This window comes from Kribbella pratensis (genome assembly GCF_004366075.1).
Taxonomy (GTDB): Bacteria; Actinomycetota; Actinomycetes; order Propionibacteriales; family Kribbellaceae; genus Kribbella; species Kribbella pratensis.
On sequence record NZ_SODU01000005.1, the window covers coordinates 514987 to 572657 of the forward strand.

At 68.5% G+C, this 57671-nt stretch carries 55 protein-coding genes and 1 tRNA gene (2 of these 56 only partly in view); 20 read left to right on the top strand and 36 right to left on the bottom strand.

Annotated features, from left to right (window positions below; all coding sequences use genetic code 11):
• Together EV137_RS39045 and EV137_RS39050 are read right to left on the bottom strand one after the other, a co-directional pair.
• A protein-coding gene (locus tag EV137_RS39045; protein WP_202871342.1) for a DUF6351 family protein crosses the window boundary here: on the bottom strand, positions 1-521 show its start. Its footprint begins 1579 nt before the window's first position; the window shows 521 of its 2100 coding nt (coding positions 1-521); the start codon lies at positions 519-521; its stop codon lies beyond the left edge, outside the window.
• Positions 522-620: 99 nt separating this feature from the next.
• Entirely contained in the window at positions 621-1619 is a 999-nt protein-coding gene (locus EV137_RS39050) for a methyltransferase domain-containing protein (RefSeq protein WP_134133172.1), read from the bottom strand.
• A gap of 470 nt (positions 1620-2089) precedes the next feature.
• Between EV137_RS39050 and EV137_RS39055 the strand changes: the two genes are divergently transcribed.
• Entirely contained in the window at positions 2090-3097 is a 1008-nt protein-coding gene (locus EV137_RS39055) for an alpha/beta hydrolase (protein ID WP_134133173.1), read from the top strand.
• A gap of 20 nt (positions 3098-3117) precedes the next feature.
• Here the strand turns inward: EV137_RS39055 and EV137_RS39060 are convergent, their stop codons facing one another.
• The 15 genes from EV137_RS39060 to EV137_RS41705 all read right to left on the bottom strand — a co-directional run bounded on the left by EV137_RS39060 (position 3118) and on the right by EV137_RS41705 (position 15752).
• Entirely contained in the window at positions 3118-4032 is a 915-nt protein-coding gene (locus EV137_RS39060) for an SDR family NAD(P)-dependent oxidoreductase (RefSeq protein WP_134133174.1), read from the bottom strand.
• Between the two features lie 134 nt (positions 4033-4166).
• Complete coding sequence (locus EV137_RS39065) at positions 4167-4955, bottom strand: helix-turn-helix transcriptional regulator (protein WP_134133176.1); 789 nt, start codon at positions 4953-4955, stop codon at positions 4167-4169.
• Positions 4956-5017: 62 nt separating this feature from the next.
• The gene (locus EV137_RS39070) at positions 5018-5449 is read right to left on the bottom strand and encodes a DUF2550 domain-containing protein (RefSeq protein WP_134010651.1); all 432 of its coding nucleotides are present in this window, start codon (positions 5447-5449) and stop codon (positions 5018-5020) included.
• A 101-nt stretch (positions 5450-5550) separates the two neighbouring features.
• A complete protein-coding gene (locus EV137_RS39075) occupies positions 5551-5952 on the bottom strand; it encodes a F0F1 ATP synthase subunit epsilon (protein ID WP_133788046.1) in 402 nt (133 codons plus the stop codon).
• Position 5953: 1 nt separating this feature from the next.
• Positions 5954-7408 (bottom strand): F0F1 ATP synthase subunit beta, encoded by a 1455-nt coding sequence (gene atpD, locus EV137_RS39080; RefSeq protein WP_134010649.1) that lies wholly within the window; start codon positions 7406-7408, stop codon positions 5954-5956.
• Between the two features lie 5 nt (positions 7409-7413).
• Entirely contained in the window at positions 7414-8325 is a 912-nt protein-coding gene (locus EV137_RS39085; RefSeq protein WP_134010647.1) for a F0F1 ATP synthase subunit gamma, read from the bottom strand.
• A 6-nt stretch (positions 8326-8331) separates the two neighbouring features.
• Positions 8332-9969, bottom strand: a complete 1638-nt coding sequence (gene atpA, locus EV137_RS39090) for a F0F1 ATP synthase subunit alpha (protein ID WP_134010645.1) — start codon at positions 9967-9969, stop codon at positions 8332-8334.
• A gap of 91 nt (positions 9970-10060) precedes the next feature.
• Positions 10061-10858 (bottom strand): F0F1 ATP synthase subunit delta, encoded by a 798-nt coding sequence (locus tag EV137_RS39095; RefSeq protein ID WP_134010643.1) that lies wholly within the window; start codon positions 10856-10858, stop codon positions 10061-10063.
• Complete coding sequence (locus EV137_RS39100; RefSeq protein WP_134010641.1) at positions 10858-11430, bottom strand: F0F1 ATP synthase subunit B; 573 nt, start codon at positions 11428-11430, stop codon at positions 10858-10860. Before EV137_RS39100 ends, EV137_RS39095 begins: the two co-directional genes overlap by 1 nt.
• Before the next feature lie 30 nt (positions 11431-11460).
• Positions 11461-11685: an ATP synthase F0 subunit C gene (gene atpE / locus EV137_RS39105; protein ID WP_134010638.1), complete on the bottom strand. Its 225-nt coding sequence runs from the start codon at positions 11683-11685 to the stop codon at positions 11461-11463.
• Between the two features lie 71 nt (positions 11686-11756).
• Positions 11757-12539 (bottom strand): F0F1 ATP synthase subunit A, encoded by a 783-nt coding sequence (gene atpB / locus EV137_RS39110; RefSeq protein WP_134010636.1) that lies wholly within the window; start codon positions 12537-12539, stop codon positions 11757-11759.
• Positions 12540-12669: 130 nt separating this feature from the next.
• Complete coding sequence (locus EV137_RS39115) at positions 12670-12885, bottom strand: AtpZ/AtpI family protein (protein ID WP_134010634.1); 216 nt, start codon at positions 12883-12885, stop codon at positions 12670-12672.
• A 90-nt stretch (positions 12886-12975) separates the two neighbouring features.
• Positions 12976-13440, bottom strand: coding sequence for a Cg1360 family ATP-synthase-associated protein (locus EV137_RS39120; RefSeq protein WP_134010632.1), 465 nt, complete (start codon positions 13438-13440; stop codon positions 12976-12978).
• Between the two features lie 204 nt (positions 13441-13644).
• A complete protein-coding gene (locus EV137_RS39125; RefSeq protein WP_133788037.1) occupies positions 13645-14763 on the bottom strand; it encodes a glycosyltransferase family 4 protein in 1119 nt (372 codons plus the stop codon).
• Entirely contained in the window at positions 14763-15752 is a 990-nt protein-coding gene (locus tag EV137_RS41705) for an L-threonylcarbamoyladenylate synthase (protein ID WP_238175856.1), read from the bottom strand. Before EV137_RS41705 ends, EV137_RS39125 begins: the two co-directional genes overlap by 1 nt.
• Before the next feature lie 109 nt (positions 15753-15861).
• Here EV137_RS41705 and EV137_RS39135 point away from each other — a divergent pair, with 109 nt between their 5' ends.
• The 4 genes from EV137_RS39135 to EV137_RS39150 are packed head-to-tail and all read left to right on the top strand — an operon-like array spanning position 15862 to position 21566.
• Positions 15862-16884: an adenosine deaminase gene (locus tag EV137_RS39135; RefSeq protein WP_134133177.1), complete on the top strand. Its 1023-nt coding sequence runs from the start codon at positions 15862-15864 to the stop codon at positions 16882-16884.
• A gap of 17 nt (positions 16885-16901) precedes the next feature.
• A complete protein-coding gene (locus EV137_RS39140; RefSeq protein WP_134133178.1) occupies positions 16902-19709 on the top strand; it encodes an AfsR/SARP family transcriptional regulator in 2808 nt (935 codons plus the stop codon).
• Between the two features lie 19 nt (positions 19710-19728).
• The gene (locus EV137_RS39145; protein ID WP_238175857.1) at positions 19729-20682 is read left to right on the top strand and encodes a hypothetical protein; all 954 of its coding nucleotides are present in this window, start codon (positions 19729-19731) and stop codon (positions 20680-20682) included.
• Positions 20679-21566 (top strand): endonuclease/exonuclease/phosphatase family protein, encoded by an 888-nt coding sequence (locus EV137_RS39150; RefSeq protein ID WP_134133179.1) that lies wholly within the window; start codon positions 20679-20681, stop codon positions 21564-21566. The genes EV137_RS39145 and EV137_RS39150 overlap by 4 nt, the downstream gene beginning before the upstream one ends.
• Positions 21567-21673: 107 nt before the next feature.
• Here EV137_RS39150 and prmC read toward each other — a convergent pair whose 3' ends face one another.
• The 11 genes from prmC to EV137_RS39205 form a co-directional block, all read right to left on the bottom strand.
• The gene (gene prmC / locus EV137_RS39155; protein ID WP_134133181.1) at positions 21674-22501 is read right to left on the bottom strand and encodes a peptide chain release factor N(5)-glutamine methyltransferase; all 828 of its coding nucleotides are present in this window, start codon (positions 22499-22501) and stop codon (positions 21674-21676) included.
• Complete coding sequence (gene prfA / locus EV137_RS39160; protein WP_134010622.1) at positions 22498-23574, bottom strand: peptide chain release factor 1; 1077 nt, start codon at positions 23572-23574, stop codon at positions 22498-22500. Before prfA ends, prmC begins: the two co-directional genes overlap by 4 nt.
• 205 nt (positions 23575-23779) lie before the next feature.
• The gene (gene rpmE / locus EV137_RS39165; protein ID WP_130387310.1) at positions 23780-23986 is read right to left on the bottom strand and encodes a 50S ribosomal protein L31; all 207 of its coding nucleotides are present in this window, start codon (positions 23984-23986) and stop codon (positions 23780-23782) included.
• A gap of 111 nt (positions 23987-24097) precedes the next feature.
• On the bottom strand, positions 24098-26326 hold the full coding sequence (gene rho / locus EV137_RS39170; protein ID WP_134133182.1) for a transcription termination factor Rho: 2229 nt from the start codon (positions 26324-26326) through the stop codon (positions 24098-24100).
• 323 nt (positions 26327-26649) lie between these two features.
• Entirely contained in the window at positions 26650-27618 is a 969-nt protein-coding gene (gene thrB, locus EV137_RS39175) for a homoserine kinase (RefSeq protein ID WP_238175858.1), read from the bottom strand.
• A gap of 4 nt (positions 27619-27622) precedes the next feature.
• Positions 27623-28687: a threonine synthase gene (thrC, locus tag EV137_RS39180; RefSeq protein WP_134010618.1), complete on the bottom strand. Its 1065-nt coding sequence runs from the start codon at positions 28685-28687 to the stop codon at positions 27623-27625.
• 5 nt (positions 28688-28692) lie between these two features.
• Positions 28693-30000, bottom strand: a complete 1308-nt coding sequence (locus EV137_RS39185; protein ID WP_134010616.1) for a homoserine dehydrogenase — start codon at positions 29998-30000, stop codon at positions 28693-28695.
• Positions 29997-31403 carry a diaminopimelate decarboxylase gene (lysA, locus tag EV137_RS39190; RefSeq protein ID WP_134133183.1) on the bottom strand — a complete coding sequence of 469 codons (1407 nt, stop codon included), beginning with the start codon at positions 31401-31403 and terminating at the stop codon, positions 29997-29999. Before lysA ends, EV137_RS39185 begins: the two co-directional genes overlap by 4 nt.
• On the bottom strand, positions 31400-33058 hold the full coding sequence (argS, locus tag EV137_RS39195) for an arginine--tRNA ligase (protein ID WP_134010611.1): 1659 nt from the start codon (positions 33056-33058) through the stop codon (positions 31400-31402). The genes lysA and argS overlap by 4 nt, the downstream gene beginning before the upstream one ends.
• A gap of 62 nt (positions 33059-33120) precedes the next feature.
• Positions 33121-33651, bottom strand: a complete 531-nt coding sequence (locus EV137_RS39200; RefSeq protein ID WP_134133184.1) for a hypothetical protein — start codon at positions 33649-33651, stop codon at positions 33121-33123.
• Positions 33652-33697: 46 nt separating this feature from the next.
• Complete coding sequence (locus EV137_RS39205; RefSeq protein WP_134010607.1) at positions 33698-33883, bottom strand: PspC domain-containing protein; 186 nt, start codon at positions 33881-33883, stop codon at positions 33698-33700.
• Positions 33884-34078: 195 nt separating this feature from the next.
• Here EV137_RS39205 and EV137_RS39210 point away from each other — a divergent pair.
• A tRNA-Arg gene (locus EV137_RS39210) sits at positions 34079-34150 on the top strand.
• Between the two features lie 154 nt (positions 34151-34304).
• Here the strand turns inward: EV137_RS39210 and EV137_RS39215 are convergent.
• On the bottom strand, positions 34305-35168 hold the full coding sequence (locus EV137_RS39215) for an AraC family transcriptional regulator (RefSeq protein WP_202871343.1): 864 nt from the start codon (positions 35166-35168) through the stop codon (positions 34305-34307).
• A 113-nt stretch (positions 35169-35281) separates the two neighbouring features.
• Between EV137_RS39215 and EV137_RS39220 the strand changes: the two genes are divergently transcribed.
• Positions 35282-36301, top strand: a complete 1020-nt coding sequence (locus EV137_RS39220; RefSeq protein ID WP_134133186.1) for an aldo/keto reductase — start codon at positions 35282-35284, stop codon at positions 36299-36301.
• 43 nt (positions 36302-36344) lie between these two features.
• Here the strand turns inward: EV137_RS39220 and EV137_RS39225 are convergent, their stop codons facing one another.
• Positions 36345-36878, bottom strand: coding sequence for a helix-turn-helix domain-containing protein (locus tag EV137_RS39225; protein WP_134133187.1), 534 nt, complete (start codon positions 36876-36878; stop codon positions 36345-36347).
• A gap of 98 nt (positions 36879-36976) precedes the next feature.
• Between EV137_RS39225 and EV137_RS39230 the strand changes: the two genes are divergently transcribed.
• From EV137_RS39230 to EV137_RS39240, 3 genes are read left to right on the top strand one after another with little or no spacing between them, the layout of a single operon-like run.
• Positions 36977-38497: a serine hydrolase domain-containing protein gene (locus EV137_RS39230; protein WP_134133188.1), complete on the top strand. Its 1521-nt coding sequence runs from the start codon at positions 36977-36979 to the stop codon at positions 38495-38497.
• A gap of 43 nt (positions 38498-38540) precedes the next feature.
• Entirely contained in the window at positions 38541-39905 is a 1365-nt protein-coding gene (locus EV137_RS39235; protein ID WP_134133189.1) for an esterase/lipase family protein, read from the top strand.
• A complete protein-coding gene (locus EV137_RS39240; protein WP_134133191.1) occupies positions 39902-43810 on the top strand; it encodes a WD40 repeat domain-containing protein in 3909 nt (1302 codons plus the stop codon). Before EV137_RS39235 ends, EV137_RS39240 begins: the two co-directional genes overlap by 4 nt.
• Here EV137_RS39240 and EV137_RS39245 read toward each other — a convergent pair.
• The 3 genes from EV137_RS39245 to EV137_RS39255 all read right to left on the bottom strand — a co-directional run bounded on the left by EV137_RS39245 (position 43797) and on the right by EV137_RS39255 (position 45185).
• Positions 43797-44180, bottom strand: a complete 384-nt coding sequence (locus EV137_RS39245; protein WP_134010595.1) for a VOC family protein — start codon at positions 44178-44180, stop codon at positions 43797-43799. The genes EV137_RS39240 and EV137_RS39245 overlap by 14 nt on opposite strands.
• The gene (locus EV137_RS39250) at positions 44177-44806 is read right to left on the bottom strand and encodes a maleylpyruvate isomerase family mycothiol-dependent enzyme (protein ID WP_134010593.1); all 630 of its coding nucleotides are present in this window, start codon (positions 44804-44806) and stop codon (positions 44177-44179) included. Before EV137_RS39250 ends, EV137_RS39245 begins: the two co-directional genes overlap by 4 nt.
• A 76-nt stretch (positions 44807-44882) precedes the next feature.
• The gene (locus tag EV137_RS39255) at positions 44883-45185 is read right to left on the bottom strand and encodes a hypothetical protein (RefSeq protein ID WP_134010591.1); all 303 of its coding nucleotides are present in this window, start codon (positions 45183-45185) and stop codon (positions 44883-44885) included.
• Between the two features lie 95 nt (positions 45186-45280).
• Here EV137_RS39255 and EV137_RS39260 point away from each other — a divergent pair, with 95 nt between their 5' ends.
• Positions 45281-47797: a tetratricopeptide repeat protein gene (locus EV137_RS39260; protein WP_134133192.1), complete on the top strand. Its 2517-nt coding sequence runs from the start codon at positions 45281-45283 to the stop codon at positions 47795-47797.
• Positions 47798-47826: 29 nt separating this feature from the next.
• Here EV137_RS39260 and EV137_RS39265 read toward each other — a convergent pair whose 3' ends face one another.
• Entirely contained in the window at positions 47827-49008 is a 1182-nt protein-coding gene (locus EV137_RS39265) for an RNA polymerase sigma factor (protein WP_134133194.1), read from the bottom strand.
• A complete protein-coding gene (locus EV137_RS39270; protein ID WP_133788012.1) occupies positions 49005-49349 on the bottom strand; it encodes a YciI family protein in 345 nt (114 codons plus the stop codon). Before EV137_RS39270 ends, EV137_RS39265 begins: the two co-directional genes overlap by 4 nt.
• Before the next feature lie 152 nt (positions 49350-49501).
• On the opposite strand from EV137_RS39270, the gene EV137_RS39275 reads away from it, so the two are divergent.
• The 9 genes from EV137_RS39275 (at position 49502) to EV137_RS39315 (ending at position 57412) form a co-directional block, all read left to right on the top strand.
• Positions 49502-49879 carry a VOC family protein gene (locus tag EV137_RS39275; protein WP_134010585.1) on the top strand — a complete coding sequence of 126 codons (378 nt, stop codon included), beginning with the start codon at positions 49502-49504 and terminating at the stop codon, positions 49877-49879.
• 83 nt (positions 49880-49962) lie between these two features.
• Positions 49963-51459, top strand: coding sequence for a glucose-6-phosphate dehydrogenase (gene zwf, locus EV137_RS39280; RefSeq protein WP_134010583.1), 1497 nt, complete (start codon positions 49963-49965; stop codon positions 51457-51459).
• A gap of 84 nt (positions 51460-51543) precedes the next feature.
• The gene (locus EV137_RS39285; RefSeq protein ID WP_134010581.1) at positions 51544-51777 is read left to right on the top strand and encodes a hypothetical protein; all 234 of its coding nucleotides are present in this window, start codon (positions 51544-51546) and stop codon (positions 51775-51777) included.
• A gap of 2 nt (positions 51778-51779) precedes the next feature.
• On the top strand, positions 51780-53522 hold the full coding sequence (gene frdA, locus EV137_RS39290) for a fumarate reductase (quinol) flavoprotein subunit (protein ID WP_134133196.1): 1743 nt from the start codon (positions 51780-51782) through the stop codon (positions 53520-53522).
• 2 nt (positions 53523-53524) lie between these two features.
• Positions 53525-54292 carry a succinate dehydrogenase/fumarate reductase iron-sulfur subunit gene (locus EV137_RS39295; protein ID WP_134133197.1) on the top strand — a complete coding sequence of 256 codons (768 nt, stop codon included), beginning with the start codon at positions 53525-53527 and terminating at the stop codon, positions 54290-54292.
• A complete protein-coding gene (locus tag EV137_RS39300) occupies positions 54289-54669 on the top strand; it encodes a succinate dehydrogenase/fumarate reductase transmembrane subunit (RefSeq protein ID WP_134133198.1) in 381 nt (126 codons plus the stop codon). Before EV137_RS39295 ends, EV137_RS39300 begins: the two co-directional genes overlap by 4 nt.
• Positions 54651-55022 carry a fumarate reductase subunit FrdD gene (gene frdD / locus EV137_RS39305; RefSeq protein WP_238175859.1) on the top strand — a complete coding sequence of 124 codons (372 nt, stop codon included), beginning with the start codon at positions 54651-54653 and terminating at the stop codon, positions 55020-55022. The genes EV137_RS39300 and frdD overlap by 19 nt, the downstream gene beginning before the upstream one ends.
• A 15-nt stretch (positions 55023-55037) precedes the next feature.
• Positions 55038-55802 (top strand): precorrin-6A synthase (deacetylating), encoded by a 765-nt coding sequence (cobF, locus tag EV137_RS39310; protein ID WP_134133201.1) that lies wholly within the window; start codon positions 55038-55040, stop codon positions 55800-55802.
• 56 nt (positions 55803-55858) lie between these two features.
• Positions 55859-57412, top strand: a complete 1554-nt coding sequence (locus tag EV137_RS39315) for a carboxylesterase/lipase family protein (protein ID WP_134133202.1) — start codon at positions 55859-55861, stop codon at positions 57410-57412.
• Here EV137_RS39315 and EV137_RS39320 read toward each other — a convergent pair.
• A protein-coding gene (locus EV137_RS39320) for a TMEM175 family protein (RefSeq protein WP_238175866.1) crosses the window boundary here: on the bottom strand, positions 57354-57671 show its 3' portion. It continues 309 nt past the right edge of the window; the window shows 318 of its 627 coding nt (coding positions 310-627); the start codon falls outside the window, past its right edge — the gene reads right to left on this strand; it ends in the stop codon at positions 57354-57356. The two genes, EV137_RS39315 and EV137_RS39320, sit on opposite strands and share 59 nt — an antisense overlap.

A 57671-nucleotide genomic window follows, 5' to 3' on the forward strand; every position in this document is an offset into this window, starting at 1 on the left:
GACGTGGCGCCTGCCGGCCACTTCACGAACGGGCCCGCGGTGGTCCGGTAGAAGTAGTCGACCCGCGGCGCGACCGTGCAGTCCGCGTCCAGCGGAGCGCCGAGCGTGCCGCCGATCACCGGAATCGTGAACGTCGCCGTCTCACACACGAACGGCTGCTCGTGCGGCCCCGAGAACACCGGCCCCTGCCGCGGGTAGTTCCGCACCTCCAGCGTCGTACTGCGTCCGTCCGACTCGGCGCGGAGGAGGTTCGAGCCGAGCCGCAGGTTCCCGACCAGTCCGGTCAGCCCGTCCCCGTCCGCGGTGAACACCGACGACACATCGACGCCGTTGAGAGTCACTCGAACGCGGTCATCCGGCGCATCGACATGGACGAGCGCATCCCCAGCGGTCACCTTGTCCGGCCGGCTCGACAGGATCTCCAGCGTCACCTCCCGCGACGCCAGCGCCGGAACCGCGGGAAGCACCAGTGCACCGACAAGCAGACCGACAACCAGACGAACCGACCGCGAACGAATCACAGGTCCTCCAAGGCTCAGGCGGCAACAACCTCGCAGACACCGGCAAGCATGTGCTTGTTTATACCCACATTCGGTGAATGTGTTTCATACAACCCGATATCAACCACCCGACACCTCCGCGACGACGATGACAGGGTGCCGGCCCGCAACTGTGACGTCGTACCACGCCCGAACCCGCCAGCCACGGCCCAGTCCCGCTGCCTGCTCCGGGGTGAGGATCGCGACCAGCCGTCCGTCGAGCACCTGTCGCCACGCGCGGAGGTACGGCGCGAGGTCGCCGATCCGGACCCGCCTGTTCCACGGCGGGTTCGTGATGATGCGGTCCGCACCGGTCGTGAGCCTGCGGCTGTCTGCGCACCTCCACTCCATCCGCCTGCCGGCAGCGTTCGCCCTGGCTGCGGCGATCGCGGCCGGGTCATGGTCCAGGCCGACGTACTCCGCCTGCGGCTCGAGCAGCTGCGCCTCAAGCAGCAACGTCCCGGCTCCACAGAACGGATCGAGTACGTTCTGCCCGGGTTCGAGCTGCGCAAGCCGGGCCATCGCGGCGGCCACCGGCGGATGCAGGCTCCCCCGCACGGTCCGTCCCCGCCACGGCCGCCGATGGAGCGGTACGGCGTACGGGCGCAGACCGACCCACATCGTCTTCCCGTCCAGTACGACGCGCCACTCGGTGCGCTCGTCCGGTGGGGCGATGCCGTGTCGTCGCGAGTGGTATCGGCCGCCTGTCAGGTGCGACAGCTGCTGCCCTACCAGGTCTTCGACGTCGTAGCGATTGAAGTTCCGCAGGCCCTGGAACGACGCCGACACCGCGAAGTTGCTGCGATCACGCGGCGGCTCCACTGCCCGGCGAAGGGTGTCGGCCGCCCCAGCAAGCGCGGTCTTCGTGTGTCCAGGATCCGCAATCGCGGCGTACACGACGAACAAGTCGTCCGCCAACCGTGGCGGCGACCCGGTGATCGACCCCGTGATCGATTTGGGGGCCGGCTCGACGACAACCTGTCGCTTGCCGACCTCGACGACCCGATGCCCGGCGACGGCCAGTTCCTCGGCCGCCAACCACTCCAACCCCGTGACGGTCCGCACCAGCACCAACTGCATGGAGAATCTCCCGGATAGCACCCGGGAACAACCAACCGGTCACTCCCGCATCGCTGACCGCGGGAAACCTCGCACAGGCCAGCGGAAGCTAGGTCCTGTCTGGTGATCCAGCGCCGTAGCGAGGAGGTGCTCGGTGCGGTGCATCGGCGTGCGGGGGCGAAGGTCTCGATGCGGAGCATCGTGGCCTTTGCACCCGTGCGGCGAGGTGCCGTGCCGAGTGCCCCGCAGTAGGCCCTGGATTACCAGACAGGACCTACGCCCACGCGGAAGAAGTATGTCTCCATGGACGGAGATGATGGCACGCAGCGGACGCCACGGCCCACCGAATTACCGTTCGCCGCAGATCACGGACCACCGATCGATGGGACCGGACGCAGTCTTGAGTAAGCACCCGTGAATGGTTTCAACTTCAGGTGGTCGCTCGGCGGCCTGCTGTGAGCAGAAATCCGTCCCCGCCCCGGAGGTTTCTCGTGCACACCAAGCTGTCCTGGATCGGTCGGCGCGCGCTACTCGTCGCAGCCGTGTTCCTCGGCGTCTCTCCCCTCGCACCCGCGCAGGCCACACCCCAACAGATCACAGCGACTGTCCAAAGCGCGCCACACGGCGCCGAGGTCGTCGCGGTCCGGCAGGTCGCCGACCGGATGACCGACCTGACCGTGCGGTCCCGGGCTCTCGGCAACCGCACCGTCAACGTCCGCCTGCTCACGCCGGACGGCTGGAATCCGGCCGACCGCCGTCAGCACTGGCCGACGTTCTGGCTGCTGCACGGCTGCTGCGGTGACTACACGTCGTGGTCCGGCACGGACATCGCGAAGATCCCGAGCCTGCGCAAGGTCCTCGTCGTCATGCCTGAGGCCGGCTGGAACGGCTGGTACAGCAACTGGTGGAACTACGGCGCCGGCGGAGACCCGGCGTGGGAGACGTTCCACACCGTCGAGCTGGCGCACCTGCTGGAACACGACTGGGGCGCAAGCTCGAACCGCGTTGTGGCCGGCCTCTCGATGGGCGGCCAGGGAGCCCTGCTGTACGCCGCGCGCCATCCCGGCATGTTCCGCGCGGCCGCGGCGTACTCCGGCTCGGCCCATCCGCTGCTGAACGACGAGTCGATCAAGCGGATCATGGGATTCTTCGCCGGGCAGGGCAACGACCCGCTCCGGGTCTGGGGAGACCCGGTCGCGCAGCGCCGGATCTGGGAAGCGCACGACCCGTACTACCTGGCGCACCGGCTCAAGTCGCTGCCGGTCTATCTCTCCTGCGGCGACGGCACCGCCGGACCGTTCGACCCGCCCGGGAAGACGGACGCACTGGAGGCCGACTTCAACCGGCAGAACCACGCCCTGGCAGCTCAACTGGAGCAGCTCGGCGCGAAACACCTGACGACCAACTTCTACGGACCGGGCACGCACGCGTGGGCCTATTGGCAACGCGAACTGCACGCCTCCCTGCCGATGCTCCTGAAAGCCCTCGACGTCAGCTAGCAGGAACACCTCGACCGCAACTACCGAGTGGACGGGATGGTGGCGAGTAGGGCGCGGGTCTCGGCTACGACGCGATCGCTGAACGCGGGATCGCGGACCTGCGTTGAGCCGAGCATGGGCTTGCCGCGCTCGTCGTAGTAGACGCCCGACGCGTCGGAGTCCGCGGTCAGTACGTCGGTGATCACTCGAGCAGCACGCTTGGGCGTGCTCCAGTACTTGATCATCGGCGCCAGCGGTGAGAGGACGTACCTCGACACGAACACCAGCACACGACCGGCGTCGCGACCGAGGCCGCTGCCGGGGCTGAAGCCGGGCTCGACCGCGTTGAAGCGCAGTCGCGGCATCTCCCGTGCGAATGCCAGCACCGTGGCGAGGTTGCCCTGCTTGGAGGTCGCGTAGGCGTCAAGACCCTGTCGCGAGGCGCCGCCCGGTTTCCACTCGCCTCGGGCACTCGCCTCCGCCGAGAGATAACGTGCGCCACGAAAGCCGGCCATGACGGCAGGACGGCGCTCAGGGTCCTCGACGCCGGAGCAGACGAACACGACGTTGGCGCCATCCGGCAGGTGCGGCGCCAGCGCCTCGGTGAAGGCGAACGGGCCGAGGTGGTTGGTCGCGTAGGTCAGGTCCCAGCCCTGCGGCGATGTGCGGCTCTCGAGTGGAAAGACACCGGCGTTGTTGAGCACGCCGGTGATCGGCAGGTCGAGGGCAACGATCTCCTCGGCAGCGCGCCGTACGCTCTCGATGTCGGAGAAGTCGGCGACGACCGGAACCGCGTGTCCGCCGCTCGCCTCGATCTGTTGCTCGACCACGGTGAGCTTGACCGGATCGCGTCCGACGAGCACGACGGTGCCGTACGCGGCGAGTTCGAGGGCGGTACGTCGGCCGATCCCGGACGTCGGCCCGGTGATGATCCACGATGCGTTCTGCGCTGTCATACGACGAGTCTCGGTCGGTGGTCAGCGCTCGAACAGTCGTCCGGTTTTCGTAGGACTGCCAGGGCCAGGACCGGCGCTCACTCCACCAACTGCTGGGTGCCGAGGACGACGGCAAGGGCCAGGCGCTCCGCGTCCTAGGTACCCGGCTCGGCGGTGTACATCATGAGCCGCACATCGTCAGTGGCGACGAACAGCACGTCGCAGTCGAGAGCGATCGCCCCGACGGCCGGATGGTCGACCACTTTCCGCTTCGACGGCTCGGAGTGTGGCTCCGGCTCGTCCCGCGCCCAGAGGTCGGCGAAATGTGGACTGTTCGCGGCGAGCTCGCGGACCAGCGTGCGCAACTGGCGGTCCGCCGGGTAGCGCGCCGCGGTCCGGCGCAGGTCGGCCACCTGCCCGGCCAGCAGCTCCGCCTTCTCCTCCGGCGAATGGACGACCCGAGTACCAGGACCGACGAAGTTTCGCCACAGCGCGTTCCGCTCGAGTCCGTGCCACGCGGTCGTCTCGCCCATCAACGCGTCGTACGGCGTATTCGCGGCGAGGAGCGTCCACGTCGCGTCGTACACGGCCACCGGTGTGTCCGCCACCCGATCGAGCAGTCGCTGGACGCTGGCACTGATCCGCGACGGCACGACGTCCGGGCCCGGCGCCGAAAGCCCGGCCAGCTCGAAGAGCAGGTCACGCTCTGGATCGGAGACCCGCAGCGCCCGACCCAGCGCCTCGACCACTTGCGGCGACGGAGACGTCGCCCGGCCTTGCTCCAACCGGGTCAGGTAGTCGGTCGAAATACCCGCCAACCCGGCGAGCTCTTCTCGCCGCAGCCCGGTCGCGCGGCGACGGCTGCCCGGCGGCAGACCCACCGCGCCGGGCGTGACCCGGTCGCGCCACCGACGTACCGCACGACCGAACTCCCACGCTTCCACCACTCCAGTGTGCTCGTCCACGAGCTCGTTATCGTGGCCCTGACACTCCTACGACGAGCGGGTTACAGGTAGGTCTGGGTGCTCGGTGGGGCGGATTCCATCCAGGCCAGGACGCCGGTGAGGGCTTCTTCGGTCATGGCGAAATGGACGGTGCGGTCGCGGAGGTCGGCGTCGACGATGACGTGGCCGGCGTACGTGACCAGAGGCTCGTTGCCCATCGGGCGGCGGGTGGTCACGCCTTCGAGCTGGCGGCGGTTGACGACGAGTTTCGGCCACCAGGCGAGGCTGAAGACGCGAAACCACTGCAGGTCGTCGCCGACGTAGCGGGCCAGCCCGAGCGCCCAGCCGCGGCCGTGTTCCTTCTCCGCGAGTTGCAGGCTGCAATCAAAAGTTCCGCCGTCCCTGGACAACCAGCGACGGCGGAACGCGACAAGAACGATGAACAGTACGGCGGCAAGCAGACAGACCCCGATGACGTCGAGGACTGTCCTCATACCTTGCCGACCCCATTTCCGGTGCCCGTGTTCGGTACTTGCCCCGGGCACCCCGGAGAAACCGTGCTGTCAATGACGATATTCGATTATGGCAGGTCGGGTTACGACGTCTGCTCGGCGGCCCGGACCCTGGCCTCGGCGAGTCGCACCTCGTCGGCGTCGGCGTCGGCCAGGCCGGCCGCCAGCGCCTGATCGAGCTCGCGACGCGCCTCTTCGAGGTCGATGTCGTGACCCATCTCGGCGTTCTCGGCCAGGATCGAGACCCGGTCGTTCGCCACCGAGATGAACCCGTCCGGCGCGGCCGCGACGAAGTACTCGTCGTCGACGGTCCGCACCTGGACGGTGCCGCCCTGCAACAGGCCCAGCAACGGCGCGTGGCCGGGCAGGATACCGACGTCACCGTCAGTGGTGCGGGCGATGACGATCTTCGCCTGCCCCTGCCAGACCGTCCGCTCCGCCGCGACGAGGGCTACCTCGAGGTGCTTCGCGGAATCGTCGGCCATCTCAGTTTTCCTTCTGCAGCTCGGCCCACTTGCGCTCGACGTCGTCGAGCGAACCGACGTTGAAGAACGCCTGCTCGGCGATGTGGTCGCACTCGCCTTCGGTGATCTTCTTGAAGGACTCGATGGTGTCCTTCAGCGGCACCGTGGAGCCCGGGATGTTGGTGAACTTCTCCGCCATGTAGGTGTTCTGGGAGAGGAACTGCTCGATCCGGCGCGCCCGCGCGACGGTGATCTTGTCCTCTTCGGAGAGCTCGTCGACACCGAGGATGGCGATGATGTCCTGCAGTTCCTTGTTCTTCTGCAGGATCTGCTTCACCCGGACGGCCACGTCGTAGTGCTCCTGGCCGATGTACTGCGGGTCGAGGATCCGCGACGTCGAGGTCAGCGGGTCGACGGCCGGGTACAGACCACGCGACGCGATGTCACGGGAGAGCTCGGTGGTCGCGTCGAGGTGCGCGAACGTGGTCGCCGGCGCCGGGTCGGTGTAGTCGTCCGCGGGCACGTAGATCGCCTGCATCGAGGTGATCGAGTGACCCCGGGTCGACGTGATCCGCTCCTGCAGCACGCCCATCTCGTCGGCCAGGTTCGGCTGGTAACCGACCGCGCTCGGCATCCGGCCGAGCAGCGTGGAGACCTCGGAACCGGCCTGGGTGAACCGGAAGATGTTGTCGATGAAGAGCAGCACGTCCTGCTCCTTCACGTCGCGGAAGTACTCCGCCATCGTGAGGGCCGACAGGGCGACGCGCAGCCGGGTGCCCGGCGGCTCGTCCATCTGACCGAAGACCAGCGCGGTGTCCTTGAAGACGCCGGCCTCTTCCATCTCGGTGATGAGGTCGTTGCCCTCACGGGTCCGCTCACCGACGCCGGCGAACACCGACGTACCACCGAAGTTGTGGGCGATCCGGTAGATCATCTCCTGGATCAGAACGGTCTTGCCGACACCCGCACCGCCGAACAGGCCGATCTTTCCACCCTGCACGTACGGCGTGAGCAGGTCGAGCACCTTGATACCGGTCTCGAGCATCTCGGTCTTGGACTCGAGCTGGTCGAAGGCCGGCGCCTTGCGGTGGATCGGCCAGCGCTCGGCGATCTCGAACTCGGACTCGTCCTGGTTCAGGCACTTGCCGGTCACGGACCACACGCGGCCCTTGGTGACGTCACCGACCGGCACGGAGATCGCCGCGCCGGTGTCACGCACCTCGGTGCCGCGGACCAGGCCGTCGGTCGGCTTCATGGAGATCGCCCGGACGATGTTGTCGCCGACGTGCAGCGCCACCTCGAGGGTGATCGTCTGGGTGAGGTCGCCCAGGGTGATGTCCACCTCGAGCGCGTTGTACATGTCCGGCATCGCGTCCGCTGGGAACTCGACGTCGACGACCGGGCCGATCACCCGGGCGACGCGACCGATGCCGGTGGCACCCGCCTCGTTGTTCTTCTCGGTAACCGTGGCAGTCATCTCTCTCACTCGCTCCCGGCGTTCGCGTCGGCCAGCGCGCTCGCGCCGCCGACGATCTCGCTGATTTCCTGGGTAATTTGGGCCTGGCGGGCCTGGTTCAGATCCCGCGTGAGCTGCTCGATCAGGTCCTGCGCGTTGTCCGTCGCCGACTTCATCGCCCGCTGGCGGTTGGCCAGCTCGGACGCCGCCGCCTGCAGCATGCAGTAGTGGATGCGGCTGGCGACGTACTTCGGCAGCAGTCCGTCGAGCACCTCTTCGGCCGACGGCTCGAACTCGTACAGCGGCAGTACGTCGTCGGCCGCCGGTGCTTCCTCGCCCTCGACGACCTCCAGCGGCAGCAGGCGGATCACGTCCGCGCGCTGGGTGAGCATCGACACGAACCGGGTGAAGACGATGTGGATCTCGTCCACGCCGCCCTCCTCGGTCGGGGTCAGGAAGGCCTCGATCAGCGCGTCGGCGATCTCCCTGGCCCGGGCGAAGCTCGGGTTGTCGGAGTCACCGGACCACGACTGCGCGATCTCGCGCTGCCGGAACGTGTAGTACGCGATGCCCTTGCGGCCGCTGACGTACGGGACGATCTGCTTCTCTTCCTCGCGGAGCAGCTGGTTCAGCCGCTCCCCTTCGCGGATCACGTTGGCCGAGTACGCACCGGCCTGACCGCGGTCGGAGGTGATCAGCAGCACCGCGGCACGGCGCGGGTTCTCCTTCTCGGTGGTCAGCGGGTGGTCGACGTTCGAGAACGTCGCCACCGCCGACACGGCGCGGGTGAGCTCACGCGCGTACGGACCGGCCGCCTGGGCGCGTTGCTGCGCCTTGACGATCCGGGACGCCGCGATGAGCTCCATCGCCCGGGTGAGCTTCTTGATCGTCGAGACCGAGGCCTTGCGATCGCGAAGCTCCCGCAGATTGGCTGGCACGGTCGATCAGCCCCGCTTCTGCTTGACGATCTGCTCCTGCTCCACGTCGCCCTCGTCCATCGCCTCGGCTTCCGCCTCGGTGCCGAGCAGCGTGCCCTCGGAGGTCTGGAACGTCGGCTTGAACGCCGCCAGCGCCTCGGTGACGGCCTGTGCCTCGTCGTCGCCGAACAGCCCGGACTCACGGATCGCGTCGAGCACCTTGCTCTCGCGGCGCAGGTAGTCCAGGAAGTCCCGCTCGAAGCGGAGCACGTCGTCCACCGGTACCTCGTCGAAGTGGCCCTTGGTGCCGGCCCAGATGGAGACGATCTGGTCCTCGACCGGGTACGGCGAGTACTGCGGCTGACGGAGCAGCTGCACCAGGCGCTGACCGCGGTCGAGCTGGCGCCGCGAGGTGGCGTCCAGGTCGGACGCGAACATCGCGAAGGCCTCCATCGCGCGGAACTGCGCCAGGTCGATCTTCAGCGAGCCGGACACGTTCTTCATGCCCTTGACCTGCGCGGCGCCGCCGACCCGGGAGACCGAGATACCGACGTCGATGGCCGGCCGGATGTTGGCGTTGAACAGGTCGGACTGCAGGAAGATCTGGCCGTCGGTGATCGAGATGACGTTGGTCGGGATGAACGCCGACACGTCGTTGGCCTTGGTCTCGATGATCGGCAGACCGGTCATCGACCCGGCGCCGAGCTCGTCGGACAGCTTCGCGCAGCGCTCGAGCAGGCGGCTGTGCAGGTAGAAGACGTCACCCGGGTACGCCTCGCGGCCCGGCGGGCGGCGCAGCAGCAGCGACATCGAGCGGTAGGCCTCGGCCTGCTTGGTCAGGTCGTCGAAGACGATCAGCACGTGCTTGCCCTGGTACATCCAGTGCTGGCCGATCGCCGAGCCGGTGTACGGCGCGACGTACTTGAAGCCGGCCGGGTCGGACGCCGGGGAGGCGATGATGGTGGTGTACTCCATCGCGCCGGCCTCTTCGAGCGCGCCGCGGACCGACGCGATCGTCGAGCCCTTCTGGCCGATGGCGACGTAGATGCAGCGGACCTGCTTCTTCGGGTCGCCGGACTCCCAGTTCGCCTTCTGGTTGATGATCGTGTCGACCGCGATCGCCGTCTTACCGGTCTTGCGGTCGCCGATGATCAGCTCGCGCTGGCCACGGCCGATCGGGATCATGCCGTCGATCGCCTTGATACCGGTCTGCAGCGGCTCGCGGACCTCCTGGCGCTGCATCACGCCGGCGGCCTGGAGCTCGAGCGCGCGGTCGCCCTCGATGCCCTGGATCTCGCCGAGGCCGTCGATCGGCTTGCCCAGCGGGTCGACGACCCGGCCGAGATAGCCCTCACCGACCGGCACCGACAGCACCTGACCGGTACGGCGGACCTGCTGGCCCTCCTCGATCCCGTCGAACTCACCGAGGACGACGACACCGATGTCGCGGACGTCGAGGTTCAGCGCGATACCCCGGGTGCCGTCCTCGAACTCGAGCAGCTCGTTGGTCATCACCGAGGGCAGGCCCTCGACGTGCGCGATACCGTCACCCGCGTCGACCACGGTGCCGACCTCTTCGGCGGCGGTGTCGGCCGGTTGGTACTCGGTGACGAACCGATCCAGGGCGTCCCGGATCTCCTCCGGCCTGATCGTGAGCTCAGCCATTGTGTTTCCTGCTTCCTTGACCCTTGCTGGCCTGTTGTGGCTCTAAGAGGCTTTCCCGACCCTTAGCGCCGCTGTATGTCGTTAAGGGGGTTCAGCCCGCGATGCGCCGTTGCGCGTCGTCGAGCTTGGCCGCGATGGTTCCGTCGATCACTTCGTCGCCGATGTCCACCCGGACGCCGCCGACCACACCTCTGTCGACGATCACGTTCAGCTGGATGTCCCGGCCGTACTGCCGGCCGAGCGCCGCCGCGAGCCGGGTGCGCTCCGCCTCGGTCAGGTCGGTGGCCACCCGCACGGTCGCGATGCTGGCGTTCCGCCGGGCCGCCGCGGCGACCTGGTAGGACCGCATCGACGCCGCGAAGGAGCGGCCGCGGCCGTCCACGGCCCGCTCGGCGAGCCGCATCGTGGTGGCGTCGGCCTTGCCCTGCAGCAGGCCGCGGATCAGCTCCTGCCGGTGCTCGGCCGGGATGCCCCGGTCGCCCAGCTTCTCGGCCAGGGCACGCTCGGCGGAGACCACCCGGTCGAGCCGGAACAGCTCGTCCTCGACCTCGTCCAGCTTCCGCCGGGTGTCGGCGTAGGCCACCTCGGCCTCGACACTCAGCTGGTCCAGGGCGTTACCCAGGTCCCGGCCGCTGACCCAGCGACCGGACACCGCGACGGACAGGATCTCCAACGCCTGGGGGGAGATCTTGCCGCCGAACAACTGCTCGGCCAGTGCGGACTTGGTCCGGGCCGGCCGCGCCGGGTCGGTCAGGGCGCGCCGGAGCGCGCCGCTGCCGTCCAGCAGCTTGGCGATCGAGAACAGCTCGCCACCCAGGCCTTCGGCCGGGGTCGCACTCGCCAGGGCCTGCTCGGCCCGGGCGAGTGAATCGTTCGACGCGCCGCGCATCAGCCGTCCGTTCCGACAGCCTGACGGGCGGACTCCGAGGATTCCAGCTCGGCCAGGAACCGCTCGACGGTCCGGCGCTGCCGGGCCTCGTCCTCGAGCGACTCGCCGACGATCCGGCCGGCCAGCGTGGTCGCCATCGTGCCGACCTCACCGCGCAGCGAGGCCACCGCCTGCGTCCGCTCGGCGTCGATCTGCGCGCGGGCGTGGGTGACGATCCGCTCGGCCTCGGCGTTCGCCTGCTCGCGCATCTCCGCGATGATCTGGGCGCCCTGCTCGCGGGCGTCCTCGCGGATCTTCGCAGCTTCCTGCCGGGCCTCGGCCAGCTGCGCGTTGTACTTGTCCAAAGCCGCCTTCGCCTCGGCCTGGGCCGCCTTGGCCTCGTTCATCCCGCCTTCGATCGCCGCGGTCCGATCGGCGTACGCCTTCTCGAACTTCGGTACCACGACCTTGGCGAAGGCGATGGCCAAGAGGACCAGGAAGACGAAACCGAAGATGATCTCAGCCGTGTGCGGCAGCAGCGGGCTCGGCGCCTCGTCCGCGGCCTCTGTCAGCGGCAGAAGTAACGTCAGCATGTCTGGGTCCTGTCAGTCAGGGGGAAGGGGTCAGCCCTTGAACACGAAGGCGAGGGCGATACCGATGATCGCGAGCACCTCGGTGACGCCGAAGCCGATCCACGCGATCGACTGCAGCTTGCTCTGAGCCTCGGGCTGACGCGCGGTGCCGTTGATGACGGCAGCGAAGATCAGACCGACGCCCACGCCCGGGCCGATCGCGGCGAGGCCGTAGCCCAGGACTGCGATGTCGCCGGAGATCTCGAGAGCAGTCATTGCAGTGTGTTCCTTTCGGTACGGATAAGGACTATCCGGGTTTCCGTTACTACGGGTCTGGGTGGTGCGGGTCAGTGCTCGTCGGCGATCGCGCTGCCGATGTACTGCGCGGTGAGGACGACGAAGATGTAGGCCTGGATGGCCTGGACGAACAGCTCCAGCCCGGCGATCGCCAGCGCCATCAGGAAGGTGATGATGCCGACACCGCCGATCGCGATGCTGCCGGACTCGAAGACCATGTACTCGCCGCCGAGCACGAACACCAGCAGCAGGATGTGACCGGCGAACATGTTCGCGAACAACCGCAGGCTCAGCGAGATCGGCCGGACCAGGATGTTCGAGATGAACTCGATCGGGATCATCAGCGGCATCAGCCACACGGGCACACCGGCCGGCATGGTCTGGTGCTTGAAGTAGCCCCACAGGCCCTTCTTCTTGATCCCGACCGCGTTGTAGATGACCCAGCTCATGATCGCGGCCACGTACGCCCAGCCGATGTGGCTGAACGTCGGGAACTGGATCAGCGGGATCGTCGCGGCGACGTTGTTCAGCAGGATGAAGAAGAACAGGCCGGTCAGGTACGGCACGAACTTCATGTAGTCCGCGCTGCCGATCGCGTCCCGGGCGATCGAGTTCCGGACGAAGTTGTAGCCGAGCTCGCCGGCGAACTGCAGCTTGCTCGGCACGATGGCGGCCTTGCGGGACGCACCCCAGAAGAACCAGAGGATCACCACGACGGACAGCGCGGCCACCAGCACGGGCTTGGTGAACCAGTCGACACCGTGGATGATCGGGGGGGTCTCGAAGTTCTGTGGACCGGGTGGGATGAACTCGGTCGGAACGCCGGCGGTCACCGGGTCTCCTCTCGCGTCGTGCTCAAGTCGGACGCCTGGAATTCAGGGGCAGGGCGGCTCAGGGCAGTGCAGCTCAGGGGGCGGTCAACAACGTCAGACCCGGTCGAGATCATAGGGATCACATCCGAGGTCAGGACCGCGACCCGTACCGGAAGTGCAACAACAAGATGGTGAGCCCGGCACCGAGGACGATGCCCACCGGAAGCAAGAATTCGGTGCCGAAGAGGCGATCCAGCCCGAAGCCGATGCCCCCGTAGACCAGGACACCGCCGATCAAGTAGGACAGGACCCGCCAGCCGTCGCCCGAATTCGGGGGTGATGGCTTCGGATCCTGATGCTCGCTCATTGGCACCCGAAACGTACCAGTTGGTGACATCGACGGTCACATCGGCCCCGGTAATCTCCACCACAGCAGGGATAGCGCTACCCAACGTGCTCACGCCGTCACCTCCTTGTCGAGGTCGTAGATCGGCACGCGGAGCCGGGACCAGGCCCAGATCTCGCCGGCCATCCAGCCCATCACGACGACCATGGCAACCAGGCCGAGCACGGTCAGATTCACGTGCCTGGCCAGGCCGTCCGAGTTCAGCGCGAGCGCGAGCAGACCGCCGAAGATCGCGATCCGGCCGGTGTACGACGCCATCGCGACGGCGAGCTGCATGGTCGGAGACGTCTTGCGGGAAAGGTGCAGCGCGACCAGGCCGGCGCCGGAGAACACGACGACCGTCAGCAGTCCCAGCACCGCACCCAGGAGGCCGGGAACTCCGGCGGCGACGGTGGACACGGCGGCGGCGTTCACACCGACCACCAACGCGGCGACCAGAGCGCCACGCAGCATCGCCAACGCCGGGTGCTTGGTCGCTTGTCCGGCGATTTTCGGGCTGTGGGCCGTAGGAGCCATCTGGTGGTTCCGTCCTGCTGGCGTGCTGGTCTCGCGGCCAGCTCGTCGGGTGGGCGGGGTCAGGGGTGTCGCTGTTCTTTGCTGGTGCTTGTGAAAACTAGCACAAAGTCTGCATGGTCAGCAAAACGAGGTCCCTGCCGCTGTACAGCCACACCCTATCGGTAGGCCACACCGACGAGTGGTCTGGTCCCTCTCAGCGGGGACTCAGACTTTGGCGAGCGGTTTCCCGGATCGTCTCGGCAGACCGGTCGTGAGCAGGACCGCGGTGACCGCGACAGCCAGGACGAGGAGGGCCGTCCACCAGGTGAGGACGAGGCCCAGAACCACCACGCCGTACGCGATCAAGGCGGTCCACAGGTACATCAGCAGGACGGCCCGGCGGTGCGAGTGGCCGCGTTGCATCAGGCGGTGGTGCAGGTGCTGCTTGTCCGCGGCGAACGGCGAGCGGCCGGCCTTGGTACGGCGTACATAGGCCATCGTCAGGTCCAGCGCGGGAATCGCGAGGATGGCGATCGGCAGCACCAGCGGCAGCAGCGCGGGCAGCAGGCTGGAGCCGCCGACCTCGTACGGGACCGCGTTCGGGTCCATCTGGCCGGTCAGGCTGATCGTCGACGCGGCCAGCATCAGGCCGATCAGCAGGGCGCCGGAGTCGCCCATGAAAACCCTTGCGGGGAAGAAGTTGTGCGGCAGGAAGCCGAGGCAGGCGCCGGCCAGCGCGACCGTGATCAGGGTCGACGTGGTGGCGCGGTCGAGGTTCTCGTGGACGTTCAGCAGGTACGAGTAGACGAAGAACGCGGTCGCGCCGATGGCGGTGACGCCGGCCGCGAGACCGTCCAGGCCGTCGACGAAGTTCACCGCGTTGCAGGACACCAGCAGGATGCCCGCGGTCAGGACGGCGAGCTGCGCGGGCGACGGCGAGATCACGCCGCCGGGCAGCGGGAGCCAGTACAACTGGATGCCTTGGACAACGAGTACGCCGACCGCGAGCACCTCGCCGGCCAGCTTGGTGATCGCGTCCAGCTCGTACAGGTCGTCGACCACGCCGACCGCGCAGATCACCACGCCGCCGACCAGGATCGCCCGGGCGTCGTGCGCGACCTGCAGGCTGTTGCCGAGGAACGGCAGGCTCGAGGCGACCGCGAAGCCGGCGATCAGGCCGCCGAGGATGGACAGGCCGCCGAAGTACGGGATCGGGACCTTGTGCACGTCCCGGGCCCGGACCTTGGCGACCGCGCCGTACCGCAACGCGATCTGCCGGGCGACGCCGGTCAGCAGGAAGGTCGTGGCCATCGCCACGAACAGGACCAGCAGGTACTCGCGCACTAGTCGGCAGGCCTCACATCGGGATCGGTCTTGACCTCGTCCTCCTTGGACGCCACAACCGACTCCTCAGTTGGCCCCGCTGTCTCCTCGACCTTGTCCTCGACCTTGTCGACCTTGTCCTCGGCCTTCTCGTCCGCCTTCTCGTCGAGCGTCTCGTCCGCCTTCTCGTCGAGCGTCTCGTCCGCCTTCTCCTCGAGCGGCTCGTCCGCCTTCTCCTCGAGCGTCTCGTCCGCCTTCTCCTCGAGCGGCTCGTCCGCCTTCTCGGCGAGCGTTTCGTCCGCCTTCTCGTCGAGCGTTTCGGTGGGCGTTTCGTCCGGCTTCTCGTCGGGTTCGGCGGAAGGCTCGGCGGATTCGCCGGTTACCTCGGGGACCACGGCCCGGAGTTGTTCGACGGTGAGGGCGCCGACGCGGACCACGCGGGGGGTGTCGCCGGTGAGGTCGACGATGGTTGACGGCTGTCCGCCGGTCGCCTCGCCGCCGTCGAGGTACACGGCGACCGACTCACCCAGTTGCTCCTCGGCGTCGTACACGTCCAGCGCCGCCGGCTGTCCGGACTTGTTCGCGGAGCTGACCGCGAGCGGCCCGGTCCGCGACAGCAGCTCGCGGGTGTTCTCGTGATCCGGTACGCGGAGCGCGACCGTGCCCTGGGTCTCCCCCAGGTCCCACATCAGCGACGTCTGCGCGTGGCAGATCACGGTCAGCGGCCCCGGCCAGAACTCCTCGCAGAGCTTGCGGCCGTTGTCCGGCACATCGGTGGCGAGCGCGTCGAGCGACTCCACCACCGAGATCAGCACCGGCGGCGGCATGTCCCGGCCGCGTCCCTTGGCGTCCAGCAGCCGCTGGACCGCGTCGGCCTTGAAGGCGTCGGCGGCAATTCCGTACACGGTGTCGGTCGGCAGCACGACCAGGTCCCCGGCCTCGATGGCGTCCACCGCTGCGCGGTACGCCGGTGCCAGTTCGTCCCCGGTGAAGTCGAAGCGCTCACTCACGGAGTGAATCGTGCCACTCACGCACGCCCCGGCCCTAACCGGGTCGTTACTGACAAACGATTGTCAGCTTCCGCGCCAATCGCCCGCCGCAATCCTTAGGATCCCGACCATGACTGTGTCGCACGAGTTCCTTGCCGGGTTGCCGAAGGCCGAGCTGCATGTCCACCACGTCGGGTCCGCGTCGCCGCGGATCGTCGCCGAGCTCGCCGCCCGGCACCCCGAGTCGCCGGTGCCGGCCGATCCGGGGTTGCTGGCGGAGTACTTCAAGTTCAGCGACTTCGCCCATTTCATCGACATCTACCTGTCGGTCGTCGAGCTGATCAAGACGCCCGAGGACGTCCGGCTGCTGACCTACGAGATCGCCCGCGAGATGGCCGGGCAGAACCTGCGGTACGCCGAGCTGACCGTCACGCCGTACACCTCGGTGATCCGCGGGATCGCCGCCGAGGCCTTCTGCGAGGCGATCGAGGACGCGCGGGTCGCGGCCGAGAAGGAGTTCGGCCTGGTGCTGCGGTGGATCTTCGACATCTCCGGTGAGGCAGGGATCCCGGCCGCCGACGAGACGTTGCGGATCGCGACCAAGATCCGGCCGGAGGGCCTGGTCGGGTTCGGGCTCGGCGGGCCGGAGATCGGCGTACCGCGGCCGCAGTTCCAGCCGCATTTCGAGGCGGCGGTCGCGGCCGGGCTGCGCAGCGTCCCGCACGCGGGTGAGACGACCGGTCCGGAGACGATCTGGGACGCGGTGCGGCTGCTGAAGGCCGAGCGGATCGGCCACGGTACGTCGACGATGCAGGACCCGGCGCTGGTCGACTACCTCGGCGAGCACCGGATCCCGCTGGAGGTCAGCCCGACGTCCAACATCGCCACCCGCGCGGTCGCGTCGTACGACGTGCACCCACTGCGCGCGATGGTCGACGCCGGACTGGTCGTCACGATCAACTCCGACGACCCGCCGATGTTCAGCACCGACCTCACGAACGAGTACGCCGTCGCGGCGCGGCTGCTCGACCTGGACGAGGCCGGGGTCGGCGAGCTGGCCAAGACCGCTGTCCGGGTGTCCTTCGCCGAGGACTCGGTGAAGTCGGCCCTGCTGTCCGAGATCGACACCTATCTAGGTGCGAACGCGGTGTAGCTGACAGACTGTCTTGCGTGACAGAGGACCTGAGGCTCGACCTGCTGGGTCCTCTGCGCGGCTGGTCGGGCGATCGCCGGCTGGAGCTCGGACCGCTGCGCCAGCAGGCCTTTCTGGCGGTGCTGGCGCTCCGTCCGAACCAGGTGGTGCCGGCCGACGAGTTGGTCGAGCTGGTGTGGAACGACGCGCCGCCGAGCAGCGGGACCCGGATCGTTCCGACGTACGCGTATCGGCTGCGGCAGTTGCTGCCGAAGGACGTGCTGGTCAGCTCGCGGGACGGGTACAGCCTGCGGCTCGCGCCGGACGCGCTCGACCTGACCAGGTTCGAGCGTCTCGTCAGCGCCGCGCATGCGACGGACGACCTCGACGAAGCGGCGGCGAAGCTGTCGGAAGCCCTTGCGTTGTTCAAGGGTGAGCCGTTGAGCGGCCTGCCCGGGCACTACGTCGCCGTCGAGCGGCACCGCCTGACGGAACGCCGGCTGAAGGTGCTGGCGGAGCGGATCGATCTGGACCTGGAGCGCGGCCGGTACGGCGACCTGGTGCCGGAGCTGGTCGCGCTGGTCGAGGCTGATCGCCTGCGTGAGCAGTTCGCCGGACAGCTCATGCTGGCGTACTGGCGCAGCGGCCGGAGTTCCGAGGCGCTCGACACCTACACCCGGACACGCGAGGAACTGGTCGAGCAGCTCGGCGTAGAGCCCGGTCCGGCGCTCCGGGCGATCCATGAACGCATTCTGCGCAACGACGAGCCGATTGCCCGTCCGGTGCTCCGCGACGAGCTGCCGTACGACGGTGCGGCGTTCGTCGGCCGTGACGACGTACTGACCCAAGTCGTCGACGCACTGCGCACCCCAGGACCTGCGGTCGTTGCGATCGACGGTATGGCGGGTGTCGGCAAGACTGCGCTCGCCGTACGCGCGGCCCGTCAACTGGCGGACGTGTACCCGGACGGACGGCTCTTCATCGACCTGCACGGCTACACGCCCGGCAACGAGCCGGTGTCGGCTCTGCAGGCCTTGGATCGCTTGCTGCGCACGCTGTCCGTGCCGGCGGACCGCATCCCCGCTGACCTCGAAGAGCGGGCCGCACTGTGGCGTTCTGAGTTGGCAGGCCGACGCATCCTCGTAGTACTTGACAATGCGCCCGACAGTGCCGCAGTACGGCCGTTGCTGGCCGGGAGCCCGCAGTGTGGCGTACTGGTGACCAGTCGGCGGCAGCTGACCGGTCTGGACGCGACTGCTCGGGTGGCGCTCGACGTGCTGCGGCCTGAGGACGCACGGGAACTGCTGGCGGAGATCGTCGGACCAGACCGTGCCGGTGACACAGCTGCGGCGGCACAGGTGGTCAGCCAGTGCGGTCACCTGCCGTTGGCGATCAGGGTGGCTGGTTCGCGGCTGCGGCATCGGCCGAGCTGGACGATCGAGCACCTCAGCAAACGACTCGCCGCCGAGGACAGGCGGCTGGCGGAGCTCAGCACTGACAGTGGTGGCGTCTCCCCCGCGTTTGCCTTGTCCTACGAGCATCTGCCGTCTGAGCAGCAGCGCTTGTTCCGTCTGCTCGGTGCGATGACCGGTCAGGACGTCGACATGTACGCCGCTGCGGCGCTGGCCGATGTGGACGCGGTTGACGCGGAGGACCTGCTGGAACAGCTCGTAGACGCCAACCTGGTGCTGCAGCTACGTCCTGGCCGTTTCCAGTTCCACGACCTGCTGCGACAGTACGCGCGCACCCTCGACCCCGAGCCAGACGCAGTACGCCGTCTGCTCGACTACTACCTCTACGCGACCGCAGCCGCGAGTACGGCAATCTTCAGCAGCCAACTGCAGCCACTGCCGGAGCCGGTGCCGGTGCGGTTGCCTGAGTTCACGTCGGCGTCCGACGGCCTGGAGTGGATCGACACCGAGGGTGCGAACGTGCTGGCGACGATCCGGTTCGCCGAGTCGAGTGGTGCGTCGGAACACGCGTGGCGGCTCGGTCTGGCCGTGGCGTCCTGCTTCTTCCAGCGCGGGCGGGTCTACGAGATGGACGAGGCGCTGGAGCTCGCGCTGCGTGCCGCTCCGGACGCGTCGGTAGAGGCACGGGTGCTGCTGTCGATCGGCAGCCTCGGGCGTTACCGGCGCGGCGCCGAGGCGAGTCTGCGGACACTGCAGGACGCACGCGACCGGCTGCCGCAGGACGCGGACCCGGCGTTGCGGGCACGGTTGCTCGCGTCGATCGGCTACAGCCTCGCGAAGCTGCATCCCGACGACGAGGCGCTCGGCGTACTCGATGAAGCGTTGAAGGTCGCCCGGCAGGCTGGTGAGGCCGGCATCGCGTCGCGGGTGCTGGCGTACCTCGGGGTGACGTACGGCGACCGCGGTGAGTTCACTCGGGCACTGTCGGCGTACGAGGAATCACTGGAGCTGGGTGATCCCGCCGTACGGGGAGAGGTGCTGAACGGGATCGGTGAATGCCTGCTCGAGCTGGACCGCGTGGACGATGCTGTCGCGGCGCTGACGACGGCCAGGGACCTTGGGGTGGAGCGGGGTGCGGACTACAGCCTCATCTACACGTACGCGTTCCTGGGTACGGCGTACGCGCGGCAGCACCAGTGGGCCGAGGCGATCGACGTCGGACGCCGGTCGCTGGAGCTGGCGTTGGAGAGCGATTCGAAGCAGTCGCAGCAGAACGCGTACCTGCGGCTGGCCGAGACGCTGCTGGCGAAGGGCGATCCGGCACAGGCACGACCGCACTTTGCGCGGGCACTGGAGCTAGCACTCGAGGAGGGACCGGAGTCGATGGTGCAGCGAGCAGCCAGTGGACTCGAGCGGACCACCGCTGCCGCTTGAGGTGTGATTGGCTGGTGCGGTGCGGAAAGTCTGTGGGGCGCTGGCCGTCGTACTGCCCGTCGTACTGCTGGGTCTGGTGGCCTGCAGCGACGACAAGCCCGCACCGGCCGCGCCGCCGCCTCCTCCCTCGACGACGACAACGACGACGCCGCATTCCACCCCCACTCCCCCACCAGCACCGAACGGGCTCCCGCGGGGCGGACGAGTGATCTTCCCGAAGTACCGGCTGGTCGCGTACGTCGGACTGCCGGGCTCGCCTGCGCTGGGGCCGCTGGACAAGGACCTGGAGGCGAAGGCGGCCAAGCTGGACAAGCTGTCACGTGCTTACGCAGCAGGGCGGACACCGCTGCCGGTGATGGAGCTGATCGCCGTTGTCGCGAAGGGGTCGCGCGGCAAGGACGGGATGTACCGCGGGCGGCTGGACGACGCGAAGATCGAGCGGTACCTGGCGGTCGCTCGGAAGCACAAGATGCTGTTGCTGCTCGACATCCAGCCGGGGCGGGCGAAGGTCCTGCCCGAGGTGAAACGGCTGGAGCGGTGGCTGAAGGAACCGGACGTCGGGCTGGCGTTCGACCCTGAGTGGGCGGTCGGACCGACTCAGGTGCCCGGCCGGGTGTTCGGGCACACGACGGGCGCGGAGCTCGACAGCATCGCGGCGTACCTCTCGGGACTGGTGCGGGCGAACGGCCTGCCGGAGAAGGTGTTCGTGTTCCATCAGCTGTCGCCGCGGATCGTCACCGACGAGAAGGCACTGAAGCCGCATCCCGGAGTCGTGACGATCAAGTCCGTCGACGGGATCGGTGCGCGCACGGACAAGCTCAAGACCTGGACCAAACTCACCACGGCGCTCCCACCGTCGGTCCACGCCGGCTTCAAACTCTTCTACACCGAGGACGCCCGCCACGGACCCTTGATGACCCCGGCCCAGGTCCTGGCCCTGAAACCCCGCCCAGAACTGGTGGTCTACGAATGATCTCGATCGCCTTCGCCAACGTCGCCGGCGGCCGGTTGGTCGGCCCCGACGGTTACGACACTGCCGACCGTACGGCGGACTTCGGGCAGGCGCTCGCGGGGCTGCAGCCGGATGTGCTGATCGTGACCGAGCTGGACCCGGACAGCGATCAGCTCGAACGGCTGACCGCGGCAGCCATGCCGGGTCGGAAGGTGCACCACGTGCGGCACGGGTTCTCGGACTCGCACATCCCTGGCGTGGGGCGGCTGGGGGTGGGGATCGCGTCGACGTACCCGCTGACCGAGCTGGAGCGGATCGACCTGCCGAACCCGTCGATCGACTTCCTGCACTGGCGGACCGGTGAGCCGATGGACCCGCATCCGAAGGGGTTCCTGGTCGCGCGGGGTGACTTCGGGGCGCTCGGCGAGGTCGATCTCGTGGGCGGACAGGTGTGTCCGATCCACATGTTCCGGAGCGCCTCAGGGGTCGAGTACACGTATCGCGAGGGCCCTGGGCGGGAGTTCGGTGCGCAAATGACGGCGTACCTGCGGCAGGAGCTGGCGGCGCGCGGTGTTCGTCGGGCGGTGGTGGCGGGTGATCTGAACATGCCGAATCCACGGGAGTTCTTCGGCGAGACGCTCGGCCTGGTCGACGCGTTCGGCGACCCGCCGCCCGTCACCACCCCGGACGGCCGGTCGATCGACCGCCTGTTCTCCACCCCCGACCTGGTCGCGCGCGACGTCAAGGTCGCACAGCTGCCCGGCGCCGACCACTTCCCGGTCGCCTGCCAACTCACACGCCGACACCCCGAGACACAGCCGATCGGCCGCATCCGCGAACAGGACCTAGCCAGACCGCCGGCACGCTCCGCCCGCGGAGCAGGCCGCCACGGCGTCACCCGGTGATACCTCTGCAGCTCGACAGTACGTATACGTCCACTGCGGGCTCGACGCGGCTCGCTCAGGCGTGCGGGATGACGTCGGTATCCGACACCTCCTGTCGAGCTGCCGATTCAGATGCGGCGGCCGGTGGTGAAGCGGGGGCGGGCGGACAGGTCTGGGTGGTCGCGGACTTCGGTGAAGAGGGCGGTGGCGGCGAAGATGGCGGGGGCTGATTCGCCCTGGACGTCGGCGTGTTCGCAGGCGAACCAGCCGCCTGGCTTGAGCAGCCGGCCTGCGGTCGCGGCGACCACCTTGATCTCGTCGAGGCCGTCGTCACCGGACCAGAGCGCAAGCGCCGGGTCGTGGTCACGGACCTCGGCCGTCACGGATTCCCACGCGGTCAACGGGATGTACGGCGGGTTGGAGATCACCGCGTCCACCTGACCGTCGAGCTCCGGCAGGCACCCGTCGATATCGCCCTCGTGCAGGATCGCCCCTGTGCCCTCCAGGTTGCGGCGAGCCCACACCACCGCGTCCGGCGACAGCTCGACCGCGTGAACTGTGCTGTCCGGACGCTCGGTCGCGATCGCGCCCGCGATCGCCCCGGACCCGCTGCACAGGTCGACCACCAACGGATCGCGAACGCCGGCGATCCGCTCCAGGATCCACCCGACCATGACCTCGGTCTCCGGTCGCGGCACGAACGCCCCGGGCCCGATCGCCAACTCCCGATACCGGAATGCCGCCGTACCCGTCAGATGCTGCAACGGCTCCCGAGCAGCCCGCCGCGCGATCAAGGCGTCGTACTGAACCTGCTGGTCAGGCGTCGGTTCACGCAGGTTCAGCCGGCTGGAACCGGTGACGAAGGCCAGCAGATCGGCGGCGTCGAAATCGGGCGAGGCAACCCCCGCCTCCCGCAGCCGCGCCGCCGCCTCGGAGACCAGAGCCTTGGTGCTCACTGCGAATCGACGGCCTCGAGCCGCGCGGCCAGATCGGCCTCGGTCAAGGCCTGGATCACCGGCGCCAGGTCGCCGCCGAGGACCTGGTCGAGGTTGTGCGCCTTGTAACCGACGCGGTGGTCGGAGAAGCGGTTCTCCGGGAAGTTGTAGGTGCGGACCCGCTCCGAACGGTCGACGGTCCGGATCTGCGACCGCCGGGCGTCCGACGCCTCCTGGTCGGCCGCCTCCTGCGCCGCGGCCAGCAGGCGGGCACGCAGGACCCGCATCGCCTGCTCACGGTTCTGCAGCTGCGACTTCTCGTTCTGCATCGAGACCACGATGCCGGTCGGCAGGTGCGTGATCCGGACCGCGGAGTCGGTCGTGTTCACGCTCTGCCCACCCGGACCGGACGACCGGAACACGTCGATCCGCAGGTCGTTCTGGTCGATCTCGACGTCGACGTCCTCGGCCTCCGGCAGCACCAGTACGCCGGCCGCGGACGTGTGGATCCGCCCCTGCGACTCGGTGACCGGCACCCGCTGGACCCGGTGCACGCCGCCCTCGAACTTCAGCTTCGCGTACGGCGCCTCGCCCGGCTCCGGCGTACCTTTCGCCTTCACCGCGACCGTGATCGACTTGTACCCGCCGAGGTCGGACTCGGCCGAGTCGAGCACCTCGGTCTTCCAGTTCTGCGACTCGGCGTACTTCAGGTACATCTTCAGCAGGTCGCCGGCGAACAGCGCGGACTCGTCGCCGCCCTCACCCGCCTTGATCTCGAGGATCGCGTCCTTGTCGTCGTTGGGGTCCCGCGGGACGAGCAGCGTCTGCAGGCGCTCGGCGAGCTCCTCACGCCGCGCGGTCAGCCGGACCGCCTCCTCGGCGAACGCCGGGTCCTCGTGGGCCAGCTCGCGCGCGGCCTCGATGTCGTCCCCGGTCTGCAACCACTCGTCGTACGTACGGACCACCGGGGCCAGCGCGGCGTACCGCTTACCAACCCGGCGGGCGTTGGCCTGGTCGGAGTGCAGCTCCGGCTCCGACATCTGCCGCTCCAGCTCGGCGTACTCCGCCTTCAGCGTCTCGACTGCCTCGAACATCTCGCACTCTCTGCTTTCGGCCGGGTCTTCGGCACCGGCGTGGTCATGGGGCTCGACTCCCGGTCTTCCCTCGTCGCTCCAGTCGCTTCGCTCCCTGCGCTCCTCAGTCCAGACCGGGAGGCCCCATGACCTGCTTTCGGGCTACTGAACTGAAAAACCGCGCGCCGGTCCCGCAAGGATGCGGAACCGGCGCGCGGTAAGGAAGCTACTTCTTGGCGTACCGCTTCTCGAAGCGGGCCACCCGGCCACCGGTGTCGAGAATCTTCTGCTTGCCGGTGTAGAAGGGGTGGCACTGCGAGCACACGTCGGCGTGGATCACGCCGTTCTCCGCGGTGGAGCGCGTCGTGAACGTGGCGCCACAGGTACAGGTCACCGTGGTGTCGACGTACGTCGGGTGGATGTCGCTCTTCAAGACAGTCTCCTAGGTTTCAGGTGCCCCGGGTCGCCCGCACGGTGCGAGCGTGAACCGGAACCGACGTACCAGTTTGCCACCCGAAGGCGGCAAACCGGTAATCGAGGTAGCTCAGTCGCCGTTGGTGGTGCTGTGGTTGCTGCCGGTCGACGGAGTGGTCTTGTTGACCTGGAGCAGGAACTCGATGTTCGACTTGCTCTCCTTGAGCTTGCCGATCAGCAGTTCCAGCGCGGCCTGCCCGTCGAGCGCGGACAGCACCCGGCGCAGCTTCCAGACCACCTGGGTCTCGTCCTTGGACATCAGCAGCTCCTCGCGGCGGGTGCCGGAGGCGACCACGTCGATGGCCGGGAAGATCCGCCGGTCGGCGAACTCGCGGCGCAGCCGCAGCTCCATGTTGCCGGTGCCCTTGAACTCCTCGAAGATCACCTCGTCCATCTTCGAGCCGGTCTCGATCAGCGCGGTGGCGAGGATGGTCAGCGAGCCGCCGTCCTCGATGTTGCGGGCCGCGCCGAAGAACCGCTTCGGCGGGTACAGCGCGGACGAGTCCACACCACCGGACAGGATCCGGCCGCTGGCCGGTGCCGCGATGTTGTACGCGCGGCCGAGCCGGGTGATCGAGTCCAGCAGGACGACGACGTCGTGGCCGAGCTCCACCAGCCGCTTCGCGCGCTCGATCGCCAGCTCCGCGACCGTGGTGTGGTCGTCGGCCGGGCGGTCGAAGGTCGAGGCGATGACCTCACCCTTGACCGTGCGCTGCATGTCGGTGACCTCTTCGGGCCGCTCGTCCACCAGCACGACCATCAGGTGTACTTCGGGGTTGTTCGTGGTGATCGCGTTCGCGAGCGCCTGCAGCACCATCGTCTTACCGGCCTTCGGCGGCGAGACGATCAGGCCGCGCTGGCCCTTGCCGATCGGGCTGACGATGTCGACGATCCGCGTGGTCAGCACGCCCGGCTCGGTCTCCAGGCGGAGCCGCTCGGTCGCGTACAGCGGAGTGAGCTTGTTGAAGTCCTGCCGCTGCTTGGCGATCTCCGGGTCGGCGCCGTTCACGGTGTCGATCCGGACCAGCGGGTTGAACTTCTCCTTGCGCTCGCCCTCCTGCGGCTGCTTCACCGCACCGGTGATCGCGTCACCCTTGCGCAGGCCGTAGCGCTTGACCATCGAGAGCGCGACGTACACGTCGTTCGGGCCCGGCAGGTAGCCGCTGGTCCGGACGAAGGCGTAGTTGTCGAGTACGTCGAGGATGCCGGCGGCCGGGACGAGTACGTCGTCCTCGCTGATCGTCGGCTCGGTGTCGTACCGCTCGCCGCGGCCGCGGGTGCGGCTGGAGTCGCGACCGCTGTCGCGGCCACCGTCACGGCCGGCGGGCTGGCCGTCGCGGTTGCGTTCCCGGTCGCGACCCCGGCGGCGCCGGCGACGGCCCTCGCCTTCCTCGCCCCGGTCGTCCTGCCGGTCCTGCCGGTCCTGACGGTCCTGACGGTTCCGCTGGTTGTCACCGCGGTTGTCCCGGTTGCCGTCGCGGCTCCCGTCACGGTTGCCATCACGGTTGCTGTCACGCTGGCCGTCCCGGTTGCCGTCGCGCTGGCCGTCCCGGTTGGTGTCCCGGTTCTGCTCGCGGTTCTGCTCGCGGTTCTGCTCGCGGGTCTGGCCGGCGTCGCGGTTGCGGTCGCGGCTCTGGCTGCCGTCGCGGCTGTCCCGGTTCGTGTCCCGGTTGGTGTCCCGGTTCTGCTCGCGGGCGTTGTCGCGGTTCCGCTCGCGGGTGCGGCCCTGGCTCTCACCACGGTCGTCGGCGCCCTCCTCGGTGCGGGTCTCCACCCGCTCGACGGCACCACTCTGGGCATCACTCGAGGCACCGTTCGGGGCAGCCGTCTCCGGCTTGGCGACCTTCGCGGCCGGCGCTTCGACGGCGACCTCGGGGGCAGCACCGTTCAGCGTGGCGCCGGTGGTCGCGTCGTTCTGCGGGTCCTGCGGCGTGTCCTTCTGGGCGGCGGCGCGGGTCCGGCGGCTGCCGCCCTCGCGCTTCGCGGGCGCCGCGGTCCTCGCCTCCGGCGCCTCGGCGGCCTCGTCGAGCGTCGGCTGCGTCGAGCGCGCCTTCGCCTTCGAGCCGCTGGTAGAGCCGCCCGCGGAAGAACCGGCGGACCCGCCGGTCTGGGCGGCCTTGATCGCCTCGATCAGCTGGCCCTTGCGCAGTGCGCCGGTGCCCTTGATGCCGAGCGTCCCGGCGAGCTGCTTGAGCTCGGGGAGCAGCATGCCCTCGAGGCCGCCTCCGGCTTTCCGGCGACGCGTCGCGGTGGTCACCGCGGCGTCAGCTCCACCGGAGGCTTCAACAGTTTCTGTCACGTGAGGTCCTTCCCACACGGATCGTCGATGTCCGACACGGCTCATCGACCAATTCATTCACCCACGGCCGCACAACGGGCACGTGGTGTACAAGAGTCTCTCGTTCGATCTGAGTCCCCCCGGACATCTCCGACGCAGGCGGCGCAAGGTCACATCCACAGGAGGGTCGCCACACAACACAGGGTGCCGGGAGCACAGCCCGGATCGTGACGAGAGCACGCCGATCACCTGGAGGGGATCGGGTGAGTCGAGACTAGCACCACAACAGGTCCTTCTGCCGACTCGGCAGGTACAACGCGTGTCAGCGGCCCGGCATTCCCGGATCAGCCGGCTTCCATCGACCAGACCTGTACGCCGACTGGATCGATCTCCAGCTCGTACTTCGTCCAGCCGTCCGGTGCATCCGGCGTACCACGGAAAAACAGGTCCTGACCTGGGCTCTTCCCGTCCTGATCGCCGAGTACGGCGACCGTCGGACCGGCACCGCTGACGATCGCCGCGAGTCCACTGCCCCGCAGTTTGTGCACCAGCGCGAGGCTCTCCGGCATCGCCGGCTCGCGGTACTCCTGATGCAGCCGGTCCTCGGTCGCGGTCAGCAGCAATTCGGGCCGCCCGGTCAGCGCCGCGACCAGAAGCGCGGCCTTCCCCGCATTGGCCGCCGCATCACTGTGGGGAACAACGCTCGGCAGCAGTCCGCGCGCCTCCTTGGTCAGCACGCGATTGTCCGGTACGTAAGCAACTACCGCCGTTGAGGCCGCCGGTTCCAGACGAACCGCTCGGCCACGCTCTTCAAATGACGCTGTGCCTTCCGTCCAAGCGATTGTGAAGCCGCCGAAGGCGGCTGCTGCAACGTTGTCCGGATGTCCTTCGATCTCGTTCGCCAGTACGACGAGACGTTCGCGATCGACCGGTTCGCCGGCCAGCGCGTACGCCGCCGCGAGCCCGCCGACGATCGCGGCCGACGACGACCCGAGACCGCGTCCGTGCGGGATCCGGTTCTCGCACCGCAAGGTGAATCCGGGCACCGAGGCACCCAGCGCGTCGAGCCCGGCCCGGATCGACCGCACCACCAGATGTGTCTCGTCCAGCGGTACTTCGCCTTCGCCGCACCCGGTCACCTCGACGGTCACTCCGGACCCGCACGGGGTGACGACAAGGTCGTCGTACAAGGTCAGCGCGAGGCCGAACGCGTCGAAGCCGGGACCGAGGTTCGCGCTGGTAGCAGGCACCCGAACCCGCACCTGATCACACGACCGCCGCCCGCCGTCCGCCTCCATGCTCTTGTCACCCATGGGATCAGGCGAGGCCGGCGATGCGGGCAACGGCGTCGGTGTCCGCCGGTGTGACGGGAGGTTCTTCGAAGGTCGCGTGGCCGAGCGCGGTGTCGATGTCCTTCAGGCCGTGGCCGGTGACGGTGATCACGACCGTCGACCCGCCCGGCAACCAGCCCTGTGCCTTGGCGTGCAACAGCCCGGCGACGCCGGCCGCCGAACCCGGCTCCACGAAGACACCTTCGCGGGACGCGAGTTCACGCTGCGCGGTCAAGATCTGCTCGTCGGTGACCATTTCGATCCGGCCGCCGGACTCGTCCCGCGCGGCCTCGGCCAATGTCCACGACGCCGGGTTCCCGACCCGGATCGCGGTCGCGGCGGTCTCCGGCTTCTCCACGATCGAGCCACGCACGATCGGCGCCGCCCCCTCGGCCTGGAAACCCCACATCTTCGGCGTCCGGGTGGCGAGCTTGTCCTTGGCGTACTCCTGGTAGCCCTTCCAGTAGGCCGCGATGTTGCCCGCGTTGCCGACCGGCAGCAGGTGCAGGTCCGGAGCGTCGCCGAGCGCGTCGCAGACCTCGAAGGACGCGGTCTTCTGCCCTTCCAGGCGGACCGGGTTGACAGAGTTCACCAGGGCGACCGGGTAGTTCTTGCCCAGCTCGCGGACGATCCGCAGGCAGTCGTCGAACCCGCCGTCGATCTGCACCAGCTTCGCGCCGTGCACGACCGCCTGGGCCAGCTTGCCCTTCGCGATCCGGCCGGCCGGAATCACCACCAGCGGCAGCATCCCGGCGCGAACGGCGTACGCCGCGGCCGACGCCGAGGTGTTGCCCGTGGAGGCGCAGACGACCGCCTTGTCACCGGCCTGCGCGGCCAGCGAGATCGCCACCGTCATCCCGCGGTCCTTGAACGAGCCGGTCGGGTTGTTGCCCTCGACCTTGAGCCAGACCTCGCAGCCGGACTGCTCGCTGAGCCACTGCGCGGCCACCAGCGGCGTTCCGCCCTCGCCGAGCGTGACGACCGGGGTGTCTGCCGACACCGGCAACCGGTCACGATATTCCTCGATCACGCCACGCCACTGGTGAACCATTGTGGTTACTCGCCTTCTACCCGCATCACACTGCTGACTTCACGGACGATGTCCATGTCCCGCAAGGACTCCACGGTCGCGGACAACGCGGCGTCGGTCGCGGTGTGGGTGACCACCACCAATTGCGCGTCACTGCCCCGGCCCTCCTGGCGGACGGTCTGGATGGACACGTCGTGCTCGGAGAAGGCATGGGCCACCGCCGCGAGCACACCGGCCTTGTCGGCCACGTCCAGCGACACGTGATAGCGGGTCATCGCGTCGCCCATCGGCCGTACGGCCCGCTGGGTGTACGACGACTCGCCGACCCCCGGCACACCCTTGAGCCGGTTGCGCGCGGCGGACACCAGATCCCCGAGGACTGCACTGGCCGTCGGGGCGCCGCCGGCACCACGACCATAGAACATCAGCCGTCCAGCCGCCTTACTCTCCACGAAAACGGCGTTGTACGCGTCCCGGACACTGGCCAGCGGGTGCGTGACCGGGATCATCGCCGGGTACACCCGGGCGCTCACCGAGTCGGTCGCCTCGTCCAGCTCGCAGATCGCCAGCGACTTCACCACACAGCCCATCTCGCGGGCCGACGCGATGTCGGTCGCGGTCACCTCGGTGATGCCCTCGCGGTGCACGTCGGCGATCGAGACCCGGGTGTGGAACGCCAGGCTGGCCAGCAGCGCGGCCTTCGCGGCGGCGTCGAAACCCTCGATGTCCGCGGTCGGATCCGCCTCGGCGTACCCGAGCGCCTGGGCCTCCTCGAGCGCCTCGTCGAAACCGGCGCCGGTGCTGTCCATCTTGTCGAGGATGAAGTTCGTGGTGCCGTTGACGATCCCCATCACCCGGGTCACGTCGTCACCGGCGAGCGACTCGCGCAGCGGCCGCAGGATCGGGATCGCGCCGGCGACGGCGGCCTCGAAGTACAGGTCGCGCTGGTACTTCTCCGCGGCGGCGAACAGCGTCGGGCCGTCCTCGGCGAGCAGCGCCTTGTTCGCCGTGACGACCGAGGCGCCGTGCTCGAGCGCGGTCAGGATCAGGCTGCGGGCGGGTTCGAGACCGCCGATCACCTCGATCACCAGGTCCAGGTCGCCGCGGGACACCAGGGCCTGGGCATCGGTGGTGATGAGGTCCGGGTCGACGGCGATGTCACGGGCGCGGCCGGGACGCCGTACGGCGATGCCCGCGATCTCCAGCGGGGCGCCGACGCGGGCCGCGAGATGGTCCGCCTGCTCGGTCAGGATCCGCACCACTTCGGTGCCGACCACTCCGCAACCGAGCAGGCCTACCTTGAGAGGTTTCTCGTCGTTCACGGTGTCGTTCATTCGGCGGCCCCCATGTCGAGTGCAAGCAGGTCGTCTTCGGTCTCACGGCGTACGACGACGCGCATGTGGCCGTCCTTGACCGCGATCACCGGTGGCCGCGGTACGTGGTTGTAGTTGCTCGCCATCGACCGGCAGTACGCGCCGGTGCCGGGCACGGCGATCAGGTCGCCCGGCCGGACGTCGGAGGGCAGGAACTCGTCCTTCACGACGATGTCGCCGGACTCACAGTGCTTGCCGACCACACGAGCCAACGTCGGCGGCGTGTCGGAGTACCGGCCGGCGAGCGTGCAGGAGTAGTCGGCGTCGTACAGCGCGGTGCGGATGTTGTCGCTCATCCCGCCGTCCACGGACACGTACGTCCGGGCGGCGCCGGCGTCCAGCTCGACCTCCTTGACCGTGCCGACCGAGTAGACCGTGCACATCGCCGGTCCGACGATCGCGCGGCCGGGCTCGATCGACACCTTCGGCATCTCGACGTCGAACGCACGGCACTCGTGCTCGACGATCTTGCCCATCTCGGTGGCCAGCTGCGCCGGGTCGGACGGGTCGTCCTGCGTGGTGTACGCGATCCCGAAGCCGCCGCCCAGGTCGAGCTCCGGCATGTCGACGCCGAGCTCGTCGGAAACCCTTGCGTGCAAGGCGATCACGCGCTTCGCAGCCACCTCGAACCCGGACGAGTCGAAGATCTGCGAGCCGATGTGCGAGTGCAGGCCGAGCAGCTCCAGCTCGGGGGACTCGTTGACCCGGGCAACGGCTTCGAAGGCGGCGCCGGAGGTGATCGAGAACCCGAACTTCTGGTCCTCATGCGCGGTCGCGATGTACTCGTGGGTGTGCGCCTCGACGCCCGCGGTGACCCGGATCATCACCGGGGCGACCACGTTGCGTTCGGCGGCGAGCTCGATCAGCCGGGTGATCTCGTACTGCGAGTCGACGATGATCCGCCCGACGCCGGCGTCCAGTGCGCGGGCCAGCTCGGACTCGGACTTGTTGTTGCCGTGGAACCCCAACCGCTTGGGATCGGCGCCGGCCCGGAGTGCGACCGCCAGCTCTCCCCCGCTGCAGATGTCGAGGTTCAGGCCCTCTTCCATCACCCAGCGGACGACCGTCGTACACAGGAACGCCTTGCCGGCGTAGTAGACGTCGAAGTCCTTGAACGCGTGCTTGAACGCGCGGGCCCGGGAACGGAAGTCGTCCTCGTCCAGCACGTACGCCGGACTGCCGTGCTCGGCGACCAGGTCCCGGACGTCGACGCCGCCGACCTCGAGGGCGCCTTCACCGTTCTTCTTGGCCGTGTACGACCAGAGCGCCGTGACCAGGTCGTTGGGATCACGCGGCGCGCGCAGCCACTGCGGCGCCCGGTGGCCGATGTCGGCGTGCAGCGCGCCCGCCTCGTGCGCTCTCACATCCGCTCCGGTGCGGAGACGCCGAGCAGGTCGAGCCCGTTGGCGAGCACGGTCCGGGTCGCGGAGACCAGGGTGAGACGAGCCTTGTGCACCGGCTCCACCTCCTCGTCGCCGCGCGGCAGCACGCGGCAGCTGTCGTAGAACTTGTGGAAAGCGGACGCGGTGTCCTCGAGGTACCGCGCGACGCGGTGCGGCTCGCGGAGCTCCGCGGCAGTCGCGACGACCCGCGGGAACTCGGCCAGCGCGCGGAGCAGGTCGCCCTCACGCTCGTGGCTGAGCAGGCCGGGATCGAACTCGTCGAGCTTGATGCCGAGCTCGTCGGCGTTCCGGACGATCGAGGCCAGGCGGGCGTGCGCGTACTGCACGTAGTACACCGGGTTCTCGCTGGCCTGCCGGGTCATCTCCTCGATGTCCAGGGTCAGCGGCGAGTCGGTCGGGTAGCGGCACAGCGTGTAGCGCAGCGCGTCGACGCCGCCCTCCTCGACCAGCTCGGCGAGCGTGACGATGGTGCCGGCCCGCTTGGACAGCTTCATCTCCTCGCCACCCTTGAGGATCTTCACCAGCTGGCCGATCAGGACCTCGATGTTGTGCTCGGGATCGTCGCCGGCGCAGGCCGCGATCGCCTTCAGCCGGTTCACATACCCGTGGTGGTCGGCGCCGAGCATGTAGATGCACGTCTCGAAACCACGCTCACGCTTGTTCACGTAGTACGCCGCGTCGGAGGCGAAGTACGTCGGCTCGCCGTTCGACCGGATCAGGACGCGGTCCTTGTCGTCGGTGAAGTCCGTGGTCCGCATCCACAGCGCGTCGTCCGCCTCGTACAGATGCCCCTGGTCGCGGAGCTTCTGGATCGCGTGCGGTACGCCGTCCTGCTCGTGCAGACTGCGCTCGGAGAACCAGACGTCGAACTTGGTCCGGAAATGCTCGAGCTGGTCCTGCTGCTCCTTGAGCTGCCGCTCGTACCCCGCCTCGCGGAACGCGATCACCTGCTCGTCCTCGGGCAGCGTCAGGATGTCCGGGACCTCGTCGGCGATCCGCTTCGCCAGGTCGAGGATGTACTCGCCGTGGTACCCGTCCTCCGGGATCTTGTGCCCGTGCGCGGCGGCCTGCAGGCTGGCGCCGAACTTGTCCATCTGGTTGCCGCGGTCGTTGATGTAGAACTCGCGGCTGACGCTCGCACCCGCGGCGGCCAGCACCCGGGCCAGCGCGTCACCGACGGCTGCCCAGCGGGTGTGGCCGAGGTGCAGCGGGCCGGTCGGGTTCGCCGAGATGAACTCGAGGTTGATCGCCCGCCCCTGCAGGCTGTCACTGGTGCCGTACTTCGGGCCCGCGTCGAGGATCGCCTGCGCGACCTTGCCCTGGGCGTCGGCCGCGACCCGGAGGTTGATGAAACCGGGGCCGGCGATCTCCACGGCGGTGATGGCCTCGTCGCCCTGCAGCTCGGCGGCGAGCAGCTCGGCGAACGCGCGCGGGTTCATCCCTGCCCGCTTGCCCAGTTGCATGGCGACGTTCGTCGCGTAGTCCCCGTGCTCGGGGTTCTTGGGTCGCTCGACCTTCAGCTCGCGCGGCAGCCCGCCCTCGACGGTGATGGTGCCGTCGGCGGCGAGCGCGGCCAGGGCCTGCAGGATCTTCTCAGCGAGCTGTTCCGGAGTCACCGCCTCAGCCTAATGGCCGCACCCCCAAACCCTTGACTCACCATCCACAGCCCGGTACGCAGTCAGTGCTGAGCACTCACCGTGACCCGGGCGTTGCGGAGCAATGGGGTGTCCCACGGGGCCGGTTTGCCGTCGACGGTGACCTTCAGGTCCGCGCAGGCATCGGCGAGGCAGCCGGCGTCGTACCGGACTCCCCAGAGGGTGAAGAACTGAGCGAGCGTCGGTTTCTCGTCGGCCGTCTTCGCCTCGACCCAGACCACGCCGTCGGTGGTGTGGGTGTGGACGGCGGCCTGCTCGGCGCGACGCTTGTCGACGCCGATCCCGGCCGGGACCTGCACCGGTTTGCCGTCGACCGTGACCGCGATGTTCACCGTGTACGGCGAGGGGCCGGAGAAATCGAGCGGGAGGCGTTCGAACCCGGCCTTGTCGATATAGGAGACCGCGTCGCGGGGAGCGTCCCACGGCGGTGCGCCGGTCCGGAGGTCGGCGGCCGCCGGCGGTGCGGGTCCGACCTGACAACCATCCACGACGCTGCTCGCGAGGAGCAGCGCCGCCGCCGTACCGACCGCCCGGCGCCACCTGCCTGCTCTCATGGAAAGTCAGGTTGCCAGGTGCGTCGTGACGGTCGGCTGGCGGGGGTCAGTCCTCTGACGGCAGGATGATCCAGAGCGCGATGTAGATCAGGAACTGCGGGCCGGGCAGGAGGCAGCTGATCACGAAGATCAGGCGCATCGTGTTGGAGGAGATACCGAACCGGCGAGCCAGACCGGCGCAGACACCGCCGATCCAGCGATCGTGTGACGGGCGGACCAGTGAGCTTGCCATGATGAGTACCGTTTCCTTTCCACCGTTGGGCTTACCTCCACTATGACGGTGCCCACGGCGGATCTGATCCCCCTCGAGCGGTGTTCCAGGGTCCGCTCAGGGCTCCCCCGTACGACGATCGACGGGGCTCGCACCGCACCGGCCCCCAATTCGGGATTTCACCGAACTTCCTGCTACTGTTCTGCACGTTCCTGAGCCCCCGTAGCTCAGGGGATAGAGCACCGCCCTCCGGAGGCGGGTGCGCAGGTTCGAATCCTGCCGGGGGCGCGACCGATCTGGCCGATCTCTGTGCGCAGAAAGCGCGCACATTGATCGGTCTTTGTGATTTCTGGGGGTGCGACCCTCAGCCCCCGCCCGGCGGGGCTTCGCCCCCCGGCCCCCCTTGGGATGTGGTGGGGCCGGGATGTGGTGCCCGAGGGAGTTAGGGGGTTCTGTCTTCGCCGGGGGTGGTGTTGAAGGCTCTTTGGTAGTCGCGGGTGAAGTGGCTGGGGCTGGCGTAGCCGAGTTCGTGGGCGATGGTGGCGACGGGGGTTGACCGGGTTCTCAGGTGGATGCGGGCCTCTTGGAGGCGCAGCTGCTTCTGGAACTGGATCGGGGTCATCGACGTCGCGGCGCGGAAGTGGCGGTGGAAGGTCGACGGGCTCATGCCGGCCAGGTCGGCCAGGTCGGCGATGCGGAGCTGCCGGCTCGAGTTGCGGCGGATCCAGCGGATCGCCTCGGCGATGTGAGCCAGCATGCCGTCGGCGAGGCCGATCTGACGAAGCAGGGCGCCTTGCTCGCCGGTGAGCAGCCGCCAAAGGATCTCCCGGCGGATGCCCGGCGCCAGCACGCGGACGTCGTCGGGGCGGTCCGCGATCCGCAGCAGCCGTACGACGGGATCCAGCAACTCGTCGCTCGCATCGCTCACCACCAGGCCGCCGTACTGCGCCGGACGGGCCGGTGTCTCCAGCAGCAGCGGCGCGATCTCGGCCGGCTCGAGCCGCAGGCTGACGACCGTGAACGGCTCGTCGCGGCTCGCCTTCGCCGCCTGGCCGATCACCGGCAGATCCAGTGACGCGACCAGGTACTGCCCGGCGCCGTACTCGTACGGGACCCCGTTCAGCAGGGTCCGTTTGAGGCCCGAGGCAACGATCGCCACCGACGGTTCCGCGACGCCGGCCTCCGGCTCGGTCGGGGCGTCGCGCCGGCTGATCCGGACACCCGGCAGCAGCTGCCGGGCGTGCTCCTGGTGGCGACCCGCGTCGTACCGGCAGATGAGGGCCCGCAGTTCGTCGAGCAGATCCACGTCTCCAGATTGACAGGATCGGGCAAGCCCGCGCCAGGATCGCGCTCACGCTGCCGCCGCGACGGCTGGTCTGATCGAGAGCAGATATCCACCAGCAGGAACGGAGTACGGCAGTGAAACGACGCATTCTCGGCGCGACCGGCCTGTCCGTCAGCGAGTTCGCACTCGGCGCGATGATGTTCGGCGCCATGGGCAACCCCGACCACGAGGACGCCGTACGCATCATCGGCAACGCCCTGGACGCGGGCATCAACCTGATCGACACCGCCGACGTCTACTCCGGCGGCGAGTCCGAGGAGATCGTCGGTACGGCGATCAGGAACCGGCGCGACGAGGTGATCCTGGCGACCAAGTTCGGCATGCCGATGGGCGCGGACCCGAACCAGCGCGGGGCCTCCCGGCGCTGGATCGTGCGGTCCGTCGAGAACAGCCTGCAGCGGCTCGGCACCGACCACCTCGACCTGTACCAGCTGCACCGCCCCGACCACGACACCGATCAGGACGAGACCTTGTCCGCGTTGTCGGATCTCGTCCAGGCCGGAAAGATCCTGGCCTTCGGCTCCTCGATGTTCCCGGCGGAGACGATCGTCGAGGCGCAGTGGGCCGCCGAGCGCCGCGGCACGCACCGCTACCTGATCGAGCAGTGCATGTACTCGATCTTCACCCGGCGACCGGAGGCATCGGTCTTCCCGGTCACGCAGCGGCACGGGCTGGGAGTGCTCACGTTCAGCCCGTTGAACGGAGGCTGGCTCTCAGGACGCACAGACCTGGCAGCGAGCCACCGGGCGACGATCCGGCCGTCCAGCTACGACCCCTCGAGTCCGACCAGTCAGGCGAAGGCGGAAGCAGCGGCAAAGCTCGCCGCCCTCGCAGCCGAGGCCGGTATGACGTTGCCGCACCTGGCGACCGCGTTCGTCCGCGCGCATCCGGCGGTGACGTCGGTGATCATCGGCCCTCGTACCCAGGAGCAGCTCGACAGCCTGTTGTCCGGCGCCGAGATCGAGCTGTCCGCGGACCTGCTCGACCGGATCGACGAGATCGTGCCGCCGGGCACGGAACTGGACGCGGCGGACAACTACGCGACCACTCCCCCGGCGATCGAGCACGCTCACCTGCGCCGGCGCCTCACCTGATGCCTGCCGCGGCAGTAGTCCAGATCGCCTGCACGGACTGGGATCAGCTGTCGGGTAGCGAGAACATCGACAGGACTACGCGGTCCTTGCCTGGGGACTCGGCCAGGTAGGGGGCGATCAGCTCCTCGAAGGCTGACCGGAACGCGGTCATGTCGTCCGGGCTGAGGTAGAGGGCCAGTTGTGAGTAGCCCAGCTGGTGGAGCCGCGGGTACAGGTCACCGCTCTCGACGACACGATCGAAGTCGGCGGCCAGGCGGGTCAGCATCATCAGGAACGCCTGCCGGTGCTGGTCCGGTGTCATCGCCCGCGCCTCGCGCTCGTCGATCCGGCCGACCTTCGTCTGGTCGAGACCGAGTGTGCGCTCCGTGGTGCCGCGGATCTTCCGCTCGCGCACCACCGTCAGGTAGCCGGCGTCGATCAGCGCGGCGACGTGCCGGTAGAGCGTCGTGGCGGGGACGTCGGGCAGGTCGCGTTTCAGGTCCGTGGTGGTGACCTCACGGCCTAGCACCCGCTGCACGATGCGCCAGCGGATCGGGTGCAGCAGAACGTCCAGCACCGGGGTCGGCGACTCCTCCATCGGCTCTCCATCAGGGATCTTTCAGGGTATCCATTGATACCAACTCTGGTAATAATAGCGGAATCGGAAGCATTCCTACTCGCCCGAGGAGACGTGACGTGTCGCTCACCCGTCGTACCGTGCTCAAGTCCGCGGCCGCTGCCGTACCGGTTGCTGCGTTGACCACGTTGACCACACTGCCCTCATCGGCCACCACCAGCAGGGAACCGGCCGCGATCGGCCGGCTGGCCGAGAAGATCGAGGCCGGGATGGCGAAGTACGCGATCCCCGGAGCCGGTCTCGGCGTCTGGTACCGCGGCCGGGAGTACGTCCGCGGCTTCGGGGTCACCAGCGTGGACACCGGCGAACCGGTCTCCGGCGACACCGTGTTCCGGATCGGCTCGACCTCCAAGACGTTCACCGCGACCGCGATCATGCGGCTCGTCGAACGCGGCCGGATCAGCCTGGACCGACCGGTCCGCGCGTACCTGCCGGACTTCGCGACGCAGGACGCCTCGGTCGCGGCGCGAGTCACGGTCCGGCAGTTGCTGAACCACACGGCCGGCTGGCAGGGCGACTACTTCGAGGACACCGGCCAGGGCGACGAGGCGCTCGCGCAGTACGTCGCCGGTATGACGAAGGTCCCGCAGCTCACGCCGCTCGGGAAGGTGTTCTCGTACAACAACGCGGCGATCGGTGTGGCCGGGCGGATCATCGAGGTGGTGACCGGTAAGCCGTACGAGACCGCCGCCCGCGAGTTGGTCGTGGATCCGCTCGGACTCGCGCACAGCCGGTTCTTCCGCAGTGAGCTCGACGGCTTCAGCGTCGCCGCGTCGCACAACATCGTCGACGGAAAGCCGGTCGTCGAGCCGTCGTTCGACGCGATGCCGCGGGCGCTGCACTCGGTCGGCGGCCTGATCTCGAGCGCACGGGACCAGCTCCGGTACGCGCGGTACCACCTGGGACACCGAGACCTCCCCCAACTGCTCAGCGACCGCAGCAGGCTCGCTATGCAGTCGCACCCGGGTCCGGGCGGCACGCTGTTCGTCGAGCTGAACGGCGTAGGAGTCACCTGGATGCTGCGTCCGACCGCCCAGGGCCCGACGGTGGTGCAGCACGGCGGGGACTGGTCAGGTCAGCACTCCGGCTTCCTGTTCGTACCGCAGCGGGACTTCGCGATCACGTTGCTCACCAACTCCGAGAGCGGTCCATCTCTGGTGGCAGAGCTGTTCGCGGACGACTGGGCACTGCAGGAGCTCGCCGGCGTCACCAACCTGCCCGCCGTACCGCGGCAGCTGCCGCCGAGCCGGCTGGCCGCCTACGAAGGCACCTACGTCTCCCAGCAGATCGGTTTCGACGGCAAGCCGGAGGAGCTCGACCTCGACCTCACCGCCGACAGCGGCGAACTGGTCGCCGGCGTGGGCGGACAGGCTCTGTTCCGATTCGCCTTCTATCGCAAGGATTACGTTCTCGCGCAGAACCCGGACGGCACGCCGACGCACGTCCGCGCCAACTTCGTCCGCGGCACCGACGGACAGGTCGAATGGCTCCGGTACGGCGGCCGCCTGTTCCGCCGTCAACCAGCCACCAAGAAGACACTCCGTCCGGCCAAGCTCCGCCACCCCGCCACGGTCTGGTAATTCGCCCGACCCGGATCGAGACTGAATCCGGGGGTGGGTTCGGATGGACGTAATGGGGGCCGTGTCGCGGGACGCCGTCATCGTGATCCCGGGAATCATGGGGAGTTCGCTGGTCGATGTCGAGTCGGGAGACGTCCTGTGGGGCCTCGACGACGCGAGTTGGTGGGTCAGCGCGTGGACGACGGGAAGAGCGCTCAAACGTTTGGCTGTCACGGATGATGAACGGGCCGGCCGGACCGGCCGCGTCCGTGCCGGCGGGCTGTTGCGCTTCCCGGCGTTCGCACCGGTGCTGAAAGGCTTCGAGCCGTACACGAAGTTGCTGACGGGGATCGGACCCGTGCTCGCACATCCGGATGCGTTGTGCGAGTTTCCCTACGACTGGCGGCTGTCCGTGGAACACAACGCGCACGAACTCGAGCGACTGGTCGACCGGCACCTGTCCCAGTGGCAGGCGCATCCGTCGGGCAGCGCCGACGCGAAGGTCGTCCTGGTCGCGCACTCGATGGGCGGCCTGATCGCCCGGTACTACCTGCACGTGCTCGGCGGTGCGTCCGACGTCCGTACGACGGTCACGCTCGGCACGCCGTACTACGGCTCCGTGAAGTCGGCGTACATCCTGAGCTCGGGAGACGGCCTGCCGATTCCCCGCAGGCGGCTCCGCGCACTGGTCCGGCACATGCCCGGGCTGTACGACCTGCTGCCTTTCTACCGATGTGTCGACGAGGGTGCGACTGCCCGCCGGCTCGAGCCGAATGACATCGCGAGTCTTGATGGAGACCGGGAACTTGCCGACGAATCCCTTCTGCGGCACGACAAACTGATGGAAGGGGACGCCGGCAGTCTGCGGCTGCTCATCGGCGTCGAACAGCCGACGATGCAGAGTATGTCGGTGCGCGACGGCGTACTGACGCCCCTCATGCACACCTGCATCACCGACCCGGCCGGAGTGATCAGGGAGCGGCTGGATCTGCGCGGAGACGGCACGGTGTTCCGCCGGTCGGCCGCCGGATTCGGCCTGTCCCCCGGCACGCTCCCGCAGTCCCACGGCGCCGTTGCCGCGACCGAGGAAGCCATCTCCCACGTGCGCGACGTCCTGACCAACGACATCGCCGGTCCCCCACTCGGCCCCGGGGAGATCGGGATCGACGTACCCGATGTCGTCTCCGTGGCCGAGCCGCTGACGATCACAGTGACCGGTGCGGACGCGACCGGTACGACGTGCCGGGTCGTCGACGTCTTCAGCCGTTGGCAGGTCGCCGTGCCGCCGTTGCAGCGTCGCGACGGGGCGCTGACCGCATCGGTCGTTCTCGGGGAGCCGGGCGTCTACCGGGTCGAGGTGAAGGGCGGCGGCGCATCCGCCGTCACCGAGCAGGTACTTGCGGTCCCACCAGAAGAGGCGGGCCAATGAGCGAGCCGGCTTTCGCCATCTATCCCATCCCGATCGCTGCCTACAGCACCGAGGTACGGCGGCCGTTCGCGTCGATCCCCGCCGAGGACGACGCCAAGGCGATCGCTGACCTGCTCACGCCGTACGGCGGGGTCGTACACCACTGGACCGACTCCCAGCCGAACGCCGAGTGGGTGAAGCAGGAACTGGGCGCTTGGGCCGGGCGTGACGGGCCGCGGAGTTCGGTCCTCCTCTGGGTGGGCCATGGCGAGTCGGACACGGAGGATGCCTGGCTGGCGTCGTACAACAGCACGCAGCACATGAAGGGCTCCGGCCACCACGCGGAGGAACTGGCGACCCACCTGGCGGACGAATGGGCCGGCCGCAGCGATGACCCCGGGGCATGGGCGCTGGTCGTCATCGAGGCCTGCGGCGCGGAGCGGTTCGTCCAACTGCTCGCGGCGAAGATCCTGTCCACGACGAATCCGGCGAAACGCTTCGCGCTGCTCGGTGGCGGCGGCACCGGATCAGGCTTCCTCAAGGCGGTGCCGAAGGCGCTGGAACTGGCGTTGAAGTCCTTCACGGCCAACGACGAGGTGATCCGGGTGGCCGACCTGGTCGGCCGGACGGAAGGCTTTCTGGCGTTCGGCTTCGCGATCCCGATCGGGCTCGGCCCGGCCCGGCCGCTCGTCCCGCCACCGCGGCCGCTCCTCGCCGGCGTCACCGCCACCCAGGACGTGTATCTCGAGCTGGAGGCATTCCTTGCCGGTCTGCCGACGGATCAGCGCAAGTTCTTCGTGCCCAAGGCGCAGGGGGCAGAGCTCGGTGAGCCGACCTGGTACTTCGAGGGACGCGGCCGCGAGCAACGGCAAATTTCCGAGTGGCTGCGCACAACTGGTTCCGGGCTGCTCGCCGTCACCGGGCCGGCCGGCTCGGGCAAGTCCGCCGTCCTGGGCAACCTCGTCGTACACAGCAACCCGTCACTGCGCGAGTTGCTGATCCGCGCCAGTCAGGTCAAGCAGCTGGCCGCACCGGAGCAGCCGCCGGACGACGTCTTCGATGCCACGGTCCTGCTCACCGGTCTGACGACCACCGAGATGGTCAACCGGCTGAACGCCGATCTCCGGGGGGAGCAGGATGCCTCCACCACGCTCGACGGCCTACTGACAGCGGTCGAGGGCCGCACGGTCATGGTCGATGCGCTGGACGAGGCCCAGGACCCGCTCGCGGCAGCCGCTGTACTGCGGCAGTTGTCCGAGGTCCCCGGCTGCCGGATCGTCGTCGGCACCCGCCGTTCGACCAGCGAAGGCCCTGACCTGTTGGAGCCGGTGGACACGAACCTGCTCGACCATCTCCAGCCGGCGGGCACCGTGACGGTCGACCTCGATGCCGACGCGGTGACGAGGTACGTCGAGCATCGGTTGAACTCGCTGCCGATCGACACGGGCACCGCGGCCGCGGCCGCGCGCAGCGTCGGCGCGCACAAGAGGCACTTCCTCCATGCCAGGCTGGCTGTGCACGAGATCCTCGCCCGGCCCGAGTTGCTGACCGCTGAGGCGCGGCCCGAGCTCGCAGACCTGTTGGCGCAGGACCATCGTGGTTTGTTCGCGACCGCGGTAGAGCGGCTGACAGTTGCCGACCGCAGCTTCCGTCCGTTGCTGGAAGCCCTTGCCCATGCCCGCGGCCGGGGTCTGCCCCGGGCCGACGGCATCTGGGCCACAGCCGCTGGAGCGTTCACGCCAAGCCCGCCCGGCGAGGCCGATCTCGACAACCTGCTGGTTGCGGCGGCGCCGTACGTCATGCTCGACGGGGAGCACGGTCAAAGCACGTACCGGCTGGCCCACCAGACGTTCGTGGAGCACTTCCACGCGCAACCGTCGTACGCCGCCGGCCACCGGCGGATCGCGCGAGCGCTGGCCGGGCGGCAGCGGTCGGCGACGGACGGTTGGGCGGACGCGAACTTCTACCCGGTTCGCTACCTCGCCGAGCATCTGGTGGTTGACGCGGACCGGATCGCACCGGCTTCCGAGGCGGTCGTCGACCTGGTGACCGATGCCGGCTGGCTGACCCGCGCGGTCGGCCTGCTGGGCGTCGACCAGACCGACGCGGTCATCACCGCGGCCAAGGCCGTGATCGAACAGAACGCGTCGCGCGACGACGCGACGGTGACCAGGTTCCAGACCGTTGACGTGATGGAACGGGCCCTCCGCCGGAGCCGGACCGCTCTCACTCGCGACCCCACCCAGCTCGCGGGTCAGTTGCACGCCCGGCTGAAGGAGTTCCCCGGCCCCTCGATGACCGGGCTGGGCGATGCGGTCGGCCGACTCGCGACCGTGCCTTGGCTGCGGATGGTCGAGGGCAGCCTCGACTGGAGAGCAGATCTCGAGTCGACCTACAGCACTACCGGCAAGGTCCGTGGTCTCGGCTTCGGCCACGTCGACGACCGGCCCGTGGTCGCGATCGCGGTCGACACCCGGATCGAGTTGTGGGATCCGCGGACCGGCGTACCGGATGTCATGTCGATGATCGCGCTCGAGCACCGCGCGACCGCCGTGGCGATGTCCGTCATCGATGGTCGCCCGGTCGTGGTCACCTCGGCCGGGTACGACCGGATCCTCGAGGTATGGGACGCCCGCACCAAGGAACGCATCGCCGCGGCGGACGTCGGCCTCGGTCACGCCATCGGGGTCGGCCGGGTCGACGGGCGGCTGGTCATCGCCGGTGTCGACATCGACCGCACGCCGAGGATGGTCGACGCCGTGACCTTGCAGCCGTTCGACGTTCCACCGGCGCTCGAGGCCCTCGACGTTCGTGGCTTCGGGATCGAGGACGACGGCGCGCTGGTGCTGCTGGCCGTGCAGGACGAGCCGGTCCCGGACCGCGCCCATCGCATTCTGCTGATCAATCCCGCCGATAGCCGCGAGGTCTGGCGGACCGCTCCGATCCAGTTCGACGGCGGCAGTCTGCTGGACGTCATGGCCGGGGCCCGGATCGGCGCGCCGTTCGTGGTCGTCGCGGGGATCGGGAACCACCTGCATTGGTTCACCGAACGGCACGCGCACGTCGAGGAGTCGCCGTACGACGAGCGTGCTCGGGCCATCGCGATCGGCGTGGTCGGCGGACATCCGATCGTCGCTGCGGCGCCCGACTACGACGACACTGCCCTGGTGCAGTTGCAGCAATTCAGGTTCAGCACGGGCCGCACCAGTGCGAACCTCTCGCGGCTCCGCAACGACACCGCCGAGCAGTGGCGCTACGACCGGTTCGTGCCGACAGCTGTCCCCGAGGAACTCGGCAAACAGCCGCGGCGACACGAGTCCCGCGGTCGGCCGCTGGACCTGGATCGGCCGGAGGGCTGGCCGCAGTCGGTCGCGGCGACCGGTGAGGTGGACGGCGTGCCGGTGATCGCGACGGGATCGGTCGAGGGCGCCGTCTGGGTCTGGGACCGGCGGACCCTGTCTCCCGACCATCGGGAAGGCGAGCGTCCGCGCGCGATCGCGGGGCCGTTCGTCGAGCTGCCGTCGTACGTTCTCGAGCAGGGCTGGAACCTGCTGTACGCCAAGCCGAACCTGGAGCAGGCCACCTCTGTGGCCTTGGGCAACCTTCCCGGGTACGGCGGGGTCGTCGCCGTGGCCTGCGGCGGGCGGGCTCGGGTGTACACGATCACGGACGGGAAGCGGATCGAGAGTCCGGCGGACCGCGCGTCAGCGGTCCAGTGTGTGGCAGTCGGATCGCTCAACACGCGGACCGTGCTGGTCACCGGGTCGACCGGCGGCAACGTCGCGGTCTGGGATCCGGCAGCGGGCACCCGGGTCGCCGGGCTGTACGTCGACGACCCGATCACGCAGCTGGCCGTCGATTCCGGCCGGATCCTGCTCCGGACCGCCACCCACGGCGACTACGCCCTCGAACTCAAGGAGCCGTGACCATCCAGAGGTGTCCGTCGGGGTCGGTGAACGTGGTCATGTAGGCCCACAGCCTCTGAGCCGGTGCCGTCACCTGTACCGCCCCGGCCGCGACGGCCTTGGCAGCCGCTGCGTCGACAGCCTCTTGACTATCGACCTCCATGGTGAGGACGCACTCGCTCTGGCCATAGGGCGCGGCCGGCTGATCACCCAGTACCCAGCCGAAGCCTTCGGTCGGGATCAGCATCATCCTGACGTCGTCGGCCAGCTGGAACTGCAGCGGTTCGGGGATGCCGTCCTCGTCCGGTTCTCCGACCGGTGTCAGGCCCAGCGCCTCCTGGTAGAAGGCGTACGAGCGCGGCCGGTCCTCGATCGGGAGGCAGATGATCATCGGGTCACTCCAGTGGTGAAGCGGTCGGCGTCGCGACCGGAGAGGTGGTTGGGTGGGAGGCTACGGCCGCTGAGGACCAGCAGCAGGTCCTGTGCCGTGCCGGCGAGCGGAACGCCGGCGCCGTAGGTCCAGTTGAGGTCGGTGGCCTGCAGTTGGACATCGGTCAGGTCGACACCGAAGTACTTGATCTGGCGTGGTTTCATCGCGTCGAAGATGATGCGCAGCCGCTCGGACGGCACCTGACGATCGATGCCCAGTGCAACGGTCACGTCGAGACCGTGCACCACGTCGTGCGACAACGCACCCGCATAGCCGCCACCAGGCGGTTTCCACGGGTGGTTGATGTTCTGGCGCAGACACTCGACCAGCTGCGCCGGCGTCAGGTCCGCCGCATCCTGCCGGGCCTGCCGGTCGGCGTACCGGTTGAAGTTGCCGCCGGACCGGACCATCCCGGCCAGGAACCGCGGCATCGAGATCCGGTACGGCATGGTGATGTGCGCGACCAACTCGCGCACCCGCCAGCCGGCACACAGCGTCGGCTCGTCCCAGGCTTCTGGTTGCAGCCCGGCCAGCACCCCCGCCAGCTCGGACCGCTCGTGCGCTACAGCACTCCTGATATCCGTCATACCCCACCGACGAACGACTCAGGCGCGCACAGACACCTCCGCACAATCAAACGCTGATCACGAGCGTTGCGAGTGCTCAGGGCGACGTGGAGTTGTTGATATCGCCTGCCGCCTGCTGGACCGAAGCACCCTCGCCCGCGACCACAGTCTGAATCACGTGTGGTGCAGTCGGCCGTGGGTCCGACGGCGGTGTCCGGGCCTCGGCCTTCCGCACGTCCCTGCGGCGCTGCCACTCGGACAACGCGCCACCGAGCGCCGTCAGCACGACTGTCGCGATCCAGGCCCAAGGGTGGTGCCGTCCGTCGGTGGCAAGGTTCACCGCGATCGCGATCGCTGTCGCCACCGTCGTGGCAGCCGACGTCAGAATCCATCCGCGCATCTCAAGCCCTCCTCGTGCCGCGTCTCCCATCGTATCCGGATGACACCGTTGCGTGATTGAATCTGGCGCTACAGCCTGGCCGCCGGAGGTGAAGCGTGGACGACGACCGACCGACGATCCGGCAGTGGGCGTACGCGGCACCGAACGCCAAGATCAATCAGGCCGGCGGCGACATCATCGACATCACCATCGCCCCGAAAGACAGGCCCGGCCTCGTGTCGGTCGCGGCTCCCACTGGACGGCTGCCGGAACACCTTCGCGGCCGGGACGAGATCTCGGCCGAGCTTCTGGAGAAGGTTGTCGATTCGCCGGGCCACGCAGTAGTCCTGCACGGAACGGGCGGTAGCGGAAAGAGCTCCCTCGCGCTGTGGCTCGCGAGCAAAGCCGCAGCCCAGCAGAGGCTCGTCTGGTGGGTGTCCGCGGACGACGCACAGACGTTGTCCGAGGGACTCCGTGAAGTGGCGATCCAGGCCAAAGCGAATCCGGAGAAAGTCGCCATGGCATGGGCCGGGTACGGCAGCGCGCCCGACGAGCTCTGGAGAGCGTTGAACGCTTTCACGGGCCGATGGGTGCTGATTCTGGACAACGCCGACGACCCCGACGTCCTGGCCGGGGCAGGTCGGCTCTCGGAGGGCAACGGCTGGCTCCGAACGCCTCGATCCGACCACGGGCTCGTCGTCGTCACCAGCCGGCAGGGCAGCCCACGGACCTGGCCACCAGGCACAATCCTTCGCCCGGTGACGTCGCTCGAGCCGGCCGACGCCGGCCAGGTGCTGATGGACCTGGCCGGATCGCGGGCGGGCAGCCCCACGGAGGCCGAACGCCTGGGGAAACGTCTTGGTGGCCTGCCTCTGGCACTGCGGCTCGCAGGCAGCTACCTGGCATCCAGCGACGAGCGGCTGCTGGTGCCAGGGGCCGAAACTCCGCAGACCTTTGCCGACTACCTGGCCGCGCTCGACGAACGAGTCGGTGTGCTGGACGCTCTGCCAGGCGATCACGACGACCAGCGTCGAGAACGAGAGCTGATCTCCCGCACGTGGGAGTTGTCGCTCGACCTGCTGGAACGCCGCGGTCACCCGCTGGCACGCAAGTTGCTGCGGTTGCTGTCCTGTTTCGGTCAGGCGCCGGTTCCGGTGGACATGCTCGATGCGGAGCTGATGGCCGCGGCGCCGATGTGGGCGAAGATCACCCCGGAGTCCATCGCGCGGCTGCTCCCGGCCTTGCTCGACCTCGGTCTCGTCGATCGCGCCGAGCTCGACGGCCGGCAGGCGCTGAGCCTGCACCCTCTCGTCCGCGATACCAGCCGTCACCAGGCCGGTAGCGAGCTGGATGTAGACCAGCACATCTCCACAGTGGTCGAACTGCTCTCGGCCACGACCGACGGGTATGCGATGACGCCGCAGACGTGGCCTCGCTGGCAGGCCCTGGCGGCGCACGCCGAGTCCGCACTCGAGCTTTGCCGGGCGCAGCTCGACCAGGTCCCGCAGCCGGTCGTCGAGCGAGCGATCGCCATGGTTCGCCGAGCGGCAACATTTCGCAGGTACGTCCATGAAGCCGAGCAGGAAGCACTGGACGTCCGGGCGATCCTCGAGACGCAGCAACGAACATTGGGCGAACTGCACCCGGAGACACTCGCCACCCGCGCGGACCTGGCCCTGTTGCGGACGTCGCCGGCCCAGGCGGAGGACGAGTTGCGGGAGGTTCTCGATGTTCAACGGCGCGTCCTGGGAGAGCGACACGTCGACACACTGCGCACCCTGCACGCGCTGGCCGGACGCCGTCGTGATCGGGGCGAGTGGTCCGCCGCGGAGCAGACCTACCGGCACGCGCTGAAGATCCTCCGAGAGGATCACGGAACGGACTACGTCGGTACCTTGGCGGTCTGGCACGGACTCGCCCTCTCGCTGTCCAAGCAGGGCAGACTCGCGGAGGCGACGACAGAGTTCCGCGCCGCACTGGCAGCCCATCGCAGGGTCCTGGGACCGGAGCACGACAGCACACTGATCACCTTGGACGGATACGCGACGGTGCTCGCGCAGCAGCCGGAGTCGGTCGACGCCGCGGAACAGGAGTTCCGCTCCCTCGTGGAGGTCTGCTCGCGGAAGGGAGGGGACACATCCGAGGCCACGCTGGCCGCACGCCACGGTCTCGCGATCACGCTGCGACGCCAGGGCAGACATGCTGCCGCCAGAGCCGAATATCAAGCCGTCCTCGATCTTGCGCGGCCGCTCTGGGGTGACGAGGATCCGCGAATCCTGGCCTGCCGGGCCAATCTCGCCGGGCTGGACGCGCTGATGGGCGACACCGCATCGGCCGGGACCGAACTGCGAGACGTGCTGGCGATCGAGCGCCGCATGTACGGCGATGCGCATCCGAGCACGCTGCGGACGCGACTGGACCTCGTGCCCCTGATCGCGCAGGCTGACAGGGCGGCCGCAGCCTCCGAAGCGAACGACTTCATCGACCTCGCGTCGAGGACGCTGGGCCGCGAGCATCCGATGGTGCAAGAGGCGCAGCTCCTGCGGCGCGCGTTGACACAGGTCCCGATGTCGCGTCGCGACAGGAGGCGACAGGAACGGGCTGCAGCACGCAACAACCGACGACGTCGCTGACGCCGGCTCATCGACGGAGTGCGTACTGCTCAGTCGGACACTTCGGCCAAGCGCTTGGTCAGATACCGCCGCTCCGCATCGGTCGCAACGAGGTCGATCGCTTGCCGATACGCCACCGCGGCCTCGGCATAGCGTCCAAGTCGCCGCAACAGGTCGGCACGGGTGGCCGGGAGCAAGCGGTAGCCGGCCAAGGCGCCGGCAGCCAGCTCGTCCACCAGGCGGAGGCCGACGGCTGGGCCGTCGGCCATGCCTATTGCTACGGCACGGTTGAGGGCGACTACGGGCGTTTGTGGGAGTTGTGCGTAGAGGGCGGCGATCTGCGGCCAGTCGGTGTCGGCTGCGGTGCGGGCGGTGGCGTGGCAGGCAGCGATCGCGGCCTGGACCTGGTACGGGCCGGGTTCGCCGCGGCGCAGTGCGGAGTCAAGGAGGTCCACACCTTCAGTGATGCGCGTGTTGTCCCACTGGGTGCGGTCCTGTTCGTCCAGCGTGACCAAGGCGCCGTCCGGTGCCAGGCGGGTGTCCCGGCGTGCGTCGTGCAGCAGCATCAGTGCGAGCAGTCCAGCGGCCTCAGGTTCGTCCGGCATGAGTTGGACGAGCAGTCTGGCCAGTCGGATCGCTTCACCGCTCAGGTTGCTCCGGACAACGTCGGAGTACCCCTCGTTGAAGAGGAGGTACAGGACAGCCAGTACGGCGGGTGTCCGCTCCGGGAGGAGGTGTGCGGGCGGCACGCGGTACGGGATGCCGGCGTGCTGGATCTTCTGTTTCGCCCGGGTCAGGCGCTTCGACATGGTCGTCTCCGGCACCAGGAACGCCCGCGCGATCTCCGTCGTACTCAGACCGGCCAGTGTCCGAAGGGTCAACGCCACCCGTGCCTCCATCGCCAGTGCGGGATGGCAGCAGGTGAACATCAACCGCAGCCGGTCGTCCGGTACGTCGTACGGCGGCTCTGAGTCATGCGTCATCGCAGCCACCTCCTGCAGCTTCTGTGCACCCACTGCCTCGCGACGCAGCCAGTCGATCGCACGGTTGCGTGCGGTCGTGGTGAGCCACGCACCAGGCCGATCCGGTACGCCGTCCTTCGGCCACCGCTCCAGCGCCGCGGCGAACGCTTCTTGCGCGCACTCCTCCGCGAGCTCCCAGTCACCGGTGACCCGGATGAGAGTGGCGACCACCTGGCCCCACTCCTGCCGGTAGATCTCCTCGAACGTCACACCGGCCGTTCCAGCACGGGCGGTTCGAAGACCGGCCGGATCTCGATCGTCCCGTAGCCCGCCGCAGGGTGCTTCGACGCGATCTCGATCGCCTCGTCCAGGTCCGCGCAGTCGATCAGCACGAATCCGCCGATCTGCTCCTTCGTCTCCGCGAACGGTCCGTCCGTCAGCAGCAGCTCGCCCTCCCGCACCCGTACCGTGGTCGCCTCGTCCGGCGGCCGCAGCCCGGCCCCACCGGCCACGACCCCGCGAGACTCCATCTCCTCCGTCCAGCCGCCACACCCGTCATTGGCATGCGCAGCCGCCGACTCGTCGCCACAGATCATCAGCAAGTACTTCACGGTCCTCCTCCAGAGTGCCTTCACCCCACCGACGAACGGCTTCAGCGAGAACAGACACCCCTACCGTAGAAGACTCACCCCTTGCCCTGGCCGGTACGGCGTACCGGGTCTAGCGTCGATCCATAGTGGCGTGCCAATGGGAGGGGGCTGCGATGACAGGGCGGATCGTGCACTTCGAGGTTCCGTACGACGACGGCGACCGGGCGCGGGCGTTCTACCGCGAGGCGTTCGGGTGGAACCTGATGGAGATGCCCGACATGAACTACACGATGGCGTCGACCGGGCCGGTGGACGAGCAGTCCATGCCGGCCGAGCCGGGCTTCATCAACGGCGGGATGTTCCAGCGCACCGAGGATCTGAAGGGGCCGATGCTGACGGTCGACGTACCGGACATCGACGCGGCCTGGAAGACGATCGAGAGCCTCGGCGGCGAACAGGTCGGCGAGAAGGTGCCGGTCGGCGACATGGGCTTCGCGGGGTACTTCAAGGACCCGGAGGGCAACATTCTCGGTCTCTGGCAATCGGCCTGACCACTGGGCGTCACCGGGGCCGCCTAGACTGCCAAGAGATGTAGGGAGTGTGTTGGCTCCGGTGGCGTCCTCGGGAGGACTGAATGCCTGACCGTACTCAGACCATTGCGTATCCGGCACCCGGGTCGCGGCCCTCACGGCGGGACCCGGAGCCGTTGGCGCCGCATGTGATCGTGCTGTTCGGGGCCACCGGCGACCTCGCCAAGCGCAAGCTGCTCCCCGGCCTGGCGTACCTGCAGCAGTCCAAGTTCGCGCCGGACGTCCGGGTGATCGGGACCGCCACCGAGGACCTGAGCTGCGACGAGTTCCGTGACCGCGCGAGGAAGGCGGTCGAGACGTTCGGCACCCACAAGATGAGCGACCAGGAGTGGGCGCAGTTCGCGGAGCGGCTCGAGTACGTGCCGGTGACCGCCGGGCCGGAGGCGCTTGCGGCCGCGGTGAAGGCCGCCGAGGAGTTGCTCGGCCCGGACGCCTGCCGGCTGCACTACCTGTCGGTGCCCCCGAAGGCGGCGCAGGCGGTGATCGCGATGCTGCGCGATGCCGACCTGGTCGAACGCGCCCGGGTGGTGATGGAGAAGCCGTTCGGCGACGACCTGGCCAGCGCGATCGAGCTGAACGACTTCGTCCACGAGACGTTCGACGAGTCGCAGATCTTCCGGATCGACCACTTCCTCGGCAAGGAAGCCGCGCTGAACATCCTCGCGTTCCGGTTCGCGAACGGTCTGTTCGAGCCGATCTGGAACCGGAACTTCATCGACCACGTGCAGATCGACATCCCGGAGTCGCTCGGCCTGGACCAGCGCGCCACCTTCTACGAGCCGACCGGCGCGTTCAAGGACATGGTCGTCACACACCTGATGCAGGTGATGTCGTTCGTCGCGATGGAGCCGCCGACCGCCCTGGAGCCGCGGGCGATCTCGGAGGAGAAGAACAAGGTCTTCCGGTCGATGCTGCCGATCAACCCCGGCGACGTGGTCCGCGGGCAGTACTCCGGTTACCGCGGCGAGGAGGGCGTGGCGCCGGACTCGGACACCGAGACGTTCATCGCGCTGAAGGTCGAGATCGACAACTGGCGCTGGGCCGGCGTCCCCTTCTATCTGCGCACCGGCAAGAAGATGGCCGAGGGCCAGCGGATCATCTCGATCGCCTTCAAGGAGGCGCCGAAGACGATGTTCCCGTCCGGCTCCGGCGTCGGCTCGGAGGGCCCGGACCACCTGACCTTCGACCTCGCCGACTCGTCGCGGGTGTCGCTGTCGTTCTACGGCAAGCGGCCCGGTCCGGGGATGCGGCTGGAGAAGCTGTCGATGCAGTTCTCCACCCAGGAGACCGGCAGCGCGGGCGACGTACTGGAGGCGTACGAGCGGCTGATCCTGGACGCGATGCGCGGGGACCACACGCTGTTCACCACGGCCGAGGGCATCGAGTCGCTGTGGGACCGGTCCGCGCCGTTGCTCGAGGACCCGCCGCCGGTCAAGCCCTACCAGCCCGGCACCTGGGGACCGAACGCGATCCACCAGCTGATCGCCCCGCGCGCCTGGCGGCTGCCCTTCGAACGCGAGTGGCGCCAGGCCAAGCACTGACCCATTGCCGTCCCGTCGGCCGAGGCGCACTATCGATGGTGTGATGTAGGTCACGAACACCTCGGAGGGGCAGGAGGTGGGGGAATGACGGGGACCAAGACGCATCTCACTGGGGAACGGGCGCCGTGTGGGCGGCTCGGAGATGCCGACCGGAGCCAGGAAGACGACTTCGAGGGCTTCCGGCTCGACGACAAGCTGTTCGCCTGTGGGTGCCGGCAGATGCGGCACGAGTTCCACGACGGCAGCGTCCGGATCCGGACGGTGCGGCACGACGGCAAAGTGCTGATGGACGAGCACAGCGGCGATCACGAAGCCTGATCATGGCTGACTATCACGATGTGGTCGTGGTCGGAGGTGGCGGTGCCGGGTTGAGAGCTGCCATTGCGGTGGCCGAGACCAACCCGGCACTGCGCGTTGCCGTGATCTCGAAGGTCTACCCGATGCGCAGCCACACCGTGTCCGCCGAGGGCGGTGCCGCGGCCGTGGCCGCACCCGACGACACGCTCGACGAGCACGCGTACGACACAGTGTCCGGCAGCGACTGGCTGTGCGACCAGGACGCGGTCGAGGCGTTCGTCGCCGAGGCCCCTCGGGAGCTTCTGCGGCTCGAGCACTGGGGCTGCCCCTGGAGCCGGCAGCCGGACGGGAAGATCGCCGTTCGCGCGTTCGGCGGCATGAAGAAGAAGCGCACCTGGTTCGCGGCCGACCGGACCGGGTTCCACCTGCTGCACACGCTCTTCCAGACCGCGCTCTCCTACTCCGACATCGTCCGGTACGACGAGTGGTACGTCACCAAGATCCTGGTCGACGACGGACGCGCGTACGGCGTGGTCGCGATCGAACTGGCGACCGGGCGGATCGAGACCATCACGGCGAACGCGGTGATCCTGTGCACCGGCGGCTGCGGACGCGTCTTCCCGTTCACGACGAACGCCAACATCAAGACCGGCGACGGGATGGCGCTCGCCTATCGGGCCGGCGCCCCGCTCAAGGACATGGAGTTCGTCCAGTACCACCCGACCGGTCTGCCGTTCACCGGGATCCTGATCACCGAGGCGGCCCGGGCCGAGGGCGGGTGGCTGCTCAACAAGGACGGCTACCGCTACCTGCAGGACTACGACCTCGGTACGCCGACGCCCGAACCGGTCCTGCGGAACATGGAACTCGGCCCACGGGACCGGTTGTCGCAGGCGTTCGTCCACGAAATGGAGAAGGGCAACACGATCGATACGCCGTACGGACCGATCGTCAACCTGGATCTGCGGCACCTGGGGGCGAAGCTGATCGACCTCAAACTGCCGTTCGTCCGGGAGTTGTGCTCGAAGTACCAGAACATCGATCCGGTGACCGAGCTCGTCCCGGTGCGCCCGGTCGTGCACTACATGATGGGCGGGGTTCACACGGACATTCGCGGCGCGACCCCGCTCGAAGGCCTGTACGCCGCCGGCGAGGTGGCGTGCGTGAGCATCAACGGCGCCAACCGGCTGGGGTCGAACTCGTTGCCGGAGTGCCTCGTCTTCGGCAACCGGGCCGGCCGCGCCGCCGCGGTGTTCGCGGCTCGCTATCACCGCGAGGTGCCGTCGTCGATCGTCGCGCAGGGGCGGGACGAAGCGCGCCGGCTGGCGGCGGAGTTGGGCCGGCGGGTCGAGGGCCACCAGCGGATCGCGGACATCCGGACCGAGATGCAGGCCACGATGGAGAACGGCGCCGGGATCTACCGGGACGGCGACTCGCTGACCAAGGCCGCGCACGAGCTCGCGGAACTGAGACTGCGATTCCGGCATGCGGGGATCGACGATCACAGCACCAACTTCAACACCGAGCTGATCGCGTGGCTCGAACTCGGGTTCATGCTGGATGTTGCCGAGTGCATCATCGACAGCGCAGCGCTCCGGGAGGAGTCGCGTGGCGCGCACCAGCGGACGGACTTCCCGGCCCGCGACGACGAACGGTTCCTGGCGCATTCGCTGGTACGACGCCAACCGGACGGATCCAGCCGGGTCGGGTACCTCCCGGTGACGATCACCCGCTGGCCGCCGGGCGAACGGATCTACGGGAGATAGCGATGGCAACCGAGATCACGCTGGAGGTGGCCCGCTACCGGCCAGGAGTCGACAGCGAGCCGGTCATGCAGTCCTACCAGGTCCCGCTGCGGGAGCACTGGGCGATCCTGGACGGCCTCACCTACGTGAAGGACCACCTGGACGGCACCCTGTCGTTCCGGTGGTCGTGCCGGATGGGGATCTGCGGCAGCTGCGGTATGACGGTGAACGGCGAACCCCAGTTGAGTTGCGCGACCTTCCTCACCGACTACGCTCCCGGCCCGATCCGGGTCGAGCCGCTGCACAACTTCCCGGTCGTCCGCGACCTGGTGGTGGACATCGACGACTTCATGACCAAGCTGCCGAAGGTCAAGCCGTGGGTGGTCCGGGAGGTGCAGAGTCCGGTCGAGGAGGGCGAGTACCTGCAGACGCCGGAGGAGCTCGACGAGTACCAGCAGTTCAGCATGTGCATCAACTGCATGCTGTGCTACTCGGCCTGCCCGGTCTACAGCCTGGAGCCGGACTTCCTCGGCCCGGCGGCGATCGCCCTGGCACAGCGCTACAACCTCGACTCGCGCGACGAGGGTGCCGACGAGCGTCGCGACGTACTGTCTTCGCCAGAAGGGGTCTGGGCCTGCACGTTCGTGGGTGAATGCAGTGCCGTGTGCCCGAAGGGCGTGGATCCGGCCGGCGCGATCCAGCGCTACAAGCTGACGGCCGCGACACAGTCGATCAAGGAACTGCTGATGCCGCGGATTTCTCGGAGGCTGAATTCCCGGAGCCAGGGGTGAGCGTCTACCAGCGGCCGGTTCACCTGCTCTGGTGGCTCGAGCGCCGTGCGTATGTGCTGTTCGTACTGCGTGAGCTCAGCAGCGTCTTCGTCGCGTGGTTCGTGGTGTTCCTGCTGTTGCTGGTGAATGCGGTCAGCGACGGCACGGCGTCGTACCAGCGATTCCTTGACTGGAGCGGGCAGTGGTGGGTGGTGGCGATCAATGTGGTCGCGATGCTGTTCGTGCTGCTGCATGTGGTGACGTGGTTCGGTCTGGCACCGCGGGCGATGGCGATCAAGGTGCGCGGACGCCGAGTGCCGGCGCAGCAGATCGTTGCCGCGCACTACCTGGCCTGGTTGGTGTTGTCGGCTGCCGTCGCGTGGCTGGTACTGAGATGAACCACCGCCGCTCCTCCCCCGAACCCCTGCTGTGGATGCTGTTCAGCTCGGGCGGCATGGTGGCCGCACTGATGGTGCCGATCCTGCTGTTCCTGTTCGGCATCGCATTTCCCGTCGGTCTGCTGTCGGCACCCTCCCACGCACACCTGTACGCCGTACTGCACAATCCACTGACCCGCCTGGTGCTGTTCGGCCTGTGCGCGTTGGCGTTGTTCCACTGGGCGCACAGATTCCGCTACACCCTGTACGACGGTTTACAGCTCAAGCGGTACGCCGTACCGATCGTGGTGCTGTGTTACGGCGGCGCTGTTGTGGGATGTGTCATCGCGGCCGGACTGCTGCTGACGGTCTGACATAAGCTGCGGCGCATGCGGGAGATTGTGGTTGTCGGGGTCGGTGCGGGTGATCCGGAGCAGGTGACGATGCAGGCCGTGTCGGCGCTGAACCGCGTCGACGTGTTCTTCGTGCTGGACAAGGGCGAGGTCAAGCAGGAGCTGGTGGATCTGCGGTCGGAGATCCTGCGGCGGTACGCGACGTCGAAGGACTACCGGGTCGTGGTCGGGCAGGACCCGGAGCGGGATCGTACGACGTCGGCGTACGTCGAGGCGGTCGACGACTGGCGGCGGCGCCGGGCCGACGTCTGCGCGGACCTGATCGCGACCGAGCTCGGCGAGGACCAGGTGGGCGCGTTCCTGGTGTGGGGCGACCCGTCGCTGTACGACAGCACACTGGCGATCCTGGACGACATCCTTGCCCGCGGTGAACTCCTCTTCGAGGTCGACGTGATTCCCGGGATCAGCAGCGTGTCGACACTCGCCGCGCGGCACAAGGTCGGGCTGAACCAGGTCGGGCGCCCGATCCAGATCACCACCGGCCGCCGGCTCGCGAAGGAGTGGCCGGACGGGGTGGACGACGTCGTGGTGATGCTCGACGCGCAGACCGCGTTCACCGAGCATGTCGATCAGGACGCTGACATCTACTGGGGCGCCTACCTTGGTACGCCCGACGAGCTCCTGATCTCCGGTCCGCTCCGGGAGGTCGCACCCGAGATCGAGAAGGTCCGCGCCGAGGCCCGCGACCGCAAGGGCTGGATCATGGACACCTACCTGCTCAGACGTAGACCAAAGTCTTAATAGCTCTGGCCGCAGGACCGAAGTCGGGCCGTGGTGCTGTAGGCGACGCTCCTGGCATGAAGAGACTCTTGGTGAGTGTGGCGGCCGCGTTGGCGCCGGTAGGGCTGTTGGTGGGCCTGGCCGGACCTGGTGAAGCGGCGCAGCAGAACGTTGTACGGACTGATAGCGGGCTGGTGGCTGGTAAGACCGTCGGGGATGCGTTGGCGTACGACGGGATTCCGTACGCTGCTCCGCCCGTCGGGGCGTTGCGGTGGAAGGCGCCGCAGCCCGTGCAGGCTTGGACCGGCGTACGGGCGTCCAAGCCGGGCAGCGTGTGCGCGCAGCAGGCGAACTCCGAGGCGCCGGACGGCTCGACCGCCGAGGACTGCCTGTATCTGAACGTGACGACTCCCGCCAAGCCGTCCGCGAAACCACGGGCGGTCGTGGTGTGGATCCCCGGCGGCGGGTTCTTCTCCGGGGCCGGCAGCAGCTACGAGGCGTCGAAGTTCGCCGCCCGCGGTGACGTGGTGGTTGTCACGGTCAACTACCGCCTCGGCATCTTCGGCTTCTTCGGGTACCCGGGCCTGCCGGGCTCCGGCACGTTCGGTGTGCAGGACCAGCAGGCCGCCCTGCGCTGGGTGCAGCGCAACGCCGGAGCGTTCGGCGGTGACCCGCGCAACGTCACGGTCGCGGGTGAGTCCGCCGGCGGGATGAGTGTGTGCGCACAGCTGACCTCGCCGACCGCCACCGGCCTGTTCGCGAAGGCGATCATGCAGAGCGGCTCGTGCGCCTTCAACTGGGCCGACAACAGCCAGTACCCGGGTCAGGCCGCGGACTCCCCCTGGATCCCGGTCAGCCGGGTGCAGGCGAACGGCAAGGAGTGGGCCGCCGGCAAGCACTGCACGACGCTCGAGTGCCTGCGCGGCATGAAGGCCGACGTACTGGTGGACGACATGCTCCAGTTCACCCAGATCGGGTACGGCGGGAATCCCGTCGTACCGCTCAGTCCGGCGAAGGCGATGAAGGCCGGGCTGTTCCACCGGGTGCCGATCATCTCCGGGAACAACCACGACGAGGCGAACGGGTGGCTGGCCGCGTTCGGGGACATCAAGGACTACCCGGCGCTGGTGAAGAACATGGTCGGCGCGTCGAAGGCGGCTGAGGTACTGCGGCACTACCCGCAGTCGCGCTACGAGTCACCAGCTGCAGCGTGGGGTGCTGTGACCACGGACCGGATCTGGTCGTGCACCCAGGTCGCGACGGATCAGCAGGCGGCGCGCAAGGTCCCGGTGTACGCGTACGAGTTCGCCGACAAGCACTCCCCGATCGCTGCGCCCGGGCTGGGAGCCGCGCACGCTATGGAGCTCCCGTATCTGTTCCGGCTCGGCGGGTACGACTTCCCGATGTCGCAGACGCAGCAGAGGCTGTCGAACCAGATGATCGACTACTGGACGGCGTTCGCGCGGACCGGCAACCCGAACGGACCCGACCGGCCGCACTGGTCGCCGACCGGTGTACACGCCGTCGACGGGCTCTCACTCGCGCCGACGGACCAGGGCGGTATCAAGCGGGTCAATCTGACTGCTGAGCACCAGTGCGGGTTCTGGAGCGGCCTTTCCACACCCGCATGAAGACAGGCGACAACAGCAGCAGCAACATCGCGTAGAAGTGCACGCCTGGCACCAGCGACGCCAGGAGGTAGGCAAGCACGGTCAACCCGGTCAGCAGCAGAGAGCCGACAAGCTCCTGCTGCCCGATCGGGTTGTCCGGGCTCTCCAACTCCTTGTGACCACGGACCATCCACGTGAGCACGGACTGGCACACACTGAGCGCCAGGATCGTGCCGATGTAGAGACCGGCCGTGAACTCGTCGCTGTCGAAGGCACCGAC

Excerpts from the sequence above, each read along its gene's own strand:
- EV137_RS39050 (WP_134133172.1), bottom strand. The coding sequence starts at position 1,619 with ATGCAGTTGGTGCTGGTGCGGACCGTCACGGGGTTGGAGTGGTTGGCG.
- EV137_RS39060 (WP_134133174.1), bottom strand. The coding sequence starts at position 4,032 with ATGACAGCGCAGAACGCATCGTGGATCATCACCGGGCCGACGTCCGGG.
- EV137_RS39070 (WP_134010651.1), bottom strand. The coding sequence starts at position 5,449 with ATGAGGACAGTCCTCGACGTCATCGGGGTCTGTCTGCTTGCCGCCGTA.
- EV137_RS39075 (WP_133788046.1), bottom strand. The coding sequence starts at position 5,952 with ATGGCCGACGATTCCGCGAAGCACCTCGAGGTAGCCCTCGTCGCGGCG.
- atpD (WP_134010649.1), bottom strand. The coding sequence starts at position 7,408 with ATGACTGCCACGGTTACCGAGAAGAACAACGAGGCGGGTGCCACCGGC.
- atpA (WP_134010645.1), bottom strand. The coding sequence starts at position 9,969 with ATGGCTGAGCTCACGATCAGGCCGGAGGAGATCCGGGACGCCCTGGAT.
- EV137_RS39095 (WP_134010643.1), bottom strand. The coding sequence starts at position 10,858 with ATGCGCGGCGCGTCGAACGATTCACTCGCCCGGGCCGAGCAGGCCCTG.
- EV137_RS39100 (WP_134010641.1), bottom strand. The coding sequence starts at position 11,430 with ATGCTGACGTTACTTCTGCCGCTGACAGAGGCCGCGGACGAGGCGCCG.
- atpE (WP_134010638.1), bottom strand. The coding sequence starts at position 11,685 with ATGACTGCTCTCGAGATCTCCGGCGACATCGCAGTCCTGGGCTACGGC.
- EV137_RS39115 (WP_134010634.1), bottom strand. The coding sequence starts at position 12,885 with ATGAGCGAGCATCAGGATCCGAAGCCATCACCCCCGAATTCGGGCGAC.
- EV137_RS39120 (WP_134010632.1), bottom strand. The coding sequence starts at position 13,440 with ATGGCTCCTACGGCCCACAGCCCGAAAATCGCCGGACAAGCGACCAAG.
- EV137_RS39135 (WP_134133177.1), top strand. The coding sequence starts at position 15,862 with ATGACTGTGTCGCACGAGTTCCTTGCCGGGTTGCCGAAGGCCGAGCTG.
- EV137_RS39150 (WP_134133179.1), top strand. The coding sequence starts at position 20,679 with ATGATCTCGATCGCCTTCGCCAACGTCGCCGGCGGCCGGTTGGTCGGC.
- prfA (WP_134010622.1), bottom strand. The coding sequence starts at position 23,574 with ATGTTCGAGGCAGTCGAGACGCTGAAGGCGGAGTACGCCGAGCTGGAG.
- thrB (WP_238175858.1), bottom strand. The coding sequence starts at position 27,618 with ATGGGTGACAAGAGCATGGAGGCGGACGGCGGGCGGCGGTCGTGTGAT.
- thrC (WP_134010618.1), bottom strand. The coding sequence starts at position 28,687 with ATGGTTCACCAGTGGCGTGGCGTGATCGAGGAATATCGTGACCGGTTG.
- EV137_RS39185 (WP_134010616.1), bottom strand. The coding sequence starts at position 30,000 with ATGAACGACACCGTGAACGACGAGAAACCTCTCAAGGTAGGCCTGCTC.
- EV137_RS39200 (WP_134133184.1), bottom strand. The coding sequence starts at position 33,651 with ATGAGAGCAGGCAGGTGGCGCCGGGCGGTCGGTACGGCGGCGGCGCTG.
- EV137_RS39205 (WP_134010607.1), bottom strand. The coding sequence starts at position 33,883 with ATGGCAAGCTCACTGGTCCGCCCGTCACACGATCGCTGGATCGGCGGT.
- EV137_RS39225 (WP_134133187.1), bottom strand. The coding sequence starts at position 36,878 with ATGGAGGAGTCGCCGACCCCGGTGCTGGACGTTCTGCTGCACCCGATC.
- EV137_RS39235 (WP_134133189.1), top strand. The coding sequence starts at position 38,541 with ATGGACGTAATGGGGGCCGTGTCGCGGGACGCCGTCATCGTGATCCCG.
- EV137_RS39240 (WP_134133191.1), top strand. The coding sequence starts at position 39,902 with ATGAGCGAGCCGGCTTTCGCCATCTATCCCATCCCGATCGCTGCCTAC.
- EV137_RS39245 (WP_134010595.1), bottom strand. The coding sequence starts at position 44,180 with ATGATCATCTGCCTCCCGATCGAGGACCGGCCGCGCTCGTACGCCTTC.
- EV137_RS39250 (WP_134010593.1), bottom strand. The coding sequence starts at position 44,806 with ATGACGGATATCAGGAGTGCTGTAGCGCACGAGCGGTCCGAGCTGGCG.
- EV137_RS39255 (WP_134010591.1), bottom strand. The coding sequence starts at position 45,185 with ATGCGCGGATGGATTCTGACGTCGGCTGCCACGACGGTGGCGACAGCG.
- EV137_RS39275 (WP_134010585.1), top strand. The coding sequence starts at position 49,502 with ATGACAGGGCGGATCGTGCACTTCGAGGTTCCGTACGACGACGGCGAC.
- zwf (WP_134010583.1), top strand. The coding sequence starts at position 49,963 with ATGCCTGACCGTACTCAGACCATTGCGTATCCGGCACCCGGGTCGCGG.
- EV137_RS39285 (WP_134010581.1), top strand. The coding sequence starts at position 51,544 with ATGACGGGGACCAAGACGCATCTCACTGGGGAACGGGCGCCGTGTGGG.
- frdA (WP_134133196.1), top strand. The coding sequence starts at position 51,780 with ATGGCTGACTATCACGATGTGGTCGTGGTCGGAGGTGGCGGTGCCGGG.
- EV137_RS39295 (WP_134133197.1), top strand. The coding sequence starts at position 53,525 with ATGGCAACCGAGATCACGCTGGAGGTGGCCCGCTACCGGCCAGGAGTC.
- cobF (WP_134133201.1), top strand. The coding sequence starts at position 55,038 with ATGCGGGAGATTGTGGTTGTCGGGGTCGGTGCGGGTGATCCGGAGCAG.
- EV137_RS39315 (WP_134133202.1), top strand. The coding sequence starts at position 55,859 with ATGAAGAGACTCTTGGTGAGTGTGGCGGCCGCGTTGGCGCCGGTAGGG.